The sequence below is a fragment of the Bordetella tumbae genome (assembly GCF_965139195.1).
Lineage (GTDB): Bacteria > Pseudomonadota > Gammaproteobacteria > Burkholderiales > Burkholderiaceae_B > Bordetella_A > Bordetella_A tumbae.
The window spans coordinates 1-57,671 of the sequence record NZ_CBCSJH010000032.1 but is presented as its reverse complement, the minus strand read 5'-3'; the positions used below and the strand labels follow the sequence as shown (position 1 = coordinate 57,671).

Sequence of the window (57,671 nt, the reverse complement as noted above, 5' to 3'; positions counted from 1 at the left end):
CAGGTCTCCCATGTGGATCTTGAATGGTGTGGGACGTCTGATATTTGCCAATCAGGCAGCAGAACAGCATATGCGGGCAGGCCGTCTCCTGAGGGCAGCCTACGGCGAGTTGACGCCGGTCAATGTTCAGTCGCAGTCTGCGTGGAAGGACTTCATCGCCGCGGCTAAGCAACCAGGTCTGCAGCATGCGAGCGCTATCCGATTGGTGTCGACGGATGGCAATACCGTGCTGATCCGGCGGCTGCCCGTCCATTGCACGGAGAATCATGGCTTGGGCCGTCTGGCTCAACATCAATTGCTGTTTTTATGCAATGCGCGCGAGTATGGCTCGGCCGCCGAGGCCGAGCGGCTGCAGCAGGAGGTATATCACTTCACGGCCGCAGAAATCCGCATTGGCCGGTATTTGCTGGAAGACATGACGGTGGCTGAGATTGCGGATAATGCTGGCACAAAAGTCAGCACCGTGAGAACACAGGTCCAGGCCATGTTGCAAAAAACCGGCTTGCGGCGCCAGGCGGAATTGGTGCGATTGTTGTCGGCGATTTACGTGGTCGAGCCGGTCGTGACGTGAACGCTCCAGGTCGGTTCAAGAGCCCGTTTTAGATAAGCAGCTCGCATCTTTCTCCGACAGCTTATTGGCTTTCAGCCACGCCTGCGTTTCCTCATCGCCGGCTTTTTTCAGGGTCTGCATGATGGAGCCGGAGGGGGCGGTGTTCAGTGTCATTTTGTTTTCTCGCATGCGGCCGTAGTTTTGCTCGATGCGCTGTTCGACACCCGCCCAGGATGCGGCGGCGACTTTTTCTGCTGCCTGGGTCAGGATCGCCTGTTGATCCGGACTGAGCTGATTCCAAGTATTTTGATTGATGATGGTGTAGCTCAGCGGGATGGAATAGCTCACCGCTGTGAAGTTGGGCAGGTGATCCCAGAGCTTGCGGCCCGCGCCGCCATCGCCGGAGGTGAGCACTGCATTGACCTCGCCAGCGGCCAGTTTTTCGGCGAGGGCGGAGTAGGGCAGTTCCACGCTTTGTGCGCCGAGCCGTTCGAATACCGCTTTGCTGGTGGCGTCGTAGGTCCTGATTTTCAAGGCCTTGACGTCTGTGTCGTCGGTCAGGGGGGCTACGGACCAGATGCCTGATGGCGGCCACGGCGTCACATAGAGCAGGTGCGCGCCGAGTGCCTTTACGCGTTCTTGCAGGGCGGGTTCGGCGCAGGTGTATAGCGCATGAGCCTGCTTGAAGTCCTTGGCCGCAAATGGCAGGGACGAGAGCAGGAACAATGAATCCTTGTTGCCCAGGATGCCGCCAAATAACGTGCCCATTTGGGTTTTGCCTGTGCTGATGGCGTCGACCTGCCCCACACCCTTGTACGGATTCTGCTTTTCTTGCAGCGTTTCGATCTGGATTTTGCCTTGCGACTGTTCATTGACCGTTTGCGCAAACTGAAGGTCGGCAGCGGCCGTGATGGAGGTTGCCGGATATTCGTTGATCAATTGCAGCGTGGTCTGAGCCCAGGCGCAGGGGGCCAAGACCGCTGTACTGAGGGTGACGCTCACGAGCATGTGGGAGTGGTTGCGTTTCATCGGTTGCCTCGGGGCCTGGAAAAAAGGATACAGCCGTAAGGCTGTGGGACCAGTCTGATTCGGGTTGCGCGTTGGCCGTATTCCAGTTTGCTGGTCCGAAGCGGATAGGATGTGAAGCTTTGCTTGTAGCATCGGACGCCCCTGGTGAGTAGGTATGGAAACTCCCAGGTCAGGCATCCGGTTTGTTCGCAACGAAAATACAACTTATTTTCATTCATATAAAATCACCGCTGTCCGCAACGCCTTTCTACGGCTTCCGATGTTCCCGTTTTTTTTCTTGGCCACACCGCGTCGTCGGCGTTTGGCGCTGCTGTTGGCATTATTTTTGATCGTGGCAGGTACCGCGGCGTGGTTTCTCCGACCGCCTGGCGCGCCGCCGGACGACGCGTTCGCCAGTTACGTACGCGAGCCTGTTCCGGTCAGTCTGGCGGCAGCAGAGATGGGCGTGCTGCATAGGGATCTGCACGCGGTGGGGACGGTGACGCCGCTCTTGCGGATCGCCATTCGCAGTCAGGTCGATGGCGAACTTACCCAGGTGCATTTCCAGGAAGGGCAACAGGTTGCACGCGGGCAGTTGTTGGCTGAAATCGATGAGCGCTCCTATCGCGTGCGGCTGGCCTCGGCCGAGGGGCGGGTGCAGAACATTCGTGCGCAATGGGAAAATGCCGCCGCGGATTTGCGCCGCTATCAGCAATTGGCAAAACAGGATTCGATTGCCGAGCAGCGACTGGATACGGCGCGCGCGCAGGAACAGCACTATGCCGCACAGCTCAGCCATGCCCAGGCGCAGGTCGATGAGGCGCGCCTGCAGCTGTCGCATACGCGCATTGTCGCGCCGGTGACCGGGCGTATCGGACTGCGCGGCATTGACGCGGGTAACTACATTCGCGCGGATAGTACGCAGTCGTTGGCGACACTGGTGCAGACAGCGCCGACATCGGTGCTGTTTACGATCCCCGAGACGCGGCTGTCCGCCCTGCGAGAGGCGTTGGCTGCGGCCGATGGCGCTGGACTGCAGGTGCAGGCCTGGGATGCCGACAATCAGCGGGTACTGGCTCAGGGCACGTTACAGGTGCTGGATAATCGTATCGACAGTCGCAGCGGTACGTTGCAACTGCGCGCCCATTTTGACAATCAGACAGAGGTGTTATTCCCGAATCAGTTCGTGAATGTCCGGCTGGCGTTGACGCGAACCGCCGAGGTATTGACGATTCCGTCTGCTGCGGTACAGCAGGGCGAGGACGGGGCCTATGTTTATGTGGTGGGCGACGATAAGCGTGCGGCGCGGCGTTTGCTGACCGTAGGCGCGGCCAGCGCGGGGCGCGTGTCAGTGCAAGCTGGGTTACAGCCAGCCGAGCGGGTCGTGCTGGAGGGCATTGATCGACTGGAAGACGGCCGCGATGTGCTGGTTGTCGAGCAGCAGAGTTAAGGAACGCCGATGAGCCTATCCCGTCCTTTTATTTTGCGGCCCGTCGCCACGACATTTTTGATGATTGCCTTGCTGTTGTCAGGCATTCTGGCTTGGCGCCTGCTGCCGGTGGCAGCATTGCCGCAGGTGGATTACCCGGTCATTCAGATCAGTACGCAGTATCCCGGCGCGAGTCCCAGCGTGACCGCCAGAGCCATTACGGCGCCGCTGGAACGCCGTTTTGGGCAGATCCCGGGATTGAATCAGATGTCTTCGTCCAGTGGCAGCGGCGTGTCGGTGATCACGCTGCAGTTTTCGCTGGACATTCCCTTGGGTGTGGCAGAGCAAGAGGTACAGGCGGCAATCAGCGCCAGCAGTGCATTGCTGCCGGATGATTTACCTGCCCCGCCTATTTATCGCAAGGTCAATCCGGCCGATGTACCTATCCTGACATTGGCGGTGACCTCCGATACCTTGCCTCTGCCGCAAGTCTATGATCTGGTCGATACCCGGATGACGCAACGGCTGGCGCAATTGTCTGGCGTAGGGATGGTCAGTCTGGCGGGCGGGCAGCGTCCTGCCGTACGCGTGCAAATCAACCCTATGGCCTTGACGGCCTATGGATTGCAGTTGGCGGATGTGCGTGATGCCATCCGCGCGACGAATTCGAATCTGCCCAAGGGCAGCTTTGATGGCCCGGTGCGCTCGGTGATCATGGACGTGAATGACCAGCTGCGCAGCGTACAGGAGTATCGCGATTTGATTGTGGCCTGGCGCGGTGATGCGCCCGTGCGGCTGGGGCAAGTGGCGAGCGTGCAGGATGGGGCGGAAGATCGTTTTCTGGCAGCCTGGGTGGATGAGCGTCCTGCGGTGCTCGTGAACATTCAACGTCAACCCGGCGCCAATGTGATCGCCGTGGCGGATCGGGTCAAGGCCTTGTTGCCGCAGTTGACGGCCAGCATGCCGGCATCGGTGGATATCGCTGTGCTGACAGATCGTACGGAGAGTATCCGGGCATCGGTGCGCGGGGTGCAGTGGGAACTGGTGTTCGCGGTAGCGCTGGTCGTGTTGGTGACGTTCCTGTTTTTGCGCAATCTGCCGGCGACGCTGATTCCGAGCCTGGCGGTGCCTTTGTCGTTGATCGGCACGTTCGGTGTCATGTACATGGCAGGCTTTTCGACCAATAACCTGACCCTGATGGCCTTGACGATCGGGGCCGGCTTTGTGGTGGACGATGCCATCGTCATGCTCGAGAACATCGCCCGTTATCGCGAACAGGGACATAGCCGGATGCAGGCGGCACTGAAGGGGGCAGGCCAGATTGGTTTTACCCTGGTGTCGCTGACGGTATCGTTGATCGCAGTGCTGATTCCCCTGCTGTTCATGGAGGATGTGGTGGGGCGGTTGTTCCGCGAGTTCGCGGTGACGTTGGCGGTGGCGATATTGATTTCGCTGGTGGTGTCGCTGACGTTGACGCCCATGATGTGTGCACGCCTGTTGCCGGATCTCGAGTCGCACGATACGTTGGCGGCCGGACGCCGCGGCTTGATGGATCGCATTGTCGATCGGTACGCGGCTTTGTTGGACGTGACGCTGCGGCACCAACGTACGACGTTGATCATCATGTTGGGAACCGTCTTGTTGACAGGGCTGTTGTATTGGTCGGTACCCAAGGGATTTTTCCCGGTGCAGGACAGTGGTGTCCTGCAAGGGGTGACGCAGACCGCCGAGGATGCCTCGTTCGATACGGTGGCGCAACGTCAGCAAGCTGTGGTGCGAGCGCTGTTGGACGATCCCGCCGTGCAGAGTCTGTCGTCATTCATCGGTATCGATGGTGTCAACACCACGCTCAATAGCGGTCGGCTGCTGATCAATTTGACGCCTCGCTCGGACCGTGACGGGTCGGTAGATGCCATCATGGCGCGTTTGGCCGATCGTGCCAGCAAGGTGGATGGAATCGAATTGTTCCTGCAGCCGGTGCAGGAGTTCAATGTCGAGGACCGGGTCAGCCGTAGTCAGTATCAGTTCACACTGACTTCGCCCGATGCAAAACTGCTGCAGTATTGGGCCAATGAGCTCGCGCAGTATCTCGGGCATCAGCCCGCGTTGGCGGATGTGGCCGCGGATTTGCATAGCGGCGGCCGGCAGGCTTATTTATCGGTGTCGCGAGATATTGCTGCGCGATTGGGTGTCAGCATGGACGATATCGTGCAGACGCTCTATAGCGCTTTTGGGCAACGTCAGGTCGCTACGCTGTTTACGCAGTCCAATCAATATCGCGTTGTGCTGGAGGTCGATCCACAGCATGCGTCGGACCCTGCTGCGCTGGATCGTATTTATGTGCATTCGGCCGATGGCGCTGCGGTGCCGTTGGCTGCGTTGGCCACGCTCAGCGAGCGGGCGGTTCCGTTGGCGATTAACCACGTGGGCCAGTTTCCGGCGGTCAACGTGTCGTTCAATGTGCCGCCGGGCAGCTCGCTGAGTGAAGCGACACAGGTAATACAAGGTGCACGCGCCGCGATCGGTATGCCGGTGAGTGTGGAGTTGCGCTTGCAGGGCGCGGCGGCAGCCTTTCAGGCGTCGTTGGCCAATACGTTGTGGCTGATGCTGGCGTCGGTCATCGCGATGTATCTGGTGCTGGGGATGTTGTATGAAAGCGCGATCCACCCCATTACGATCCTGTCCACGCTACCCTCGGCGACGGTGGGAGCGTTGCTGGCGCTGTTGCTGACGGGGCGGCCGCTGGACCTGATTGCGGTGATCGGCATCATTCTGTTGATCGGGCTAGTGAAGAAAAACGGCATCATGATGGTCGACTTTGCGCTGGAGGCCGAACGAGTGCGAGGCCTGGATCCTCGGGCTGCGATTCGTGAGGCGGCCTTGCTGCGATTGCGGCCGATCTTGATGACGACGTTGGCGGCGTTGTTTGGCGCGATTCCGTTGATGCTGGCCAGTGGTTCGGGCGCGGAGCTGCGTCAGCCGTTGGGGTGGGTCATGGTGGGCGGGCTGTTGGTCAGTCAGGTGTTGACGCTGTTCACGACGCCGGCGGTATATCTGTTCTTTCATCGGCTGGGCGCACGAGGTTCTGTGCCCACAACGCAGCCGGTGTCTGGCTCGGATGCCTCCTGATGTTGCGCGCTTTTGTCCAACGGCCGATCGCGTGTTTGTTTCTTGCCGTAGCGCTGATGCTGATCGGTGCGGTGGCTTGGCACCTGTTGCCGGTTGCGCCGTTGCCGCAAGTGGATTTTCCGATGATCGAGGTGCGTGCATCGTTGCCCGGCGCCAGCCCGGAAAGCATGGCGAGCACAGTCGCAGCGCCATTGGAGCGGGCGCTGGGCAGCATTGCCGGCGTGACTGAAATGACCTCGTCGAGTAATCAAGGGGCGACGGAGGTACAGCTGAGCTTTGAACTGGACAGGGATATCAACGAAGCCGCCCGAGACGTTCAGGCTGCCATCAATATGGCGCGCGGCGAGTTGCCGGCCGGTATGCCGGAGGACCCGTCGTACTACAAGGTGAATCCGTCGCAGGCGCCCATCATGGCGATTGCGTTGAGCTCGGCAACACGGCCGCCAGGTGCGTTGTACGATCTGGCCTCGACGGTATTGGCGCAGAAGATCTCGCAGATCGAGGGGGTGGCAGAAGTCTCGTTAGGAGGCAGCTCGTTGCCTGCGGTGCGGGTGCAGATGAATCCACACGCACTGGCGCACTACGGTGTAGCGCTGGACGATGTGCGCGAGACCATCGTCCAGGCCGCGCCGATGGCACCCTTGGGATATCTGGAATCGGCATCGGGCCGATGGGAAGTCGGCACCCAGGCTCAGCCTCGCACGGCGCGCGAATATGAGCAGCTGACGGTGCGGCAGCAAGATGGCGCGCTGACGAAATTAGGCCATGTGGCGCGCGTCAGTGATTCGGTAGAGGACCGCTATAGCACGGGTTTTCATAATGAGGACCCTGCGGTTGTGATGATGATCAACCGGCAGTCGGGTTCGAACATTATCGAAACCATCCAGGAGATTCACCAGGCCTTGCCTGGGTTGCGGGCATTGCTGCCTGCCGATGTGAATCTGACGGTCGTGCTGGACCGTTCACCAGGCATCCATGCGACATTGCGCGAAGCACACATCACGCTGGGGATCGCGGCCATTCTGGTCATCTTGGTCGTGTGGCTGTTTTTGGGCAATGCGCGGGCTGCGGCCATTCCGAGTGTGGCGATTCCGGTGTCATTGATTGCCACGTTTGCGGTGATGTATGCCTTTGGATTTTCACTGAATAATCTATCGCTGATGGCGTTGATCGTGGCGGCGGGATTGGTTGTCGACGATGCCATTGTGGTGCTGGAGAACATCTCGCGTCATCTTGAACGAGGCTTGTCGCCATTGCGTGCTGCGGTTCGTGGGGTGAGCGAGGTTGGCTTCACATTGGTGGCGATGACAATGGCGTTGGCCGTGGTGTTTGTTTCCATGCTGTTCATGGGGGGATTGGTCGAACGTTTGTTCAGGGAGTTTTCTATCACCCTGGTAGCCGCCATGGTGATCTCGCTGGTGATTTCGTTGACCATCATTCCCAGTTTGTGCGCACGATGGTTACCCGCCGTAAAGGCCAGCGAACCGCCGTCTGCGACCTGGTTGAATCGCGTCTTTGCCCGCTTGCAGCGGGGCTATGGGAACACCCTGACCGGCGTGCTGCGGCACGCGTGGTTGACGCTGGCGTTGCTGGGCGTGGTGATTGGGTTGAACGTATATTTGTATGTGCAGGCACCCAAGGGCTTTTTGCCTACGCAGGATACCGGGCAGGTCATCGGCTTCGTGCGCGGCGATGATGGTTTCTCATTCCAGATCATGCAGCCCAAGATCGATGCCTATCGCCGTTTGGTCGTGGCAGACCCTGCCGTGCAGGATGTGATTGGCTATAACGGCGGCAGCCTGGGGATCAGTAATTCATTCTTTTTGATTCGGCTCAAGCCGTTGTCAGAGCGTGGTGAGTCGGCGGACGCGGTGATCAATCGACTGCGGAAAAATTCCCCGTCTGTGCCTGGCGGCATGTTCTTCATGGCGGTTGACCAGGATTTGCGCATGCCGGGCGGATTCGGCACGTCTGGCGATCACGAGTTGAAGGTTCTCACCAGCGACGTGCCGCTGCTGCGGCAGTGGTCGCGGAAAATTGCCCAGGCGCTGCAGGATGTGCCTGAGTTGCGTGATGTGGATGCGGTGGGTGACGAGGCCACGCAACAAGTGACCGTGCTGATCGATCGTACCGCGGCGCGACGATTGGGCGTTGATGTGAGTACCGTGGCGTCGGTGCTGGGTAATTCGTTCAGTCAACGTCAGGTGGCGACGCTGTACGATCCTTTGAATCAATATCGCGTGGTGTTGGAGTTGGATCCTCGCTATACCGAGGATCCAGGCGTCCTGGAAGAAGTCCAGGTGATCACAGACGATGGTCGTCGCGTGCCCTTGAGTGCGTTTGCAACGTATGAGTATGACTTCGTGAACGACCGGATATTTCACGATGGCCTCTTTGCTGCGACGGGCATCGGGTTTTCCTTGGCTGAAGGGGTGTCGTTGGATCAGGGATTGGCGGCGATTGACGAGGCGATGGCCAACCTGATGCTGCCGTCCGAGATTCAGACGCGCTTGGGCAGCAGCGCCGAAGATTTTCGGCAGATCCTGCGAGATCAGCCCTGGTTGGTATTGGGGGTGCTGGTGACCATCTATCTGGTGCTGGGGGTGTTGTATGAAAGTCCGCTGCATCCCTTGACGATTTTGTCGACCTTGCCCTCGGCAGGGATCGGTGCGTTGCTGGCGCTGCGGTTGGCGGGAATGGAATTTACGTTGATTGCATTGCTGGGATTGTTCTTGTTGATCGGGGTGGTGATGAAAAACGCCATTCTGATGATCGATTTTGCGCTGGCCTTGGAACGGCGCGAGCGGCTGTCGTCGGCCGAGGCGATTCACCGCGCTGCCATGTTGCGGTTAAGGCCGATTGTGATGACGAATCTGGCGGGCCTGCTGGGGGCATTGCCGCTGGTGCTGGGTCTGGGCGNGGGGGCGGAGTTGCGCCAGCCNTTNGGGGTGGCGATTGTCGGGGGGCTGGTGGTGAGCCAGTTTTTGACCTTGTATACGACACCGGTGGTCTACCTGTTGCTGGACCGTTTGCGTCGCCGCCCGCGTGCGGTTCAGACTTCGTCGCCATGAAACAGGCTCTGCCCATGGGTGTGCAGCAGGTTGATGAGTTTTTCGGCTGCAGGCGACAGGCTGACGTCTTTGAGATAGGTCAAGCCAAAATTACGAACCAGCGTGGTGGCCGGCAAGGGGATCTCGCGTAGCTGTCCTTGGCTGGCGCTGATAGTGCGGCGTGATACGAAGCTCAGCAGATGCGTGTGTGCGATGACGCGGGGAATCAGGGGAATCGAGTTGGTTTCGATCTGCGCGTAGGGGCGGGCGAGGCCTTGGGATTCGAATGCCTGGTCGAGCCAGATCCGGCTGGCGACAGATACATTGGGCAGCGCCCAGCGGTAACGGGTCAGTGATTCCAGTGTCAGGCGTTTTCTGCTGCGAAAAATGGGGTGCTGCACGCCGGCTGCCGCGACCACGACATCTTTGAGCAGGGTGTCACAGACGAACTCGGGTTCTCGATCGGGCACGAATCCCAGCACCACGTCCAGGTTGCCGTCGCGTAGTTCAACGCGCGATTCGTAATTCATGCGGATCAGCAATTGCAACTGAACATCGGGGGCTTCTTTCAGAAGCAGTTGTGAGATCGTCGGTAGCAGATATTCGGCGCCTAGAGGGCCGCTGCCTAAGCGCACCAGACCTGCTGTGCCGCGACCGAGCGCTGCGACTTCGTTACGGACGGCATCGGCTGTGCCCAGCAGCGGTGTGGCACGCGCCAGCAGCGCGGCGCCTGCGACGCTGAGCCGTTGGCCGCGCCCTTCGCGTTCAAAGAGCTTGGCGCCTAACGAGGCCTCCAGTCGGTCGATGGCCTTGGTGAGGGCGGGTTGTGAGCGGTGCACGATGTCCGCAGCCCGCCGGGTGTTGCCGGCATGAGCGATAGCCACGAAATATTTCAGGTCGCGCAGGTCCATGGTGATTACCTGTAAAAGAGGTCAAACCTTCAAATCAAGTCAGCGGGGCCTCGGGAGTATGGCCGGAAATTGATAGCTAAATAGATTCAATTGATGAAAATTTTAAAGTAGACGGAATCAATTGGGCAGCCCAAAATGCCGAAAACTCAAGGAGACGGTTTCGTGACCTCGGCGCAACGCCCTATTGCCCCCACGGGCAGGCCCATCACCATTTTTGTAACGGCGCCCAAGCTGGCTCAGGCCGGCGTCGACGTCCTGCAAGCAGCTGGCGCCCGTGTCATTTATCTGCCGGTGGCGGATGACGTGCAAGCCGTACGCCACATCATGGCGACGGAGCCGGTGGATGCCGTGATTTCGCGGACCGTGGCGCTGGATGCCGAGGCGATTGCCTCATGCCCAACGTTGAAGGTGGTTTCCAAACATGGCGTCGGGGTCAGCAACATCGACGTGGCGGCCTGCACCGAGCGGGGCATTCCCGTGTATGTGACGCCAGGAGCGAACGCGCAATCCGTGGCGGAAATGACCTTGGGCTTGATGTTTGCCGCCGCGCGCCGCATTCACTGGATGGATGGTGAGTTGCGAGAGGGGCGCTGGTCCCGGGCACAGGACGGCCTGGAGCTACACGGACGCACGTTGGGATTGGTGGGTTTTGGCCAGGTGGGCCAGCGCGTGGCTGCCGCATGTCTGGCGATCGGTATGCGTGTGTACGCCTACGATCCCGCGTTGCAGGGGCAGCCGTCGCCGTTGCCGGGTGTGACCTTGTGGAGCGATATGGACGATATGCTGCCGCATTGCAATGTGGTCAGTCTGCATGTTCCCTTGAATGCACGTACGCGCAATTTTTTCAATGCTGCGCGTTTGGCGCGCTTGCCGAAACAATCGGTGTTGATCAACACCGCGCGGGGTGAAGTGGTCGACGAGGAAGCGCTGATTCAGGCGCTGCAGGACGGCCAGTTATATGCGGCTGGGCTGGACACAATGGCGGTCGAGCCATTGCCTGCCGGCAGTCCGCTGGCAACGTTGCCAAATGTGGTGCTGACTCCGCATGTCGGCGGGTCCACGCCCGCCGCTCTGGCCGCGATGGCCACTGGCGCTGCGCGCAATGTGCTGGGCTGGTTGGCGGGCCAGCCAGCGGATGCCTCGGCCTGCGTGAATGCGCAGGTGCTCAAGGCCACGCCAGCTGTATCGGCGTAGTGCGCCACGACGTTGTACTTCTTTTTTACTAGGATATTTCATGAGCACGAACACCAAGATTTCCTGGCCTGCCGGCTATCGCATCAACCCGCGCGACGCGGGTCCTTCGGCTGAGGTTGTCAGCGGTTTTCAGGGCCTGCCTGCAGCTGCGATCGGCGACGCGATGAGCCGTAACGTCGGGACGGTGGGTTTGCGTCAATATCATGCACGTCTGGACACGACGATGTGCGGCCCGGCGTTTACCGTGCGCGTACGGCCGGGCGACAACTTGATGATTCACAAGGCACTGATGATGGTGCAGCCGGGTGACGTACTGGTGATTGACGGCGGCGGCGATGTGACGCAAGCTTTGGTCGGCGGGCTGATGCGTACGACTTGCGTGGCCAAGGGCGTTGCGGGCTTGGTGATTGATGGCGCGGTACGTGATCTGACCGAGTGGGCCGAGGACGGCATGCCGATTTTTGCGAAAGGCCATACGCATCGTGGCCCGAGCAAGGATGGTCCAGGCGAGATCAACGTGCCCATCAGCTGCGCGGGGTTGGCAGTATTGCCAGGCGACCTGATTGTGGGCGATGCTGATGGCGTGATCGCTGTCCCGAAAGATCAAGCCGAAGACATACTGGCACGCACGCGCGCCCACCTGGAAAAAGAAGCGCGCATCCGGGAAAGCAATCGTACGGGCTCGGCGGATCCCGAGCGGTTTGATGCAGTGCTGCGTGCGAAAGGCCTGCCGGTTTGATGGCTGGCTTGTGACGACAGATCCGTGATGAGCCGAGCTTAGGCGAGCGTATCGCGCCAGTATTCGAGGGTGCGCACGGGTTTGCTTTTAAAAGAAAATGATACGGAGACTTTGATGAATCGACGCGATTTTCTGCAGCTTGCGGCAGCCGGCGCAGCAGGAGCCACGATGCCTTGGGCAGCTCAGGCCCAGTCCAATAATTGGCCCACGACTGTAATCAGGCTGATCGTGCCTTTCCCGCCGGGAGGCGGCACGGATACGGTGTCCCGTTTGGTGGCAGAGAAACTCACGCTATCGAAAAAGTGGCAACTGATCGTAGACAATCGTCCAGGCGCAGCGGGCAATATCGGATTGGACCAAACTGCCAAGTCGAAGCCCGACGGCTATACCTTGGCGATGGCGCAGACGTCGAACATGGCTATCAATCCGGCCTTGTATCCCAAGATGCTGTTCGATCCTCTGAAGGACCTGGAACCGATTGTCCAGGTGTGCGCACAACCAGTGATCCTGGTGGTGCGTAAGGAGTCACCCTTCAAGACTCTGGCAGACTTTATTGCGGCAGCCAAAAAAGAGCCGGGCAAGTACACCATGGCGCAAGCCGGCATGGGTACGGTAGGCCATCTGGCGGGGGAAATGCTGACGCGCGAAGCAGGCATCGACGTGATGCAAGTGCCTTACAAGGGCGCGGGACCGGGAATGAATGATTTGATGGGCGGCCAGGTCGATACCTATTTTGGCAGTGCGGCATCGGTCATGTCGCAGCTGGAGGCGGGCGCCGTTCGAGGGTTGGCGACAACATCTGCCAAGCGCCTGGTGGCCTTGCCGGATCTGCCGACGGTAGCAGAGCAGGGCTATAAAGATTTTGAGGCGACGACATGGTTGGGACTAGTCGGGCCGGACGAATTACCGGATGATATCGTCAAGCAAGTCAACGCTGCCGTTGTCGAAATCATGTCGAGCAAAGAAGTGCAGAAGCGTCTGGAAGCCGACGGCAACGAGCCGAACGCTGGAACGCCCGAGGCATTTGCTACGCTCATTCGTAATGAGCACGATAAATGGGGCAAGTTGATTCGCGAGGCCAACATAAAAATTAGCTAGCGAGTATGCACCAGGAGCCCACCTTCTCTATGCGTACGTGCGTGCGCATGGGGACGGTGGGTTTTGCTGTTTTCACCTTATTGAGGGGACATGGAATGAAAGTATCGATTTCTGAATTGGCTGCCAAGCGCGTCGCACGGCTGAGTGCTGTGGGGCTGGCGGCGGCGGCGTGGATGATGCCTGCGGCGCATGCGGCCGATGCGGTGTACCCGAACAAACCCATCACGCTGATCGTGGGGTCTTCGCCAGGTGGATCGAACGATGTGTTTGCGCGTGCCATCGCCAAGCATATGGGCGATGCGCTGAAACAAACCGTCGTGGTAGAGAACCGGCCCTCGGGCGGTGGTGTGCTGGCGAACTCGCTGGTCGCAAAGGCTGCGCCGGACGGCTATACGCTGGGTATGGTGTCTTCTACGTTCACTACGGGTGCTGCGATCCGCACCAATCTCGGCTATGACGCGGTAAAGAGCTTTACGCCGGTGGCGATGATTGCCCAAGGCCCGCTGCTGATTACCATCAACAAGGATCAGCCTTTCAAGACCATTCAGGAACTCGTGGCTTATGCTCGTGAGAACCCGGGTAAATTGAACTACGGCACGTCGGGCATAGGCAGTATCAACCAGTTTTCGACGGAGCTGTTTGCCCAGTCCGCGAATATCAAGATGACGCACGTCCCCTACAAGGGCATGGGTCCTGCTACGAATGATCTGATCGGTGGACAGATCAATGTGCTGGTGGCGAGCGCGCCGTCGATCCTGGGGCAGGTGCAAAGCGGCAATGTGCGCGCTTTGGCCGTGACTACTGCGCAGCGTTCACCGGTTGCGCCGGATCTGCCGTCCTTGGAAGAGGCAGGCTACAAAGGCAGCGCGACGGATTTGTGGTGGGGAATTCTGGCACCGGCCAATGTGCCTGCTGACGTGACTGAACGCTTGAACAACGTCATCAACGAAGCGCTCAAGAGCGACGATATGAAGGCGTTCCTGCTCAAAGAAGGCGCCGAGGCTGCGCCGATGAGCTCTGCCGCGTTTGGCAAGGTGATTGCTGAAGAACTGGCCAATTGGAAAGTGGTGGCCGAGAAATCGGGCATTCAGCCGGAGTAATCCCAGACCAGGCGCGTTGGCTATCTTGCTATGCGCGCCTGCGCTTTGCGGCGGTGGGTTCGGTCGCCAGAATATCGGTGATCTGCCCAATATTGCTCAGCGTGCTTTGCAGATGTTCGCGCAAGGCCTGCGATGCGTCTGCGTTGCGGCCTTGCTCCAGTAATTCCAGGATGTGCAGGTGCTGTTCGCAATGCTGTTTGTAGCGTTTGCGATCGCGCATCGAGCGATAGGACAGCAGACGGCGTACACGATTGACGCGGCGTACGGTGTCGATAAAGAATGGGTTGCCCGAGGCCTCTACCAGCGATTCGTGAAAGCGCACGCCACGGTCATGGAGTTGATCTGCGGTGTCGGTTTCGATGCCACCTGCCAACAGGTGCAGTTCGGCCTCGCGGCAGCGTGCCAGGATGGTGGGGTCCAGGCGATAGCCGGGTTCTAGCAGGGCGGCCGGCTCCAGCGCTAGCCGCAGGCGATAGGACTGCAGCAACGCGTCGGGCGTGCGCATCATGCCGGAGAATTCCCATCCATAACCAGGACGGCGTTCGGCCCAGCCTTCGTTGGCAATGCGTCCGAGTACGGCGTTCAATTGCGCCGGCGTCAGCTGATATCGTGCGCGCATTTGCGTTTCGGTGACGGCCGCCGCCAGCTCACCGCGCAGCAGATCGTCGGCGATGCGAAAGTAGATGTCAGTGAGGACGTCGTGTTCTTGCAGCCCCAACTCTGCTGCCAACTCGTCGGCGCGCGCGGGGACGGCTTGTGCGACGAAGTAACCGCGATTGCGTTGCCGGCTCAATACCCCTTTTTCGTGCAGTTGTTGCAACGCTTCGTTGATCGGCGAGCGCGACACCCGCAGCCGATCGGCCAGCATTTGCGCGGGCAAATGGGCACCGACGGCCAGACCATCCATATGGATGAGTTCAACGATCTGCGTGGCAAGGGATTTTTGCGGAGTCATGCCCAGGACTGTAGCGCAGAATCAGTCCGCCTCCACGTCCGAGACGGGGTGTGCCGCCAGGGTGTCGCGCAAGATGGCGGGGATGACGCCGCCGACAGCAAGCAGGTCAACTTCCAGTTGAGTTTCTACGGCGGCGCGCGCTGTGAAAGCCGTGATGGAACCGTCTTGGCGGTGGATGCGCACCGGAATGTCGCAGCGCGGCGTAATGGCGTTCGCGGGCGCGTCGATCTCGATACGGTCGCCGGATTGAATCTGCAGGGCGTCGGGGCCATGAGTTGCCGACAGGCGCAGCGGCAATATACCCATGCCTATCAGATTGGAACGGTGAATGCGTTCGAAGCTCAACGCCAGGACGGCGCGGATGCCGAGCAGCCGCTGCCCCTTGGCCGCCCAGTCGCGGGAAGAGCCGGTGCCGTAGCGTTCGCCTGCAATCAGGACGAGCGAGTCGCCCGCATCACGGTAGCGCTGTGCGGCCTCCCAGAGCGGTAAAACGTCGCCTGTCGGAGCGTGCCGCGTGTACGCCACGGGCGCCTCTGGACATAGCAAGTTGACGAGTGTCTTGCTGTGAAATGCCGCGCGCAGCATGACTTCCCAGTTGCCGCGGCGTGAAGCGAAAACATTCAAGTCGTTGCGATCATCACCGCGTTCGACCAGAAAATCTGCGACCAGGCTGTCGGGAGGAATGGCGCTGGCCGGCGAGATATGGTCGGTAGTGATGTCATCGCCCACGACCAGGAGCGGATGGGCTGTGTAGTGTCCCAATTGACTGCCTGCGTCCGCGGCGGCAAAGGGCGGCCGGCGCAGAATCGTCGAGGCGGGGTCCCAGGGAAACTGAGGCGATGACGGCGCATCGAGTTGTTGCCACAACGGATTGCGCTGCGCGATCTGAAAATCGCGCCGGAAATCCGCTGCGTCCAGCCCGGCCTGAAGACAAGCCTGAATCTCTGCGTGGGTGGGCCATAGGTCCTGCAGATAGATGGGCTGATCGTCTTCAGTCTGTCCCAAGGGATCGTTGCCCAGGTCCCGCTCGGCGTCACCCGCCAAGGCATAGGCAACGACGAGCGGCGGCGACATGAGAAAACCCAGATCCAGATCAGGGTGAATGCGGCCCGGGAAATTGCGATTGCCGGACAGCATGGCGACGGGATGGATGTTGTCCACTTTGGTTGATCGCGTAATGACTTCAGGCAAGGGGCCAGAGTTGCCGATGCAGGTGGTGCAGCCATAGCCCACGATATCAAAGCCCACGGCTGACAGATCGTCGATCAAGCCCGCGCGCTGCAGATAGCTGGCCGCGGCGGGAGAGCCGGGCCCTAAAGACGTTTTGACCCAATGAGGAACTTTGAGGCCATGGGCGCGCGCCTTGCGGGCGACGATACCGGCAGCCATGAGCAGGCCGGGATCGGTGGTGTTGGTGCAACTGGTGATGGCTGCGATGGCGACGGGATAACGCGGCAGATCCGTGTGGGAATCCGCCGGCTGAAATGCCAGTGCATCGAGCGTGGCCGGTACATCGCGATAGTGCAACAGGTCCTGCGGGCGCCGCGGACCGGCGACGTGCATGCCGACCTGCTCCAGTGCAATGTGCAGGGTGCGCGTATAACGGGGGCGGGCACAGGGATCGAACCACAACCCTGTGCGTTGCACGTAGTGGCGTACTCGTTCGACGGCAGCCTCGGATCGGCCGGTCTGGCGCAGATAGGCCAAGGTATGGTCATCGACGGGAAAGTAACCCGTGGTGGCTCCATACTCCGGGGCCATATTGGCCACGACAGCGCGTTCGCTGGCAGACAGCGTAGAGACGCCGGGGCCGTAGAACTCGACGAATTCGCCGGATACCCCCATGCCGCGCAACTGCTGCGTGACCGTCAACGCCAAATCGGTGGCCAAGACCCCGGGCGGCAAGGCTCCCGTGAGTTCGACACCGATGACATCCGGGATACGCAACATCGTGGGCATGCCGAACATCACGGTCTGCGCTTCCAGGCCGCCTACGCCCCAGCCGAGCACGCCGATGCCATTGACCATGGGGGTATGGCTGTCGGTGCCGATCATCATGTCGGGCACGAGCCAGTCTTGTCCGTCGCGTTGATCGATTTGTACGACCGTTGCCAATTGCTCCAGATTGATCGTGTGCATGATGCCCGTGCCAGGCGGGTTGATGCGCACGCCCTCCAGGGCCTGTGAGGCCCAGCGTAGAAAGCGATAGCGCTCCTGATTGCGGCGAATCTCATGGCCGATGTTCTGCGCCGCGGCGTCGCGCCGGGCATAGGCCTCGACTGCCAGGGAATGGTCCACCGAGACATCCACCGGTAATCCGGGATTGAGCACCGCGGGGTCGACACCCGCCTCGGCTAGGGCATCGCGCATGGCGGCGATGTCTACCAGGGCAGGGGTGCTGGTGGTGTCGTGCATGAGCACCCGGCCGGGCTGAAACGCGATCTCTGCTTCGCTCGATCCCGTTTGCAACCAGTCAAACAGCGCCTGTACTGCATTGTCCCGCTCGCTGCCCTGCATATTGCGCAGCGCATTCTCCAATAACAGACGCAGCACGACGGGAAGCCGAAAGTACTCGGCGCCAAACGGGCCGGGGAGGTCGACGACGGCGTAGGTTTGCGATCCGACAACCAACGTGGCCGGGCTGGCAGGGGGCAGGTGGGCAGGTTCCATGGAATCCATTATTGCATTTTTAATTTAAAAAATGCAATATGAAAAAGCGGTGGCCGTAATCGCCGCGCCATCGTTATCAAAAAATCCATATTGGAGACGTGCATGTCCATTCTTCGTAAATTTCATGTGCTGGCGCCGCTGGTGCTGGCCGGGCTGTTGGGCCATGCGCTGCCGGCCGCTGCTCAGGAATATCCCAGCCGTCCCATCACACTGATCGTGCCGTTCTCGGCCGGGGGAGGGGTCGACGTCATGGCGCGGCTGCTGGCTGAAAAGCTGCGCGATTCGCTGCATCAGAACATCGTGGTGGAAAACAAGCCGGGCGCCAGCGGGATGCTGGGGGCACAATTTGTGGCCAGGGCTTCCGCCGATGGCTATACCTTGCTGCTAGGGTCGGCGGGCGAGACGGCGATCAATCCATACGTGTACAAAGCACGCATGGCGTACCAGCCCGAAAAGGATCTGGCGCCGATTTCGCTCGTTGCGCGAGTACCGAATGTGCTGGTGGCCGGGCCGTCGCTGCAGGTGAATACCGTTGCTGAGCTGGTCGCCCAGGCCAAGGCCAATCCGGGCAAACTGACCTATGCGACGAGCGGCGTGGGCAATCCACAGCACTTGAACGGGGCCTTGCTGCAATTAATCGCCGGGGTCGAGATGGTGCATGTCCCGTATAAAGGTGCAGCCGGGCAATTGGCGGATGTGGCGGGTGGGAACGTGGATATGACGTTCGTGAGTTATGCGGGGGCCAAACCGTTCATTGATGCGAATCGGGTCAAGGCGCTGGCGGTGACCTCGGCACAACGGGCAAGCTTTGCCAAGGACATCCCGGCAATTGCCGAAACGCCGGGACTGTCGGCCTATCGTCTGGAGAACTGGTTTGGTTTGTTCGCACCCGCCAAGACACCCGAGACGGTGCTGGAGCGTATCAATCAGGCCGTGACGGCCGCATTGAAGGATCCGGAATTGGTGCAGCGCTTGCGTGATCAAGGCGGCGAAGTGCAGGCCATGTCTGTTTCTGAGTTCAAACAATTCATTCAACACGAGAGCGAGCAGTACAAGTCGATTGTGACGCAGGCCAATATCACGGCTGAACATTGATCAGGAGACGTCATGTACGCCTATGTCGGAAGCCGCACGACGCGTGAACGCAATGCGCGAGGCGAAGGGATCAGTGTTTTCAAGGTCGATCCGGAAACGGCGGCCCTGCAACGGATTCAGTTGTTGGACGGATTGGAAAATCCTTCTTTTCTGACGTTGAACGCGCGTGGGGATCGCTTGTATGCCGTGCACGGCGATACGACACGGGTGAGCGCCTATGCAATTGATGGCGACAGCGGGACGCTGACGGCGTTGAATACGGAGCAGACACAGGGCAAGAATCCGGTCGATCTTGCGGTGGACCCCAGCGGCAGATTTCTGATCGTGTGCAATCACATCGGCGCCAGTATGGTGGTGCTGCCCATTGCCGAGGATGGTTCGCTGTTGCCGTTGGTGCAGCTTGTGCCGGTGGCGGGCGTTGCTGGCCCGCATCGTATCGAGCAGCCGCATGCCAAACCGCATGCCTGTCCGTTTTCGCCTGATGGCCGATACGTGGTGGTGCCCGATAAAGGGACCGACCGCGTGCTCTCATTTCGTTTTGAGGCGGGGCGGTTGTCAGTGCCGCCCGTCGAGGCAGTGGCACGCGAAGCCTCAGGGCCACGCCATATCGCGTTTCATCCATCGGCGCAGTATGCGTATTGTGTCAACGAGCTGGATTCGACGGTGACAGCGTATCGCTACGATGCGCACACCGGGTCATTGAGCCCGCTACAAATCCTGTCGACGCTGCCTTCAACGTTTACCGGCAACAGCCGCGCGGCTGAAATCATGGTGAGTGATGATGGGCGCTACGTCTATGCCTCGAATCGCGGGCATGACAGCATCGCCGTGTTTCGTGTCGATGCGGCGACGGGGATGTTGACGTGGCTGGACGCCTATGCGTCGGGAGGGCGAACGCCGCGTTATATGACGTTCTTGCCTGGTGGCCGTTTCCTGTATGCGCTGAATGAAGACAGCGATAGCATCGTGACGATGCAAGTGGATGCGGCAACGGGGCTGCTGTCGCCGGCCGGAGACTTGGTGGCTGTGGGAAGCCCGGTATGTATGGTTTTCTCGCGTGGGCGTGAGTGATGGGCCTGCTGATGGGGGACTATTGGACGTTGCAGTGCGGGGATCGAGTTCCGTTGGACGTCGAAGGGGGGCAGTGACCGCGTTGGCGCTTCACGGAGTCGGTCGGCCGCCTTCGCGTCCGACTGCCGCATCGCTCGTCTCGTNCGGCCCCTTCGGGCCTACCTACGACGTCCGCTCGCGCGACTCCGAGGCGCGCCAACACGGTCACTGCCCCGCTTCGACTCACAGCATCTCTGATTCCCTCGTCGCTGGGACGGGTGGTCTACGTAGGCTTCGTAGGCGATGATTTCTGCAAAGATGAAAATCTTGCAGGGCTGCTATTCATTGGCGCCTACGGGCGCGCCAATGAATAGCGTTCGTGATCGGCATGCGAGGGCTTTAGCATCGGAGATAAACAGAAGATCTCTCGAGCGACGATTTCTCATAGGCCATCATATTGTTCGCACCACGATTTCGCGATATTCAAAGATGTGCGACCCATCTCCGCATGCATCAACTCTAGCCAAGCAGATCTTCCAAACTGGCACCACGCCACCCCGCCGCATGCCCGGGCCAATCGCTATTCGCGCGTGTGCAGGGCACGCGCGAATAGCAGCCCTGCAAGATCTTCCTCTTTGCCAACACGGTTGCAGAAAAATGCCAAGCAAAACAGCCGTGCCAGCGATGTGATGAGCTTGAGTTACTGCGAGTCGAGCCGAGGCAATCGGGCCCTGGGGGCGCCTCAAAGCCGAGTGGAGCGGACGTTGAAGGGAGCGCGAAGGCGCGGACGAAACGAGCGAACACGNTGTCCGGCGCCCGCGCGCCGGACCGGCTTTGTGAAGCCCCCACGGCCCGATTGCCTCGGCTCGACGTCCAATAACCACACCAACCTCACCCCATCACCCAGACCACTCACAAAATTTGCAAGACACACCCGAGCAAGCACAACGCCTTCCACCCACCAAAAAACAAAAGGGCATCCAGTCCCCCAGATGCCCAAGACAACCTCCATTCCTACAGCGATATCAAAACAACACCGCCGTCTTCTGTATCGTCGTCCAAATCCCCCAAGCCAACGGAATCCCCACGCAACCCCATGCAAACACCACAAACGCAAATGGCGTCTTGAACGTAGAGATAGACTCCCCGCGAACCTCAGCCGCCACCGCCCGCTCGTGCGCCAACGCTTTCTCCCGTGCCAGTTCCTCGTCACTCATAAAGTATTTAGGATCCACCGGACGAATAGCCAGATTGCACAAGAACCCCAACACCAGCATCCCTGCCAGCACATACATCGTAATGTCATACACCTGCGCGCGCGGCACGCCGATAGACAACTGATACTCGCGGATATAGTTCACCAGCACCGGCCCAAAGATCCCCGCCGCCGACCATGCCGTCAAGATTCGGCCATGAATCGCGCCCACCATCTGCGTACCGAACAGATCCGCCAGATACGCCGGCACCGTCGAAAACCCGCCACCGTACATCGAGATGATGATGCAGAAGGCAATCACAAATAGCGCCAATGCCCCCAAATGCGCCGACCAGGGAATCGACGAGTACAGCACAAAGCCCAGCACCAGGAATACAAAATACGTCAGCTTGCGCCCCAGCTTGTCCGACAGCGTGGCCCAGAAAAAACGTCCGCCGATGTTAAACAGGCTGAGCAACCCCGTGAACCCTGCCGCCGTGGCCGCAATCGTCGCCAGCTGCGTCTTGTCCAACTGTCCATAGAGCAGCTCGGGATGCCCGATCAACGTGCCGCCAAACACCTCCTGCAGCAGCGGCGACGCCATCCCGAGGATGCCAATCCCTGCCGTCACGTTCAGGCACAGCACCAGCCATACCAGCCAGAACTGCGGAATGCCCCAGACACGATTCACATGCACGTGCCCCTTGGTAATCATCACGTTATTGGCGTGCTTGACCGGCTCTTTCCAGCCCTCCGGTTTCCAGCCGCTGGGCGGGATGCGATACCCCAGTGCGCCAGATACCATAAAGACAAAATAGATGATGGCCAACGCCAGGAACGTCTGCGCCACACCCAAGCCCTCTGGCGTGGCGAAGTAGCGCATCAGCATATCCGCCAACGGCGCGCCGATCATGGCGCCGCCGCCAAACCCCATGATGGCCATGCCTGTGGCCATCCCGCGCCGGTCGGGAAACCATTTGATCAGCGTACTGACCGGCGAGATATATCCCAGGCCCAAGCCAATACCGCCAATGACGCCAGATCCCAGCCACATCATCCACATTTGATGCAGATGAATGCCCGCAGCAGAAATGAGCAGGCCGCCGCACCAGCAGACGGCGGCCACGATACCTGCCTTGCGCGGCCCCGCGCGTTCCAGCCAGCCACCCCACAGAGCGGCCGCGCAACCCAGGAGCACGAAGAACAGCGTGAACATCCACCCCATGGTGGAAATGCGCCAATTGCATTGAGTCGTAAACAGCTCGGCAATCAGGCTCATATCGGCCGAGCAGGTCGCGACCGATCCGCCTAGCGATCTGGACAGCGGCAGCCAGAATACCGAGAACCCATAAGCCATCCCGATACATAAGTGGATCGCCAAGGCCGCAGGCGGTACCAGCCAACGATTGAAGCCAGGTCCGGCAATGGTGCGCTCTTTGTCCAGAAAGCCTGGCCGGGCGCCCGGTAAATCCAGTGTGGCGGTGTCGCTCATAGTGTCTCCTCAGGCACGGCGCAAGGGCCGCAATGGGTGCTCGCGCGATATGGCGGCAACCTCTAGGTGGTATTTATTGATATTGGAAATACGAGCAGCGAGGTGAAACATGAAATGAAAATCAGATGAAGCTTCGGGCGAAAACGGATACACGTATCAAACAGATCGGGCCGGGATCAGCCGCACGCGATGTCTCGTGACCGCCTCGACGATCAACGCATGCAGGCGGACATCGTCGGCCTGGCCATCCGTGTGCTCAGCCAAGAAATTCAGCAGCGCAATGCGCATGCGAGGTTCCCAGGATTTTTGAATATGAGTGGCGGCGCCTTCGAGGGCCTCTTCGCGGTCGGGCAGGGCATCGAAATAGTCGCCAATGCGATTGGCCATGCGGATCAAGTTGGCAATATCCATGACGGTTCAGCTCTGGATGCGTTCAGCGTGTGAGTAAATGGTGGCGTCGGCATTGCGCACGAAGCCGAGCAATGCCACGTTAGAGTTTTGTGCCAGGCGGACAGCCAGCGCGGTCGGCGCCGAGACCGCGGCCAGGACGCCTATTCCGGCGGCCGCGCATTTCTGCACCATTTCGAAACTGGCGCGGCTCGACACCAGGGCCAGGCCCTGCCGCAACGGTTCATCGCGACGGGCCAACGCACCAATCAGCTTGTCCAGTGCGTTATGACGTCCAACGTCCTCGCGCACCATGCGTACTTGTCCATAGGTATCGGCCCATGCCGCTGCATGGGTCGCCCCGGTGATATCGTGCAAGGTCTGGTTCGCCCGCATCGCTCGCATCGCCCGCAGGATCGCCGATATCGCGATAGGCGAGGCATCGGGAACGGGCGCGACTTCCCGCAATACCTCCGGCAGGGTTTCGACACCGCACAACCCGCAGCCCGTGCGGCCTGCCATCGCACGCCGGCGTTCTTTCAGGCGGACCTCGCAGGCGCTCGAAATCTCGATCTGCACGACGATGCCGTTGTGTTGCGGGACGATGTCTATGCCTCGCACGTCGGTGGGCCGGTCGATGATGCCCTCCGTCAAGGAAAAGCCCAGCGCAAAGTCTTCCAGATCGGCTGGCGAGGCGAGCATCGTCGCATGGCTGATGCCGTTGTATTCCAATGCGATGGGTGTTTCCTCGGCGACGCGATCGATCTGCGTGACAGGCTCGGCCGTGCCGCCGCGTACGCGCACGACAGCGGCTTGCGCGTACGCGGCGGGGTGCTGGGTAAACGAAGGCTGACGATCCATGAAATCAATACGTATCGAAGAAGACGATCTATTTACTGACGAGGGCGGCTTCGGTTTCACGGGCACGCTCTCGCAGCAGTTTTTGCTGAATGTCGGTAAAGCGTGACCATTGGCGTTGCCATTCAGACGGTTGCGAGACCCGCATCACTTGCACCGCGGTGACCTTGTATTCCGGGCAGTTGGTTGCCCAATCGGAATTGTCTGTGGTCACTACGTTGGCGCCGGACTCGGGAAAATGGAAGGTGGTGTATACCACGCCTGGCTGCACGCGGTCTGTAAGGGTGGCGCGCAGCACGGTTTCGCCCGAACGGCTTTGCACGCCGACCCAATCGCCTTCGGATACGCCGCGGTCTTCGGCGTCCTGAGGGTGCATTTCCAGCACGTCTTCGCTGTGCCAGGCCACGTTGTGCGTGCGGCGGGTCTGGGCGCCCACGTTGTACTGAGACAGAATGCGGCCCGTCGTCAGCAATAGCGGGAATTTGCGTGTGCTGCGCTCATCCGACGGGATGTACTTGGTGATCATGAATTTGCCCTTGCCCCGGACGAACTCATCGATATGCATGATGGGCGTGCCATCGGGCGCAGACTCGTTGCAGGGCCATTGCAGGCTGCCCATTTGATCGAGTTTGGCGTAGGTCACACCCGTGAACGTAGGCGTGAGCCGGGCGATCTCGTCCATGATCTCGCTGGGGTGCGCGTAGTTCATGGGATAGCCTAGCGCATTCGAGAGCGCGACGGTGACCTCCCAGTCGGCCATGCCGTTGCGAGGCTCCATGACTTTGCGCACGCGCGAAATGCGGCGTTCGGCATTGGTGAAGGTGCCGTCTTTTTCCAGGAACGATGAACCGGGCAGAAAGACGTGCGCGTATTTGGCCGTCTCGTTCAGGAACAGGTCCTGGACCACGATGCATTCCATGGCCGCCAGCGAGGCAGCCACGTGCTGTGTGTTGGGGTCGGATTGCACGATGTCTTCGCCCTGGCAGTACAAACCCTTGAAACTGCCGCCCAACGCGGCCTCGAACATATTGGGAATGCGCAGGCCCGGCTCGGGTTGCAGGGTGACGCCCCAGTCGGCCTCGAATTGCGCACGTGCCGCGTTATCGGAGACGTGACGGTAACCCGGCAGCTCATGCGGGAACGAGCCCATGTCGCACGAGCCTTGCACGTTGTTCTGGCCGCGCATCGGGTTCACGCCCACGCCTTCGCGGCCGATGTTGGCCGTGGCCATGGCCAGGTTGGCGATGGCCATGACGGCGGTCGAGCCTTGGCTGTGTTCCGTGACGCCCAGGCCGTAGTAGATCGATCCATTGCCGCCGGTGGCGTAGAGCCGGGCGGCACCGCGCACATCGGCCGCAGGCACGCCTGTGATATCGGCGGTGGCCTCCGGTGAATTTTCGGGGCGCGCGACAAAATCGCGCCATTCGTTAAAGGCTTTGGCTTCGCAGCGTTGCGCTACGAAGTCCTCGGCCACCAGGTTTTCCGTGACGATGACATGAGCCAGCGCGGTCAACAAGGCAACGTTGGTGCCGGGACGCACGGGCAGGTGATAGTCGGCCTGGATATGCGGCGAGTTCACCAGCTCGATGCGGCGAGGGTCGATGACGATCAAGCGCGCGCCCTGGCGCAGGCGGCGTTTCAGCCGCGAGGCAAAGACCGGATGCGCGCTGCTGGGATTCGAGCCCATCAGGACAACCACATCGGTATGCATGACCGAATCAAATGTCTGCGTGCCCGCGGATTCGCCCAGGGTTTGCTTCAGGCCATAGCCGGTCGGCGAATGGCAGACGCGGGCGCAGGTGTCGACGTTGTTGGTGCCAAAGGCCGCACGAACGAGTTTTTGTACGAGCCAGGTTTCCTCGTTGGTGCAGCGCGAGGATGTGATGCCGCCGATGGAGTCGCGGCCGTACGTGGACTGCAGGCGGCGGAATTCCGACGCGGTGTAGGCGATGGCTTCTTCCCATGAGACTTCACGCCAGGGATCCGTGATGTTCTTTCGGATCATGGGGTTGAGCACGCGTTCCTTGTGCGTGGTGTAGCCCCAGGCGAAGCGGCCCTTGACGCAGGCGTGGCCGCGATTGGCCTGGCCGTCTTTCCAGGGCACCATGCGCACGACTTCCTGGCCTTTCATTTCGGCCTTGAAGCCGCAGCCGACACCGCAATAGGCGCAGGTCGTGATGACCGAGTGTTCGGCCTGGCCCATCATGATGACGGATTTTTCTTGCAGGGTAGACGTGGGGCATGCCTGGACACAGGCGCCGCAGGAAACGCAATCGCTTTCCAGGAAGGACTGGTTCTGGCCGGCGGTCACGCGCGAGGCAAAGCCTTTGCCGGAGATCGTCAATGCGAATGTGCCCTGGGTTTCCTCACAGGCGCGCACGCAGCGGTTGCAGACAATGCATTTGGACGGATCGTAGGAAAAGTACGGATTGGACGCGTCGGTTTGGTCTTTCAGATGATTGGCGCCCTCGTAGCCGTAACGCACCGCGCGCAATCCCACGACGCCCGCCATGTCCTGCAGTTCGCAGTCGCCGTTGGCGGGGCAGGTCAAACAGTCGAGCGGGTGGTCGGAGATATAAAGCTCCATGACGCCGCGCCGCAGATCATGCAGTTTGGGCGTTTCGGTGGTGACCACCATGCCGTCCTCGACTGGCGTGGTGCATGAGGCGGGATAGCCGCGCCGACCCTCGATCTGCACCAGGCACAAACGGCACGAGCCAAAGGGCTCCAGGCTGTCGGTGGCGCAGAGTTTCGGAATGTTGATTCCCGCCTCGGCCGCGGCACGCATGACGGAGGTGCCTTCGGGAACGGAGATTTCCTGGCCGTCGATGGTGAGGGTGACGAGGCGGGCATCCGTTTGTGTGCCTCGGGCGGGCGTGCCCAGATCGCGGTCGCGTTTGATAACGGTTTCGAGCATGGCGGGTCTCGTTCGAATCAGGCCTGGTGAGAGGCGGTTGGGCTGCCGGACGTGGCGGATGCTGCGATGCCGAAGTCTTCAGGGAAATGGTTCAGCGCGGACAGCACGGGATAGGGCGTCATGCCGCCCAATGCACAGAGCGAGCCGCCCAGCATGGTGTCGCACAAGTCGCGTAGCAGATGAATGTGCTGCTCGTGTTGCGGGCCGCCGGCACGGATTTTGTCCAGCGTTTCCTGTCCACGTACCGCACCGATGCGGCAGGGCGTGCATTTGCCACAGGACTCGACGGCGCAGAATTCCATTGCATAACGCGCCATGCGGCTCATGTCGACGGTATCGTCAAAGGCGACAATGCCGCCGTGGCCTACCATGGCCGAGATCTTGACGTACGCCTCGTAGTCCAGCGGCACGTCCCATTGGGATTCAGGGAGGTAGGCGCCCAGCGGACCACCGACCTGTACCGCGCGCAGAGGCCTGCCCGAAGCACTGCCGCCACCATAGTCGTACAACAACTCGCGCAGTGTGATGCCGAATGCGACTTCGACGAGGCCGCCGTGTTTTAGATTGCCCGCCAGCTGGAAGGGCAGCGTGCCTTGCGAGCGGCCCATGCCGTAGTCGCGGTAATACGCGGCCCCTCGCGCCAGAATCACGGGCACCGTGGCGAGCGAAATAAGATTGTTGATGACGGTGGGTTGGCCGAACAATCCGGAGATCGCGGGCAACGGAGGCTTGGCGCGCACGACGCCACGTTTGCCCTCCAGGCTTTCGAGCAGCGACGTTTCCTCGCCGCAGATATAGGCGCCCGCGCCTTTGCGGACCTCGAGGTCAAAGCGTTTGCCGCTGCCGTGTATATCGTCACCTAGCCAGCCTGCGTGACGAGCCCGGGCGATGGCTGCGTTGAGCGTGGCGATGGATTGAGGATATTCCGACCGGACGTAGATATAGCCATAGGTCGCGCCGACCGCCAGGCCGGCGATGGTCATGCCTTCGATCAGCACAAAGGGATCGCCCTCCATGATGAGCCTGTCGGAGAATGTGCCGGAGTCGCCTTCGTCTGCATTGCAGACGATGTATTTCTGCGGCGCGGGTGTGGTCAGGACGGTTTTCCACTTGATGCCCGTGGGAAAGGCGGCGCCGCCACGCCCGCGCAATCCGGACGTCGTGATTTCCTCGACGATCTGCTCGGGCGTCATCGTCAATGCGCGCCGCAAGCCTTGCAGCCCCTCGTGAGCGACGTAATCGTCGGTAGACAGTGGGTCGGTGATGCCGACTCGGGAAAACGTCAGGCGCTGCTGGTTTTTGAGATAGGGGATTTCTTCGGTCAGTCCCAGATTCAGGGGATGTGCACCGCCATGCTGCCAATCGGCGGCGAACAGGCTGGTGACGTCTTCGACCTGAACGGGGCCATAAGCGATGCGGCCCGACGGCGTCACGATTTCGGCCAGCGGCTCCAGCCAGAGCATGCCGCGCGAACCATTGCGCACTAGCTGGACCGTGAGATTGCGGCGGCGGGCCTCTTGTTCGATGGCCAGCGCGACGGCGTCGGCGTCCATGGCCAGTGCCGCTGCATCGCCAGGCAGGTAGATGGTGACGACGTCAGCGCTGGCTGATATGCCTGTCGACGATGCAGCGGTGGCGCTATCAGTGGTCATCGTGGTGTCAACGGATGTGACAGCGGGCTGAGAGGGAGAGGCGTTCATGCTTTCGCCTCCTGAGTGTGTTGCATCGCGCGATCCAGGATGCGGTCAAGCTTGTCGGGCGTGACGCGCGCATGAGGTTTGCCGTCCAGCATGACGGCGGGGGATTGCGCACATAACCCCAGGCAATACACGGGCTCGAGTGTGACGGCGCCATCGCTCGTGGTGTGATGAAAATCGCAGCCCAGCGTTTGACGCACATGGTCGGCGAGACGCTCGGCACCCATGGCTTGGCAGGATTCTGCCCGGCAGAGTTCCAGCACATGCCGGCCAGCGGGTTCGGTACGGAAATGGGGATAAAAACTCACGACGCCATGGACTTCGGCGCGGGACAGGTTCAGGGCCTCGGCAATGGTGGGCACCGCGTCGGCCGGAATACAGCCGAGCTGGTCTTGTACGTCGTGCAAGATCGGCAGCAGTGCGCCGGGCTGGCCGTGCCACTGAGTGGCGGCCTGTGCGGCGGCTTTGACGGCCGGCGCGGCTGATTGGCGAGCGGCCGAAAGGGCCGAGTCACCGCCGCGTGCACCGGCACTGCCGGGGGGATTCGGCTTTGCCTGGGGGGTGGGCATGCAGGTCTCCTGGTGGCGGCCTCGTGAACGGGCCGCATCGGTTTTTATTGCCAGCAGGTTGCATTAATAATATGCTTTATAAAACATATAAAATGCGTGCAACTTGCTCGATGGGCGTACTCTAAACGCCTAATTTCCGACGTTCAATAGGAAATTAATGACATATAAGTTCCGAATCGGGCTGCGCCCGCAGTGGGTACTGGAGGGCGACGCCGAGCACCCGCCCCAGGCGCTGCATGACATGTTGGCGTTGTTATCCGCGATCGATGCGACAGGCAATATCGCCGGCGCCTGCCGGGCCTGCAGTTTGTCGTACCGGCACGCCTGGGGCGTGTTGCGCCGTTTCGAGGCCTTGTTCGGCACGCCCTTGTTGATCACCAATCGTCGTCAGGGCACGAAGCTGTCGCCATTCGCACAACGGCTGTTGTGGGCCAACCGCCGTATCGAGGCCCGGTTGATGCCCACGCTGGAGAGCCAGGCATCCGAGTTGCAGGAGGAGCTGGAAAAACTATTGCCCGAGGCGATGCCGCACCTGCGTTTGCATGCGAGCCATGGTTTCGCGGTCGAGGCATTGATGCAACACATGAGCGGACGGCAGCCCGGCCTGGAACTGCGTTATCGCACGGCAATCGAGGCGTTGGCTGCGCTGGAGCGCAACGAATGCGACCTGGCGGGTTTTCAGGTGCCGAGCGGTGCATTCGAGGGGCCCATCATGGCGCGTTACGCCCAATGGTTGTCGCCGGATGATTATCTGTTGATCCATCTGGCAGTGCGCAACACGGGCTTGTTCGTGATGCCCGGCAATCCGAAGCATATTCGCGGTATGGCGGATCTGGCGCGGCCGGATGTGCGTTTTGTGAATCGGCAGATCGGCTCCAGCACCCGTTATCTGGTGGGTTTGATGCTGGAGGAGGCGGGCGTATCGATCAGTGAGGTGCAGGGGTACGAGACCAATGAGTTCACCCATATGGCGATCGCGGCGCATATTGCGAGCGGGATGGCCGATACGGGTGTGGGTGTTGAGACGGCCGCGTGGCGGTTCGGACTGGATTTCATCCCGCTGGTGCTGGAGCGATATTTCTTTGCCATACGCCGCGAGTCGCTGGAAACGCCCGCCATGCAAGACCTGCTGGGCATCATGCGCGGCCGTGAATACCTGTCGTACGTGCGTCAATTGGTCGGGTACGACACGACGAATACGGGGCAGTTACAGACTTTGCGCGAGGCGTTCGGTGGATAGAAAGAGTTCCGCGCCATTGCGCGATATGATATTTGAATGAGCAAAGTTATTTTCCTGACCGATCACACTGCGTCGCGAGCCGCCCAGCTGCCGCAGTCAGCGTTGCCGCCACCAGGGCAGCCGGCGAAGGATAAGTTTGCCCGGCCGATGCGCGATTTGCGGATTTCGGTCACGGATCGCTGTAATTTCCGATGTACGTACTGTATGCCGCGCGAGGTTTTCGACGGCAATTATGCGTTCATGCCGCATTCGGCGATGCTGTCGTTCGAGGAAATCACCCGCGTGGCGCGACTGGGCGCACAACTGGGTGTCCAGAAAATTCGACTGACGGGCGGCGAGCCGCTGCTGCGCAAAAACATCGAGGTCCTGATTGGCATGCTGGCCGAATTGCGTACGCCAGACGGCAGGCCGCTCGAACTGACGCTGACCACCAACGGCACCTTATTGAGCCGTAAAGCGGCGGCGTTGAAACAGGCTGGGCTGACGCGGGTGACGGTGAGCCTGGACGCGCTGGACGCCGAGATGTTTGCACGGTTGAGCGATAGTACGTTTACGCCGGACGACGTGTTGCGCGGCATCGATGCTGCGGGCGAGGCGGGGCTGGCGCCTGTCAAGATCAACATGGTGGTGCGTCGCGGATTGAACGATAGCCAGATCGTGCCGATGGCAAAGCATTTCCGGCATAGCGGCCATGTGCTGCGATTCATCGAATATATGGACGTAGGTAACACCAACGGCTGGAATTTGCAGGAAGTCGTGCCCAGCGATGAGGTCTTGCGCCGGATTTCGGGCGAGTACCCGTTGCGGGCGCTGGATGCCGAGGTGATGGGCCGTGTGGCAGAGCGTTGGACCTATGCCGATGGCGGCGGCGAAATCGGCGTGATCTCCAGCGTCACCCATGCATTTTGCAGTGGGTGCACACGTGCACGGTTGTCGCCGGAAGGCAAAATCTTTCTGTGTTTGTTTGCGTCGCAGGGACACGATCTGCGTACGCTATTACGCAGTGGCGCCGACGATGAACAGGTCGCGCGTGCGATGGCCGGGATTTGGGCGCAGCGCGATGATCGATACTCTGAACTGCGAGGGCGCGGCGTGCCGGTCGTGCCGCAGGGTGAGCGCAAAGTAGAGATGAGTTATATCGGAGGTTGACTCGATTTGAGTCGATGCACAAAAAAGGCGGCTGTTAAATAGCCGCCTTTTTGCATGCTGATTTGACGGGTCACGCCAGCCAATGCGCGACGTCGTAGTACTTCACGATATCGCCATCGTTGACAGTTTCTCCTGCCGGGGTACGCGCCAGTCCGCTTGCCCAGGGCATGGAACTGATCACGGACGAGTCCTGATTCGCGTAAGGCACGAGTTCTGGTGCGCCGTCGGCAGTGTGGCGCCATTGCACACGCAGAAATTCCTCGCGGCTGTCTTTGTGCGGACGCGACAGGCGCAGCGCTGCGGTGCTGACTTGGGGGAATGGATTGGTCCGCCCTTGCATGCGTCGCACCAGCGGCGAGACCAGCATGGCATACACCGCATAGACCGAAACGGGATTGCCCGGCAGGCAGACAACGGGTTTGCCGTCGATATGGGCCAAGGCGACCGGCTTGCCCGGTTTCATACGGACTTTCCAGAGCGCCAGTTTGCCGCCCAGGGACTCCAGTACAGGTTTGACGAGATCCTTTTCACCGACGGATACGCCGCCGATACTCAACAGCAGATCGCAGTCGGCCAGGATGGTAGTGATGGCGGCGCGCAGGTCGGGTTCGTTGTCGCGGGCATGCAGCACGTGTATTGCCTGTGCGCCGGTTTTCTGCACCAAGGCGGCCAGCATGGGGCCATTGCAGTTGTAGATCTGTTGCGCGGCGCGTGCTTGGCCGGGATGAACCAGCTCGTCGCCGGTGGTCAGAATGCCTATGCGCAACGGCGCAAACACCTGAACCTGAGTCAGTCCCTGAGAGGCCAGGAGCGCGATATGCGCGGCCTCCAGCACGGTGCCGGCGGTCAGCAGGGGCTGTCCGGTGGTGGTGTCCATACCGCGTTTGCGTACGAATTCACCGGCTTTCGGGGCCTGCAGGATGTGGACCTGCCCATCGGATTCACGGGTGTTTTCCTGGATGACGATCGTGTCTGCGCCATCGGGGATCAGGCTGCCCGTAAACAGCCGTGTGGCTTGGCCCGGAACTAGCGCGGCGGGCATTTCTCCTGCATAGGTGCGCTGCTGAATAGGCAGGACGACATCAGGCTGGTAATCCGCGTAGCGAATGGCATAGCCATCCATGGCGCTGTTATCGGCTGGTGGCAGATCCAGCGTGGCTGCCAGATTGAGCGCCAGGACACGGCCCACGGCGTGGGCCAAGGATACGGTTTCGTGGCGAGTGATCGGCGCAGCGGCCTGGGCCAGCAGGGTTTGAGCACTGTCGAAATCTAGCAGATCGTTATTCATGCGGTGTCGGTCGGGCAGGACGGTATGGGCTAGCGGCGGAGGGAATTGGGGTCATGCGAGTCGTTCCAGGCCTCGGTACGTTCGTGGTCGGCTTGGCGCGATTCGACCCAGAAACTGCTGCCATCGGACAGGGTTTCCCGTTTCCAGAACGGCGCACGGGTTTTCAGGGCGTCGATCATGTACTCGCAGCCTCGGAACGCGTCGCCGCGATGGGCGCTAGCAGCGGCTACGAAGACGATCTGGGCGCTGCGGGGCAGGGCGCCGACGCGATGGGCAATGACGGTACCGGCCAGTTGCCAACGCTCGCGCGCCGTGTCGGCGATTTCATGCAACTCGCGTTCGCACATGCCTGGGTAGTGCTCCAGAAATAGCGTTTCGGTCGCTTTGTCGGAGGAAAAGTCGCGCACATAGCCCGTGAACGTGACGATCGCGCCAGCCTGAGCGCCGACTTGCTCGCGCAGGCCCGCCAGCAATGCCGTGCTGTCGAAGTCGGCTTCCTGGACGATGATCATGATGTCAGCCTCCTGTGACGGGTTCGAAAATCGCGACCTCATCGCCTGGCTGGATCGAGGCGGTGGCTTTGGCGTGGTTCTGGTTGATCGCCAATTTCAGGCGCGCCGCGGGTGCGAGGTCTGGATACTGGGCCTGCAGGGCTTGCAGCAGTTGGGTGCCCGTCGTCGGCTCGGCCAGCGGCCAGGCTTCGTTGCGCTTGCCCACCAGGTCGGCGACCCGCGCGAAATACAGCAGATTAATCGTTGCGCCACTCACCGCTTTTTCCTCCCGCCTTGTATTCAAGGTGTATTTGTTCAATCAGAATGCCTTTGTCGGCCGCCTTGCACATATCGTAAATAGTCAGCGCTGCGACGCTGCAGGCGGTCATTGCCTCCATTTCGACGCCGGTTTTGTAGCGGGTGCGGCAGGTGGCCCGGATCTCGACAGTATGGGTGTCGTCGTTCAGGGCGAACTCCACCCCGACAAAGGCCAGCGGCAGGCTGTGGCAGAGCGGGATCAACTCTGCGCAGCGCTTGGCCGCCAGAACGGCGGCGACCCGGGCGGTGTTGAGCACTTCGCCCTTTCCCTGGCCCGGCTGGGTCAACAGGCCATAGGCCACTGCGTTCATGCGTACGCGGCCAGCCGCAATGGCGATGCGGTCGGTTTCGGTCTTGGCGCCAACGTCAACCATGCGGATCTGGCCGGATTCGTCCAGATGGCTAAGCGTAGGAGAAGAAGAGGACATGGGTAGAAAAAATGTTAACGATTGAAAACGAAGGCGGGTTTTCGCCCGAGCCAGGCTGGTCTACACCCTATGATAGACGAGCTATGGCTCCGGGTGGATAATTGCCCTTGCCTATGCCCCGCTGTTCACACCAGGAGATGACGCATGGCCCTTACGATGCCCAGGTTGAGAATCACTCGGCGTCTTGGAAAAATCCTTCTGTGGATAGTGGCCATTATTCTCATTCTGTTCGGCGTGGCTGCCTGGCAGGTACCCAAGGTGCTGCGTTCAGCGCTGACCGGGGATGTCGCCCAACTGCTGGGCCGGCCGGTTCAGGTCGGTGATATCAGTTTTAATCCTTTTACGTTGACCGTGCGAGCGCAGGACCTGGCAATCGAACAGCCGGGTGGCGCGGCGCCGTTGCTGCAGGTCGGGCAGTTGGAGGCCAGCGCCTCGTGGGCGTCGTTGTTCTGGTTTGCGCCGGTCGTGGACTCTGTGCGCGTGCAGCGGCCGCAGATTGCGTTGGTGCGTGAGGACAAGACCACATTCAATTTCTCGGACATCCAGAAAAAACTGGCCGATATGGCGGCCGCCCAGCCCGAGCCGGAAAAGAAAGACGAGAATAGCGGGTTGCCCCGGTTTTCTTTGAATAACCTGGTGTTGGAGGACGGCGCGATCACTCTGGATGACAAGGTGACCGGCCGTAAACAACAGATCGACGAGATCAAGCTCGGTGTGCCTTTTATTTCCTCGTTCGGCTATGCCACGGATATCGACGTCGAGCCGCTGGTGCATCTGCGTATTAACGGCAGTCCGCTCGATATGAAGGGCGTGGCCCGGCCGTTTGAGCCCGTGCCCTCGTCGACGTTGAATGTGGATTTTCGGGGGCTGGAGCTGGAAAAATGGGCAGATGTCTGGCCCATGGCGTTGCCGATCAAGGTCGAGCGGGCGTTACTGGATTCGAATCTGAAGGTCGTGTTCGAGCAGCCGCGTGATGCTGCGGCAAAGATCCTGGTGACGGGTGATGTGGGACTGCGGCAACTGGATCTGCGCGAGGCCTCGGGCGCAGCGCTGGTCCAATGGAGCACGCTGGACGTGCAGCGGATCAGGCTCGATATGCTGGCCAAGCAGTTTTCGATTGGTCAGATCGAAATGTGGTCCCCGGTATTGCAGACCAGCCGGGATGCGAATCAGCAGTTGAATTGGCTGAGGGTGGTCGACAAGCTCAAGGCGCTGGGAGGGCCGGCGGCGGCTGCGAAAGCTGACAAGCCGGCTGCGGCTAGATCGGCGGATGGTAAATCGGCCAGTGCTACGCGCACTGCAGCAGCCGAGCCTGCGGACGGCAAGCCGGTCGGGGGCAAGCTTGCTGCTGCGCAGGCTGATAGCAAGCCGGTCAGCGATAAGCCTGCTGCAGCAGCCCAGACCGCGGACGCCAAGCCGACCGGGGGCAAGCCTGCTGCTGTTGCGCAGGCTGATAGCAAGCCGGCCAGTGATAAGCCTGCTGCGGCAGCTGAAGCCGCGGCGGCAACGACAACGGCCGCTGTTGCGCCTGCATCGGGGGGGCCGAGCGCGAACGCGGCTGACGGGAATGCCTCTGCGGCATCGGGAAATGCACCTGCCGCGCAGGCCGAGGCCGCTACACCACCCGCCAAGGCGCCGGACGAATGGCAGATCGCGGTCGATGCGATCAATATTCACGATGCTGAACTGCGTGTGCAGGACGCGGGGACCAAGCTCGATACTACCTTTGCGGGTGTGGCTGTCACGGTGGAAAGCGTGCAGTTTCCGCAGCCTGCGAAGCAGCCCATCAATCTGTGGCTGACGATGGATAACCCAGGCGACGGGGGCTGGATACGCGCGAAAGGTCCGCTGATGCTCAGCCCGCTGGGCCTGAAGCTCGATTTCCGCGCTGGTCATCTGGGGCTGGCTCAATATGCGCCGGCAGTGCGCAGCCTGTCGCCGATCCAGGTACTGGACGGTTTGCTCGGTGTGCAAGGGTTGATCACCGTGGCCCAACAAGGCAATGCGACGCAAGTCGCGGCGACAGGCGTCAAAGTGGATCTGTCTCAATTGGCTGCGCGTGACGAATCGCAGAAGCCGGCGGTGGATCTGGGCGTGAAACAACTCAGCCTGGCGGCCGATCGTGTGGCGCTCGATGCCACGCCGTCGCCGTTCACGCTGCAGGCCACGGGTGTGCAAGGCGATGGCAGCCTGGCGTTGCAAGGCAACTTGACCACGCAGCCCCTGGCGCTCCAAACCAAAGTGGATCTGCAGAATTTCAATGCGGCATCGTTGGCCGCCTATGGCGCATCGAGCTTGAACGCGACGGTGCGCTCGTTGGTCGTGGGTGCCAATGGCGAAGCAGCATTCACCGCGGCGACAGGGAGTGCCCCGATGAAGGCCAATTGGAAAGGCGGCGTGGACGTCACCGACCTGCATCTGGCCGATCGCGTGAACCGCGATGACTTTCTGCGATGGAAAGCATTGGATCTGAGCGGCATGCAGGTGTCGGTCAACGGCGATCAGTTTGCCGCCAATCTGGGCGACATCACGCTGGATGATTTTTATGGCCGCGTTCTGCTCAGTGCCGACGGCCGCTTGAATGTGATGGACTTGGTGGCCGAGCCGGGACAGGCCGGTGGGTCGATTACCCAGGATACCCAGACGCGTGGGCGCTCGGCGCGCGAGGCCCAAGCTGCCAAGACCGGAAAACTGCCGGATATCGCCCTGAACAGCGTTACGCTGAAAAATGGCCGCATGACGTTCACCGACCACTTCGTCAAACCGAACTATACGGCCCAGCTTTCTCGTATCGAAGGCGGTTTGTCGGCGGTGTCCTCGCGTGAGCCCAAACCGGCAAAGGTCAATGTGACGGGCCGTGTTTACGACACGGCGCCTTTGTCGATCGGCGGGACGGTGCAGCCTTTTGCCGAGTTCCTGTCGCTGGATCTGAAGGTCTCGGCCAAGGGGGTCGATTTGCCCCGCTTTACGACGTATTCCGCAAAATACGTGGGATATCCGATCAAGCGTGGCAAGCTGTCGGTGGACTTGCAGTACAAGCTGGAAGACCGTGCGTTGCAGGCTACGAACCATGTGGTGCTGAACCAATTGACATTCGGCGACAAGACGAACAGCCCGGATGCGACGACCTTGCCTGTAATGCTGGCCGTGTCGTTGTTGAAAGACAGCAAGGGCAACATCGATATCAACCTGCCGATTTCAGGTTCGCTGGATGATCCTGAGTTTTCGGTGGGCGGGATTATTTTGCGGGTGTTGGGCAATTTGCTGGTCAAGGCGGTGACCTCGCCGTTCTCGTTGCTGGCTTCTGCGTTTGGCAGTGACGAAGAACTGTCGTATATCAATTTCGAGCCGGGCAGCGCGACGTTGGCAGCGGACGCGGACGAGCGTATTTCGACCTTGGCCAAGGCACTGAATGATCGGCCGGCCCTGAAGCTGGACATCATTGGCCGTGCAGACCCGGCGACTGATGAGGAGGGTTTGCGCCAGGCCTGGGTTGATCGTCAGATTCGCAAAGCCAAGGCCGAAGACACTTCGGGCAAGGGTAAAAAGCCCGATCTCTCTACGGTGACGGTCTCTACCGCCGAGCGCGATAAATACCTGGAAGATGTCTACGACGATACGGATATCGAGGAAAAGCCGCGCAATTTCATTGGCATGGCCAAGTCGATCCCGGCCGATCAGATGGAGTCCTTGTTGCGCAAGGCGGCACCGGTCAATGAGCAGTCGCTGGAACGATTGGCGCAGGCCCGTGCGCAGGCCGTGTATGAAAAACTGCAGGAGGTCGGGCCCGCCGATCGTATTTTCATTGTGACGCCTAATCTCGAGGGCGGCGCAGGCGAGGGCGATGCGCTGCCGTCACGTGTGGAGTTTTCGTTGCAATGAGGCGTGGCAGGTAGTGTGGTTCTTTCGCTGTCATCAAACGCAAGCCCTCGACTTGGCACTATGATGAGGGTTTGGCGGACGGCTCGCGTCCGCGTTTCTGCGTTCACTTGGAGATGTAAATGACGATCAAAGTCGGCGATCGCGTGCCTGATGGCACCCTGACTGAGTTTTTCGAGACCGAAGCCAATGGCTGCTCCCTGGGGCCCAATGCTTTTCAGGTCGCAGATCTGGTCAAGGGCAAGACGATTGCCCTGTTCGCCGTGCCGGGCGCTTTTACGCCGACCTGCTCGGCCAAACATCTGCCAGGTTACGTCGAGCAAGCCGCAGCCCTGAAGGCCAAGGGCGTGGATGAAATCTGGTGCGTGTCGGTCAATGATGCGTTTGTGATGGGTGCATGGGGCCGCGAGCAGCAGACGGCGGGCAAGGTCCGCATGCTGGCCGATGGCGCGGCGCATTGGACGCGTGCTTTGGGTCTGGAACTGGATCTGGATGCGCGCGGCATGGGCATTCGTTCGCAGCGTTACTCGGCGTTATTGAAAGACGGCGTTGTGACGCAATTGAATGTCGAAGCGCCTGGCAAATTCGAGGTCAGCGACGCGGCCACGATGTTGTCGCAGCTTTAATTTTTCCGCCCGGGGCTATCCCTTGCGCCGGGCCGTCCCAGGGCAATAACATGACCTGGGGGTGCGCCCGGACACAGGTACAGTCCTTGCGGGCGGCTTTGCGCCTGGCAAAATTTGAGCGGCTTGCGCACCGCGTAGTGTGATGGCACGTTCCTGCATCCCATGTTGACCACGATTTCTTCTTTTTCGTCGCTTTATCTGGCGACGCTGCTGATGTTGATTGGCGGCGGCCTGTTCAATACTTACATGGGGTTGCGGCTGACTGCGCAGTCAGTCAGTGAGATCTGGATCGGTACCTTGATTGCCGGGTATTACCTGGGGCTGGTGTGCGGCGCACGGCTGGGACACAAGCTGATCATCCGGGTTGGGCATATCCGGGCTTTTGTGGCCTGTGCGGCGATTTCGACTTGCATGATTCTGGCGCAGATCGTGGTCGACTATATGCCGGTGTGGCTGGTATTTCGCCTGGTGGCCGGGATCGTGATGGTGACTGAATTGATGGTCATCGAAAGCTGGCTCAACGAGCAAACAGAAAATCATCAACGCGGCCGTGTGTTTTCGGTCTATATGGTGGTGTCTGGATTGGGCACGGTGCTGGGGCAACTGGTGTTGACCGCGTATGGTCCGCTGGATGAGCAGCCGTTGGTGCTGGTGGCGGCCTGCATGGTGTTGTGTTTGGTGCCTATTGCCGTGACGGCGCGTTCTCACCCGCCGACGCCTGTGCCGGCACCCCTGGATCTGCCATTTTTTCGCGAACGGGTACCGTTGTCGTTGACGGTGCTGTTTGTTGCGGGGAATCTGTCAGGGGCGTTTTATGGCCTGGCCCCTGTTTTTGCGTCGAAGTATGGGATGACGACGTCGCAGTCGGCGCTGTTTGTAGCGGCGGGGGTAACGGCGGGGCTGTTGTCGCAATGGCCGATGGGGTGGTTGTCGGATCGGATCAATCGGGCGGGGTTGATTCGTTTTAATGCGTGTTTGTTGGTGTTGTTGCCTGCGGTGTTGTGGGGCTGGGTGACATTGCCGTTTTGGGCGTTGGTGTTGCTGTCATGTGTGTTCGGCGTGTTGCAGTTCACGCTGTATCCGCTGGGGGCGGCGTTTGCGAACGACCATGTGGAGTCGGACCGGCGGGTGAGTCTGAGCGCGATTTTGTTGATGACTTATGGGGTGGGGGCGTGTTTGGGGCCGCTCATCGCGGGTGCTTTGATGTCGGCGGGCGGGCCGAATATGTTTTATGTGTTTGTGTCGGCTTGTGCGTTGATCCTGGTGTGGCGGGTGCGGCCGGCGCGGGTGACGGGGGCGCATCAGGTGGATGAGGCGCCGGTACATTTTGTGCCGATGCCCGATAGTTTGCAGAGTTCTCCGGCCTCTGTGACGTTGGATCCGCGGGTGGATATTGAGGCGGATGCGGCGATGGAGATGGTGTCGCCGGAGCCGGATGTGGTGCAGGTGCCGGCTTCTGCGGATGTCACGGAGACCGCTGCGGATGATGCGGCGCTCAAGGCGGCGACGGCCGCGGCTGAGGCTGACGACGAACGTTCAGCGCAGGCTGGCGGGCGGCCTTGAGGCGCGGGGCAGAGCCTTCGTTGCCTACTTCTGGCCAATCATCCAGTTGGCAAAGGTGCTGAAGGGCAGTGTGGCCGCTCGCGCCGGATCGCTGACCAGGTAATAGCCGTCGCCGCTGCGCGCACTGTGCGCCAGGGGCTGCACCAATTGGCCGGTAGCGAAATCCTGTGTGATATAGACACGCTGGGTCACGGCGATGCCCAGGCCCTCGGCCGCGGCCTGTAGGCACAGCACCGCGTTCGCCAGCGAGATAAAACGCGTGTCGCTGTTTGAGGCCAGGCCGATCGATAGCAGCCAGCGATCCCAGCAGTCCGGCGCAATCATCGAATTCAACAGGGTTTCGCCCAACACGTCCTCGGGCTTGCGCAGGCGCTTGGCCAGCGACGGTGCGCAGGCCAGTACCAACTCGTCAGGAAACAGCAGATCGGCGCGCAGTCCCGGCCAGTTGCCATTGCCCCGGCGCACGACGAAATCGGCGTTGTGCAGGTCGGTGTCATCGGCGCGAGCGACGGTGGCGACCTCGATGTCGATGTTGTCGTGCTGTGCGTATAGCGAGCCCAGCCGCGGCATGAGCCATTTGATGGCAAAACTCGGGATGACTTTGACTCGGATGCGGGGGTTGGCGCCGGCTTCGCCGGCCTTGGCGAATACCGACTCAAGCTGGTCGAACAATTGGGCGGCCTGTATGGCCAGTTCGGTACCTGCCGTCGTGAAGCCAATGTCGCGGCCACTCTTGTGCACCAGTCGCACTCCCAGTTCGGTTTCCAGTCGGCGCAACTGGTGGCTGACCGCGCTCGGCGTGATGTGCAGGAGTTCGGCGGCCCGGCCAACACCGCCCCCGCGATGCACGGCATCTAGTACACGTAGCGGGCCGAGGCGGTTTCTCAGTTTGTGCATTGTTGAGATGGATTCAATGGTTGAACAATAAGTTTCGACAGACATCAGCGAGGAAGCGGCCTACAGTCTGTCCTATCCAATAAAACCAAATCAAGTGTCGGATCGGTGTTTGCGCTGCGGTATCGCCGCAGGCAATCCTGCCACGAGGAGACAGAATGACCAAGCTTCATCGACGCCGGGCAATCGCCCGCGCATTGATCCCGTTTGCCTGCATCGCGCTGTGGTGCCTGCGCGCCGAGGCGGCTTATCCCGAGCGTCCCATCAAACTCATTGTGCCGTTCGCCGCGGGCAGTGCGGCCGATACGTTGTCGCGCGTGGTGGCCACGGCATTGAGCGAGCAACTCGGCCAGCCTCTGGTGGTAGACAACAAGGGGGGCGCGGGCGGCACGATCGGCACGGTGGACATCGCGCGTTCCAAACCCGATGGCTATACGCTAGGTATCGCCGCGCAGGGGACTTTTGTCAATAACCAAGTGCTCTACAGCTCGCCAGGGTACGACTCCATCAAGGATTTCAGTTTCATCAGCGAGATCGCTGATGTGCAGAACCTGTTGGTCGTGTCCGAGAAATCGCCTTATCAAAGTGCGCCGGCGCTGCTGGAAGCGATCAAGGCCAAGCCGCCGGAGACTTTCCGCTATTCATCCAGCGGCGTGGGCACCAGTCACCATATCGCCGGCGCTACTGTCGCGCAATATCTAGACAAGCCGCTCATGCATGTGCCCTATACCGGCGCGCCGCAAGGCTTGAGCGCGATCCTGAGCGGTGATGTGGACATGGGCCTCTACAACATGCCCGCGGCCATGGGCCTGGTGAAATCGGGCAAGCTGAGGCCGCTCGCAGTCACCGGACCCAAGCGTTCGAGTTTGTTGCCTGACGTTCCCACGCTGGACGAGAGCGGTTTGCAAGGCTATTCGGTCACGCTCTGGTGGGGCCTGGTGGGCCCGGCCCAGCTACCGTCCGACATTTCTGCGCGTCTGTATGCCGCGCTGGACAAGGTCATGAGCAATGCGGCGTTGCGTGACAAGCTGATCGGCCTGGGGTTCACTTTGCCCGATACGCCTATCCCCCAGCCCGCCGCTTTCGAATCGCTGGTGCGCCGGGACCTCGCCACATGGATTCCGGTCCTCCAGAAATTGGGCACGGCGGCGCAGTGACGCCGCGATAACTTCCGAAGGAAACTCCTACTGTGCGATCCCTTTTAGTGACGCCGCCTTTGGCGCGTCAACTGGCTGACCTCGTCCTGTCGACCCGTGGCGGCGACCTCCCGGCCTTGGCTCTCGAACATGCCAAGATGAGCTTGGCCAGCACGCTTGCCAGTGCCGCCGCGGGGTACGGTATCGAATCGGCCCGCATTATCCGCGAGCTGGATCTGGCAGATGGCGGTACGCCGGTGGCGACTGTGTGGTTTGACAATGCCCGGTTGCCACTGGCGAGCGCTGCGCGTGTGAACGCAGTGGCCAGCGATGCGGCCGCGTCCGATGATAGCGATATGCGTAGCATCGCGCACATCGGCACCATTGTCTCCAGTGCGGCGTTGGCCGTGGGCGAACGTGAGGGGGCGAGTGGCCGGGATGTGCTGACCGCTATGGTGCTGGGCTATGAGATCGCCGGACGCGTTGACGAGTCGCTGACACCCGGACGCATGCAGCGTGGCTTTCATGGTTCGTTTTCTACGGTGTTTGGCGCCTGTGTGGCCGCTGGGCTGTTGTTGCGGCTGGATGCGCATCGGCTCGCTCATGCTATCGCCCTTTCGGCGACCTCGATCGGTGGTATGGCGATCGCAGCCGACACCAGTTGTGCACGGGAGTATCACGCTGGGCTGGCCGCCAGCACGGGCATCCGAGCCGCGTTGGCGGCGCAGTCCGGTTTCGAGGGCGAGCTGGGTGTGTTCGAGCAGCCGCGCGGGTTTCTCGATGCGTTAGGCGGGCAGGCGCGCGAGGACATCGTGCGTGACTGGGGAGTGTCTTGGGACATTGTGACCGACATGGCCATCAAGCTGATGCCCGGTGCGCATCCCTTTCATGCAACTGCCGAAGCCGCGGCCGAGGCCGCACGGGCTGGCGGCCGCATCAGTCCTGACGACATTGCGCGCATCGTTGTGTCGGCGGCAGTGCAGTGGACTGATTTCAAGGGCGAACCCCATCCTCGTAATCTGGTCGACGCCGCTCACAGTCTGCATTATTTCGTCGCCGCGGCCATTGCCGACGGCGGCTTTGCCTGGCAACACATGGACGCGGCCAAGATGGCCGATCCCGTGATCGCTGCGTTGCAGGACAAAGTCGAGTTTGATCCCGAACCGCCACCACTACCGGATCGCTTTCCTCATCGGCATGGCGGCAGCGTCACGATACATATGAAAGACGGCGCCATGCATCACGCCGCCTGCGTAGCGCCGCGTGGCGCAGGCGTGCGTGGCATCGATTGGCACGATGTAGAAGACAAGTTTTTGCAGCTATTCCCGCGTGCTGGACTGCCAACGGGTGCGGCCGATAGCTGCCTGGAAGCAATCGCGCATCTGGAGCGCACCGACTCCATCCGTTCGCTGACGCGCTTGTTAAGCAGGCGTTGAGGGTTTTTTGAAGAAGGAGACAACATGAAACGACGCATCGCATCCGCGCTTGCCAGTATTGCTTTGTGTCTGGGCGTGAATCACGCGGCCCGGGCCGACGACGGCTTTCCTTCCAAGCCGGTCACTATCATCGTCGGCGTGGCTCCCGGCGGCAGTCTGGACGCACTGGCCCGGCTGTTGGCCACCGAACTCGGAAAAGTCACGAATAACACCTTTGTCGTAGAAAACGTCACCGGGGCGGGCGGGCTGCTGGGGTTTCAGCGCCTGACTCGATNGGCGCCTGATGGCTACACGNTGNTGNTCAGTAATCAGTCCATGGTGCTGATTCCTTTGCTCTATCCCAAGGCCGGTTTGAACATCGTCAAGGACACGACCGCGATCGGCACAGTCGCCAATGTTCCCATGGTGCTCAGTGTGAGCAATCAGAGCGGCATCCAGGATCTGCCCTCGATGTTGGCGGGCATGCGTAGTGGTGCGCTCAAGCTGTATTTTGGCTCGGGCGGCCCGGGCACCACTGCGCATCTGGCCGAGGCGTTGTTCTTGCGCATGGCCAATGTGCAGGCCGAACTGCTGCAGTATCGCGGTTCGGGGCCGGCGATTACCGATTTGATGGGGGGCACCATTCAGTCGGTGCTGGATCAGACAGTCACCATGTTGCCGCTGCACAAGGGCAAACAGATCAAGGCCATCGCTGTGGCGTCCAAGGAGCGTTTGCCGCAGATGCCGGACGTGCCGACTTTTGCCGAAGGCGGCCTGCCACAGTTCGATCTGCAGATATGGAACGGCTTGGTCGGGCCCAAGGATATGCCCAAGGATGTGGTCGACAAACTTTCCGAGGCAGTGACCAAGGCGGTGCAGACCCCGGCGTTCCGCGAGCGTATCGATACGCTCGCCGCGCAGATTCCCGCGGATGACGAACGCAGCCCCGCGGGCTTTGCGCGCACGCTGCAACGCGACCAAAAACAATTCGCCGAGCTGGCCAAGCAGATTGGGCTGGAGCCTCGCTGATCCCGCACGTGGGATGCGGCAGCAACGCGATGGCGTAGCGTGGACGCGGTTTTCTGGATCAACACAATTGGAGGACAGATATGAGTGAGACGATTTACGGATTCATTGGATTGGGAAATATGGGCGGCCCCATGGCGAAGCGTTTACTCGATGCGGGCAACGTGCTTCACGTGACCGATAGCGATCCAGCGGTGATGCGCCGCTTGGTGGAGCACGGCGCCGTGGCTCACGACAGCGCTCAGGGTGTGGGCAACGCGGCCGATGTGGTATTCCTGAGCCTGCCCGATGGCAAGGTGGTCGAGCGTGTGCTGAGTGGCGAGCAGGGCCTGGCGTGGGCGAATCGCGCCAAGTGCGTGGTGGATTTGTCGACCATCGGTCCCGCCGCGGCGCAGCGCGCGTTCGACATTCTGGCTGAGCAGGGTATCGAGTACGTCGATGCGCCCATCAGCGGTGGTCCGACCGGGGCCGAACGCGGCACGCTGGCGGTCATGGTCGCTTGCGCGCCGGCGCGCTACGAGGCGTTGAGACAGGTGTTAGGCCATTTCGGCAAGCCGTTTTATCTCGGCTCCGAGGCAGGCCAGGCTCAGGTGATGAAGTTGGCGAACAATCTGCTGTCGGCGACCGCTGTTGCCATTACGTCAGAGGCCATGGCGCTGGGAGTCAAGGCGGGCTTGGACCCGAGCGTCATGATCGACGTAATCAATGCGGGCTCCGGCCGTAACTCCGCCACCATGGAAAAATTCCCCAAGGCGGTGCTGACTGGCACGTTCAATGTGGGCTTTGCGGTCCGCCTGGCACACAAGGATGTGCGCCTGTGCCTGGAAGAGGCCGAGCGCCACGGCGTGCCGATGGTGGTGGGATCATCTGTGCGCGAGATGCTGGTGATGACCACCGCTATCTGCGGCCAGGACGCGGACTATACCGATGTGGCCCGCGTGGTGGAGGATTGGGCCGGCGTGAAAGTGCGTGCGAAATCCTAGGAGGCAGGCGCGACGTCCAGCCGCACGACCCATACGAAGTAGTCGGATCAGGGTAAATCCGTAGGCAAAATCCCAATTTATTCACCATTCAATCATACAATCAGTCTATATTACAAGAATACAAAATATATGAAGCCCTCGATACGTCGGCAACATCCTGACCGGCGCGCGGGAAAAGGAGACGGTGGTATGGGAGTGCTGGAAGGAAAAGTCGCGATCATCACCGGTGGCGCGGGCGGCATCGGCCGAGCTATCGCGCGAGCCTATGCCCGCGAGGGTGCCAAAGTGGGATTACTGGATATCAACGCGGACTTGTTGGCCGAGGCCGAGCAGGAGCTTGAGGACGTCCAGGCGCTGCCTTGCGATGTATCTGATCGCGCACAAGTGCAGCGCGTGATCGATGCCTATGCGGATCAATCGGGCGGGTTGGACATTTTGGTGAACAACGCGGCCTATTTCCACTACGCGCCGCTGGTGGAAATGTCCGAGGAGCAGGTCTGCAAAATGATCGACGTCGGGCTGAAGGGCGCGCTGTGGTCGTTGCAGGCTGCCACGCCGCACCTGATCTCACGGGGCGGAGGTTCTGTCATCAATCTCTCGTCGGTGGCCGTGTCGGTATCGATCAAGAACGCGGCGGTCTATAGCGCTATCAAGGGCGCTCTGGACACCCTGACCCGGCAACAGGCCGTCGAATTGGGCGGGCACGGTATCCGCGTCAATGCGCTGGCGCCCGGGCCCGTGATCACGCCGGGGGCGAGTTCGGTGATTTCCGAGGAAGGCTGGGCCACGCGTCGACGCCGCACGCCGCTGAATCGGTTGTCGACCAGCGAGGATATTGGCGAAGTCGCTGTGTTTCTGGCTTCGTCCGCCAGCGCGACGGTGGCGGGGGTCACGCTCAAAGTGGACGGCGCCATGACTGTCCTCGGCTACTAACGCGGATTCGCACGTTCCCGAGGGGAGCAGGATGACGCTTCCTGACAGACAAGGCGCGGGCGCAGCGCGGGCAATTCTGCGCCTTGCGGCCGGATACGACACCGACCTGGGACGAGGCCTGACATGATGGACATGACAGAACTGCAAATTCATCTCGAAGCATTCTTGCAGGCACTCACCGCTGGTGTGCTGGTGGGTGGGCTATATGGATTGATGTGCGTCGGATTGGCAATGATCTTCGGCATCATGCGCGTCATCAATTTCGCCCAGGGCGATTTCATGATGCTCGGGATGTATGTGACGTACTACTTTTTCATCCTGTTGGGTGCGCACTGGCTGGCGGGCTCTGTGCTGGGGCCCTATGTCTCGGTGTTGCTGGCGGTGCCTGTGATGTTCGGGGTGGGCTATCTGGCGCACCGGCTCTTGATTTCGCGCGTCACGGGCCGGCGCGGTGCGGCGCTCGATGGCGATGGTCATTACGCTCAACTGGTGCTGACGCTGGGCATTGCCCTGATTCTGCAAAACGGCGGCATGATGGTGTTCGGTCCGCAACTGGTGTCGTTGCGCACGCCGTTGTCGAGCAGTGCCTGGGAAATCGGACCGCTATGGGGAGACTACGTCAGCGTGTTCGCCAACAAGGGCCGGGCAGTGGCGGCGTTGATCTCTGTGGCCGCCATTGTGGTGCTCGGCGCATTGATTACGCGCAGTCGGCTTGGCAAGGCCTTGCGCGCCTCGGCCGACAATCCGGTCGCCGCCTCCTACATGGGCATCGACGTCAACCGTTCGTACCGCATCGCCTTTGCGTTGGGCACCTGCGTGACTGCGCTGGCCGGCGGCCTCTTGGCGACCAACTTTCCGTTTCATCCTTTTGTCGGCCTGGAGTACGTGATCATCATGTACGCCGGCGTGGTGCTGGGTGGCATAGGCAGCATCTTTGGCGCGTTCTGGGGAGGCATGGTGATTGGACTGGTGCAGCAGTTGTCGTCGCTGGTGCTGCCCACGCAATTGCAGAACGCGGCGATTTTCGTGTTCTTTCTGTTGATCGTGATGTTGCGGCCGCAAGGACTATTCGGCCGCGTGTCGGAGCGAACCTGATGAAACGATTGCCGACTTCTTTGACGTTGCTGCTGGTCGCCGCAATCTACTTGGCCGCCGCGTTGCTGGCGAGCAATGCGTACCATCAACTGATCTTTACGCTGGTGCTGGTGTGGGCGTGCTTTGGCCTGTCGTGGAACATGCTGAGCGGCTATACGGGCCTGGTCTCGTTTGGCCATGCCGCATTTTTTGGCCTGGGAGCCTACGCGGCGGTATTGGGACAAGTCTATCTGGGCCTGTCGCCCTGGGTGATGTTGCCGCTGGCCGGTGTGATCGGCGCGGTGGCCGGAATCCTGGTGGGGCTGCCGACGTTCCGGTTGCGCGGGCATTATTTCGCGCTGGCGATGTTGGCGTATCCACTGGCATTGTTATATGTGTTCGAGTGGCTGGGGCTGCAGGAAGTGACCTTTCCGATGCAGCGCGAGCATCCGGCGCTGTATATGCAGTTTGCCGACCGGCGTTACTACACGGTGGTTGGCCTGATCATGCTGCTGGTGTTTGTGCAGATCACCCTGTATGTGGAGCGAACGAGATTTGGTATGGCGCTCATCGCCATCAAGCAAAACGAAGCCGCGGCTGAAGCCGCCGGTATCGACACGCTGCGCTGGAAATTGCGCGCCATCACGTTGAGCGGAGCCATTGCTGGCGTCACGGGGGCGTTTTACGCCGTGGTGCTGCTGGTGGTCACGCCGGTGTCGGTGTTTGGCATGCTGGTGTCGGCGCAGGCGCTCACGGTATCGATGTTCGGTGGCGTGGGGACGGTGTGGGGACCAATCATCGGCGCGGCCATTCTGGTACCCTTGGGCGAGATCCTGCATGCCGAGCTGGGCTCGACCTATCCGGGTATTCAGGGTGTGATCCTGGGCGTTGCTATCATCGCCGTGATTCTGGTGGCGCCGGAAGGCGTGTTCTGGAAACTGCGCGACATGTTGCAACGGCGCCATCGCGCGCCAACGCCAGCTGCGCCGTTAGAACAGACTGCTTCTGCACAACGGCCCACCAAGCCGCCGCGGCCGGTGCGGCCTGCGATATCGGCCGACGACATCATTCTCGACGTACAGTCTGTCTCGCGCAGCTTTGGCGGACTCAAGGCCGTGCAGGATGTCAGCTTTTCGGTGCGACGAGGCATGATCCTGGGCATTATCGGCCCCAATGGCGCGGGCAAGACCACGTTGTTCAATCTGCTCAACGGTTTTTTGCAGCCGGATACGGGCAAGGTGATCGTCAATGGTGTGGATATGGCGGGCCGCAAACCGCACGTATTGTGCGCGGCGGGGGTGGGGCGAACTTTCCAGATAATGCGGCCTTTCATGCGGCTGACGGTGGCGCAGAACGTCAAGGTGGGCGCCTACGTGAGCGCCAAAAATGAGGTGCAGGCCGAGGCGTTCGCGGCGCAGGCCATCGCGCGGGTCGGTCTGTCCGATTGCGCCGACAAAATCGCTGCACTGCTGACCACCCGTGAATTGCGACTGATGGAGCTGGCTCGCGCGGTGGCCGGGCAACCCGAGTTGTTGCTGTTGGATGAAACCCTGGCGGGCCTGGGGCACGGCGAGGTCGATGACATTGTCGATGCGATCCACGCGCTCTCGGCCGAGGGCGTCACGATTGTCATCATCGAGCACACCATGCAGACCATGGTGCATCTGGTCGATGAGTTCCTGGTGCTGGATCATGGGCAGGTGCTGACCCGTGGCGACCCACAGTCGATCACGCAAGATCCGCAAGTGGTGCAGGCCTATCTGGGCAAGAAGTGGAGCGCGCAACATGCTGCTTGAAATCAATGAACTGACGGCCGGTTATTCCGCGGTGCCGGTGCTCAAGGGGGTGTCGGTGGTCGTTGACGAGGGGCAGTTCATCTCTGTTGTCGGCCCAAACGGCGCAGGCAAAAGCACCTTGTTCAAGACCATTTCCGGCAGCGTGTCGGCCCGTTCGGGGAGCATTCGTTTCGATGGGCGGGACCTGTTGACCGTGCCCAGCGATCGGCGGCCTCACTTGGGCATCGCCCACGTGCCCGAGGGGCGGCAAGTGTTCGCCTCGATGAGTGTGTTGGAAAACCTGGAAATGGGCGCTTATACCGCGGCCGGCCGGCGCGATTGGGAAAGCAACCTGGAACGCATCTATGCGTGGTTTCCCGTGCTCAAACAGCGCAGCCGGCAATTGGCGGGCACGCTGTCGGGAGGCGAGCAGCAAATGGTGGCCATTGGCCGCGGGCTGGCATCGTCGCCACGCTTGTTGATGCTTGATGAGCCGTCAATGGGGCTGTCGCCCGCCATCGCCGATTTTATTTTTGAACGCCTGATCGACATTCGCCGAGAGGCGAATCTGACCCTCCTGTTAGTGGAGCAGCGTGTAGCGGAAGCGCTGCAATATGCCGACCGGGGCTATGTGCTGGAAACCGGATGCGTGGTGTTGGAAGGTACGCATCAAACACTGCAGGCTGATGACCGGGTGCGTCGCGCCTATCTTGGGATGTAGCACACATGCCGCCCGAACCAAGGCGGAAGAAAAGCGAGGAGATCAACATGAAAAAGCAATCCATGGTGGCCAGTGTCGTGAGTATGGCCTTGGGCGCTAGTTTGTTGCTGGGCGGCAGCGCCCTGGCCGAACCGGCCCCCGTGAGCGTCGGCCTGATCGCGCCCATGTCGGGTATTTACGCGCGTTATGGCCAAGTCATGCGTATGGGCGCTGAGATGGGTGTCAAAGACATTAACGACCAAGGTGGAATCAAGGCGCTGGACGGTGCCAAGCTGAAGCTGATCGTGGTGGATTCCGGCGACTCCACCGAAAAGGCCAAAAGTGCAGCGGAACGAATGGTGGCCGATTATCCCGGCCTGGTCGCAGCGACGGGCGCCTACCTGAGCTCATTCACCTTGGCCGCAACCGAGGTGACTGAGCGTGCCGAGCTGCCGATGCTGACGTTGTCGTATTCCGACCTGATCACTTCGCGCGGATTCAAGTACGTGTTTCAGACCTCGGCGCCAGCCGGCAAGCAGGCCGAGATCGCGCTGCCCAGCATCCTGGACCTGGCGCAGCAGGCCTCGGGCAAGCGACCCAAGACGGTGGCCATCGTGACCGACAATACCGCCGCCTCGCTGTCGACGGTCAAGGCCCTGAAAGATGGCCTTTTGAAGAAAAATGGCTTGGAGCTCGTTGTCGACGAGACTTTCACGCCTCCGCTGGCGGACGCGTCATCCTTGATCCAGCGCGTGCGTTCGCGGCGTCCCGATCTGCTGTTTTTCCTGCCCACCGTGATCTCCGATGCCAAGCTCATCCTTGAAAAGATGAACGAGACCAATGTAAAGGTGCCGGTGATTTCTTTTGGCATCGCCATCGCCGAGCCCGAAGTGCTGAACACCGTCAGTCCGGCGTTGCTCAATGGCGTTATGTCGGCCGTGGGCAATTGGGGAGCCAAGGGCCAGGAAGCCCTGATCCAGCGGATGAAGACCGAATACAAAGAACCGTGGATGACGCAGAACGCCATCTCGACCTATGGTGATATGTGGATCATGAAGGCGGCCTTGGAACGCGCCGGCAAGGCCGATCGCGAGGCGGTCGGGCAGGCGATGCACACCCTGGACGAAGGTCCCAGCCGGTACTTTCCAGGGGGAGAGATCAAGTTTGATGAGGCGGGGCACCGCATCGGCGCGACGCTTACCGTGATCCAGTGGCAGGACGGTGTGCCGGTGACCGTATTCCCGCAGGAACAGGCCGTTGCCCAGCCGATTTGGCCCGGCAAATAACAGGCTCTCGCCATGGCGGCACATGATGGCGCATCGATGGCGTTGGAGGTAATGTTATGCGGCAATCTGATCGGTTCCGTGCTCGGCAATCGTGTGGTGGACGCCATCGGCGACGTGTCGGCGGTGTTCGTTCGAAAAGCGCTTCAACAGAGGAGTAAAACGTCATGCAAGTATTTCACGGCAGAGATCAGGGCAAGCCCTCCGAGCAACGCGGTGCGACGTTCACAGGGGTTGTGTGGGCTGATCCGGTCATGCCCCCTGAGGACAACGTTGGCATCAATCACGTATTTTTTTCGCCGGGCGCGCGTACATTCTGGCATACCCATGAAGACGGCCAGGTGTTGCATGTGACATCCGGCCGCGGCTGGATATGCACCGATGGTGACGAGCCTCAGGAAATCCGCCAAGGCGACGTGGTCTGGATTCGGCCCAACGAACGTCATTGGCATGGTGCGGCCGCCGATACGTTCATGACACACTTGGCCATCTCGCTGGGCAAGGCGGATTGGCAGGAGGAATTGCCCCAGTCCGAGTACCCCAAAGCGCAACGCTGAGCCACATTTGATACCGCAAGGAGACGTCATGATTATCGAAACGCGTATTTACCATTGTTTGCCAGGTCGCCTGCCGGCGCTGCACGAGCGCTTTACCAAGACGACGCTGGATTTCTTCAAGAAATACGGCATCAAGCCCATCGGGTTCTGGACAACGCTGATCGGTCCCAGCAACCACGCGCTGACATACTTGTTGGAATGGGAAAGCCTCGACGAACGAGAGCGCAAGTGGAACGCCTTTCAAGCCGATCCCGAGTGGATCGCCAAACGGGCCGCCAGCGAAGCCGAGAAGCCCATCGTGGAGCGCGTCGAAAACCATATTCTCGTCCCGACCGATTATTCTCCCATGCGTTGATCGACCGGCGGCGCGCGCGGTGGCAAGAGACGATTCGTGGCTCAAGCGGGCATCATCAGGAAAATGGCCGCTGCCGCGATCAATAGGCCCAATATGTTGATGCGGCTGAGTGGCTCGCGAAAGGCCAGCGCTCCTACTACTGTGCCTACTGCGATGACGCCCATGTTCATGGAGGCGAAGACCAGGGCGGGGTTGTCGGGCAGGGATTGATGGGCGCGGATGTAGGTGACGATGTTGCCGAAGTTCAGCAGGCCCAGAATGACGCCGGCAAGCAGGTGGCGGGGATGCCAGGTGATGCGGCGGATGAGCAGGTAGGCGGTCATGGCGATGCCGGCCAGAATGAAGGCGATGAGGAGTGCGCCGGCAAAGGCGGTACCGGTTTTGGCGACTTGTTTGAATAGGATGTCTACGAGACCGTAGGTGATCCAGACGCCCAGGGGCCATATCGAGGTGTGCGGGCCGGCGGCGGCGTCGTTTGCATGGTCGCGCCGGCGCAGGACGCAAAACAGCGCGGTAAAGGCCAATGCGATGGCGGCGGCTTTATGCCAGGTGAGGTTTTCGCCAAATAGCAGGAAGGCCGCCAGCAAAGGCAGGAATAACGATAAACGCTGTGCGGCGTCGCTGCGGACGATGCCGGCATGACGCACGGATTGCGCCATGGCGATGAAGCCTGTGGGCAGGATGATGCCCAGGGCCAGCAGCAGGGGCCAGGACTGGATGGCGGATTCGACTTGGGCCGCCGTGGGGCCCAGCACGATCGCACTGAGTGTGGCCGTGACGGCGTAGTTGGCGGCGATGGCTTGGCGTATGTCGATGTCGTATCGGCGAGCGAGCTTGAGCAGGACGGCAACGCTGACGCTGCAGGCGACGCTGGCGATCAGGTACAGCAGTCCGGATGTGAGATGAGGCATGGGCTGCGATTCGAGAGTCAGATGGTTGTCCGGGGGGATGAGCGAGGCTCGTCAGGGGTGAGTCAAATGTGTGATCAGGGGGCGAGCCAGGCTCCCACCGCGAGGAACCGGGCTTCGACAAGAATGAACTAGGCTTGTACTCAAGGATGAGGCAGACCCCGAGGAATAAGCCATCAAGCGGCTTCGGCGTGCAGGCCCAGGCGTTCCATCAGGCGCTGGTCGGCTTGTACCTGTGGGTTGCTGGTGGTCAACAGCATGTCGCCGCAGAAAAGCGAGTTGGCGCCAGCCAGAAAGCATAGGGCTTGCAAGGTGTCGCTCATGGTTTCGCGGCCGGCGGACAGGCGTACGTGTGCGCGCGGCATGGTGATGCGGGCGACGGCGATGGTGCGTACGAATTCGAATGGGTCCAAGGCGTCGATGCCGGCCAGTGGGGTGCCTTCGACTTGTACGAGGTTGTTGATGGGCACGGACTCGGGATAGGGCGTCAGGTTGGCGAGTTGGGCAATGAGGCCCGCGCGTTCGTCGCGCGATTCGCCCAGGCCGACGATGCCGCCACAACAAATGTTCAATCCGGCGTGGCGTACGCGGTCCAGTGTGTCCAGGCGATCCTGGTAGGTGCGAGTCGAGATGATCTGGCCGTAGAACTCCGGCGAGGTATCGAGGTTGTGGTTGTAGTAGTCCAGTCCGGCGGCTTTGAGTTGCTCTGCCTGCCCTTCGCGCAGCATGCCCAGGGTGACGCAGGTTTCCAGCCCCAGGGCTTTGACCGCGCGGATCATTTCGGCGACTTGGTCCAGGTGATGGGGCTTGGGGCTGCGCCAGGCGGCACCCATGCAGAACCGCTGCGCGNCGCCCGCCTGGGCGGCGCGGGCGGCCTGCAGGACGTCGTCCAAGGGGATCAGTTTGTCGGCGGCGAGGCCGGTGTCGTAGTGCGCGGATTGGGGGCAGTAGGCGCAGTCCTCCGGGCAGCCGCCGGTCTTGATCGAGAGCAGGCTGGATAGCTGGATCGCGTTGGCATCGAAATGTTGGCGATGAATCTGCTGGGCTCGGTACAGCAGGTCCATGAACGGCAATTCGAACAGCGCCAGGATGTCTTGGTGGGGCCAGGCTATACCGGTGGGAACAGGCAGCGGTTTGGCGATATCGGAAACGGGAACAGTGGCGATTTGCAAGGCGATCCTCCAGCGAGAACGATGCCGCGGCAATGGTTGCGGCTTGAGCAATAGCGGCGGATCGTAAGAACGGCACCCGAGAATGGCAATGGCTGGTTTTTGGCTGAAATTGATGGGGTGTTGGTGGTAGTAGGCGGAGGTTGGCTGTGTGTTATGCGAGGAGGGTCATTAACGTGTCGTGATCTTCCGGGATAAATTTTGCTGAGTTTTATGTGTCTTTTTGTAAAATTTCTCTGCGCCGCATGACGGCACAGGCAGGCCAGGCCATGGATTCGTCGAGGGTTTATGCGCATTCGTCGAAAAACAGTAGCCGGCTTTTGCGGCTGGGCATACTGTCAGTCTGGCCGCGGTCTCAGATCACAGTGCAATGTAGATCGAGGGCGGTGGCCGCGATGTCGAGTCATGACGACGTGGACGCGCAGACGATGGCCTCCATGTCACACCATTGCGCGGCGCAGGCGCAGGGACGCGGTGCGGCCCAGGATGATGGGGGCAATGCTGCTGTGAGTGAAGGTGATTTCGGCCTGTTCGCCGGGCCGTTGGGAGACGTGGGCAATATGGTCCAGATTGATGATCATCGACCGGGAGACCGCGCAGAATGGGGGCGTGGGCAATTGCGGCACCAGGCGCTTGAGCGTGATGTGCATCAGTTCGTTGGCATGCGCGGCGCTGCACAGCAGGACATAGTCTCCCTGTGCCTGAGCGATGGTCAGGTCCTGGATTTTGATGATCCGCGTGCCGTTTTTGGTCTTGGTGGTCAGGTAGTTGCCGCTGCTGCTGTTGCGCGATTGCAGACGAGTCAGGGTCTGGGCCAGGCGTTCGGGACTGACGGGTTTGAGCAGATAGTCCACCGCGGCGATATCGAAGGCCTGCGCACCGTAGTCGTCGTGCGCCGTGACGAAAACGACGGCCGGCGAGGGATCCAGTCCGGGCAGCAGGTCGAATCCGGTGCCGCTGGACAGTTCGATATCCAGGAACAGGACATCGGGGCGGAATTCGCGGATCATCGCCTGGGCTTGATCCGGGGTGGCGGCTTCGCCCTCGATTTGAACCGTGGGGAATTGTTCGAGCAATCGACGCAAATAGCGGCGCGCGGGCGCTTCGTCATCGATGATCAGCACGCGTAACATTGGTTCTCCTTGGGAGCCTGATGATGGCGAGCCAGCTGAGCGTGGGCAGCGAGCGACCAGACGGTAGGGCGCAAATGGGCAGCGCCTGCACAGCAGGGGCTAAATATAGGCCATGTTGAGCTTGTCGGAAATCCGTAGCGGCCCGTAGTCGGTACGGCCAATAAGGTGTAGGGAGATGTTCTCATGATTTTTGTGCCCATCGGTCAGGCGTTGAGCCTGGGGGAATCGTCGGCGGCATTCTGGCGCGCCCAGGTGGTTGGGTGGTGCGTGCTGGCGATCATCGGCTTTTGTATACGGCTGGTGGTGTTTGCGAATGCGACGGTCGCGTTTTGGCTGACCGTGGGGGTGGAGCCGCTGGCGTTTGCGATCACGAGCGCCGTGGCTGTGCTTCATGGCCGCCATCCCAGGCCGAATGCATCGATCCAGGTGCTGGCCAGTGCGGTGTTGCTGTGCCTGGCGACGTCGGCGGTGCTGGCGGGCATCGCTTATGGGATACATCAGATGTTCGGCCCGGAGATCCGGTATGTGATGCCGGTCGATCAGTATCGGCTGGGCTTTATCTACTACATGGGTATCTTGTCGATCTGGACGCTGATTTACTTTGGCGTGTCGGCGGAGCTGGCAGTACGCACTGAGCGTATTTCGAAGATGAAGGCCGAGACTCGTGCGTTGCGGCTGGAGTTGGAATATCTGAAACTGCAGATCGAACCGCATTTTCTATTCAATGCGTTGAATACGATTGTGGCGGAAATCACGGATCGCCCGGTGATTGCCGAGGAAATGACGCGCGGGTTGGCGGCCTATCTGCGTTATTCGCTGGATCGGCGCGGGCGCGGGATGTGCCGGCTGGAAGAGGAAATCGAAGCAGCGGAAACGTATATCCGCATTCAAGCGCTGCGTTTTGATAAGCGGCTCGAGTATCGCTGCCAGGTGGATCCTGCGTCGCTGGAATTACTGGTGCCGCACATGACGATGCAGGGGCTGGTGGAAAATGCGATCAAGCATGGCATGCGTTCTGAGCACGATCATTTTTTGATTAATGTCAGGACGCGGGTGCAGGGCGATGAGTTGATTGTCGAGGTGGACAATCCGGGACAATTGCATGCGCCGTATGATTTGGCGCGCAGCGGTGGCGGGCTGGGGAATCTGTGCCGCCGGTTGGCGTTGCGTTACCCGGATCGGCACAGTTTTTCTCTGGAACAACGTGCGGACAAGATTGTGGCTGAGGTCCGTATGAAGGGCGAGCCGTTGTTGTTATAGGCCGGCGATCCCGAAGGCCTCGCCTTTTTCTACGATGCGTTGGGCCTGTTTGACGACGGGCGCATCGACCATGCGGCCTTCGAAGGTGCAGGCCGAGCGGCCTTTGGCTTCTTCTTCCTTGAATGCTGCGATGAGGCGGCGTGCGCGTGTGACGGCCTCGGACGAGGGGGCGAATGCGGCGTTGGCGATGGCGACTTGGGCGGGATGGATGCAAAAGGCGCCTTCGAATCCCAACGCTGCGCCGCGTTCGACGGTTTTCTGAAAGGCTTCGCGGTCGGCGAAGTCGGCGACTGAGCCGACGAAGCCGATGGGGGCGATGCCTGCGCGCCGGCATGCGGCGACGGCCATGACGTTGGGTACGTAGAGGGTGTCGGCGGTGACGGCCATTTGCAGGGAGACGGCGAGGTCTTCGGCACCGACGATCAGGCCGCAGATGCGTGGGTGCGCGGCGGCGATGTCGTGCATGTTGTGCAGCCCTTCGGCGTCTTCGACCATGACGATCAGGCGGGTGGTGCCCAGCGGTATGCCGCGTTCGATTTCCAATTCGTCGATGATTTCTGCGACGGATTGTACGAAGGCGGGGTTGGGGACTTTGGGCAGGGTCAAGGCTTGTACGTGCGGGCCTATGCTGGCTTCGATGTCGCGTAGCAGCTGACGCCAGGGGCGGTTGACGCGCACGATGACGTCTTTGCCTTGGTCGTGGCATAGCTTGGCGACGCTGGTGACGCGTTCGCGGGCTTGTTCTTTTTGATCGAGGGCGATGCTGTCTTCCAGGTCTAGCTGGATGGCGTCGGTGGGTTGTTTTAGGGCGCTTTGGATGAAGCGGTCGTTGATGATGGGGACGAAAAGCATGGAGCGCCAGGTGAAGACTTTGCTCATAGTGGGCCTCTTTTCTGGGGAGTGAGTGGGGAGTTCTTGTTTCCGAGGGTGGGGTTCTTAAGTCGCAGGGGGCCGTCATATCAAGGCCGCGCCGGCCCTGTCGTCCGGTCTGGCCG

At 60.7% G+C, this 57,671-nt stretch carries 45 protein-coding genes and 4 pseudogenes (1 of these 49 running past the window's edge); 29 read left to right on the top strand and 20 right to left on the bottom strand.

Annotated features, from left to right (window positions below; all coding sequences use genetic code 11):
* A protein-coding gene (locus tag ACNA0J_RS23675) for a helix-turn-helix transcriptional regulator (RefSeq protein WP_415821326.1) crosses the window boundary here: on the top strand, positions 1 to 571 show its 3' end. The gene continues 584 nt to the left of window position 1, outside the view; the window shows 571 of its 1,155 coding nt (coding positions 585-1,155); its start codon lies off the left edge, out of view; its stop codon occupies positions 569 to 571.
* Between the two features lie 15 nt (positions 572 to 586).
* Here ACNA0J_RS23675 and ACNA0J_RS23670 read toward each other — a convergent pair whose 3' ends face one another.
* The gene (locus ACNA0J_RS23670) at positions 587 to 1,579 is read right to left on the bottom strand and encodes a TRAP transporter substrate-binding protein (protein WP_415821325.1); all 993 of its coding nucleotides are present in this window, start codon (positions 1,577 to 1,579) and stop codon (positions 587 to 589) included.
* A 259-nt stretch (positions 1,580 to 1,838) separates the two neighbouring features.
* Between ACNA0J_RS23670 and ACNA0J_RS23665 the strand changes: the two genes are divergently transcribed.
* The 4 genes and pseudogenes from ACNA0J_RS23665 to ACNA0J_RS23650 form a co-directional block, all read left to right on the top strand.
* A complete protein-coding gene (locus tag ACNA0J_RS23665) occupies positions 1,839 to 3,008 on the top strand; it encodes an efflux RND transporter periplasmic adaptor subunit (RefSeq protein ID WP_415821324.1) in 1,170 nt (389 codons plus the stop codon).
* Positions 3,009 to 3,017: 9 nt separating this feature from the next.
* The gene (locus tag ACNA0J_RS23660; RefSeq protein WP_415821323.1) at positions 3,018 to 6,116 is read left to right on the top strand and encodes a multidrug efflux RND transporter permease subunit; all 3,099 of its coding nucleotides are present in this window, start codon (positions 3,018 to 3,020) and stop codon (positions 6,114 to 6,116) included.
* Positions 6,116 to 9,035 (top strand): annotated as a pseudogene (locus ACNA0J_RS23655) (efflux RND transporter permease subunit); the annotation flags it as partial. The gene ACNA0J_RS23660 and the pseudogene ACNA0J_RS23655, both read left to right, overlap by 1 nt.
* A 23-nt stretch (positions 9,036 to 9,058) precedes the next feature.
* Positions 9,059 to 9,187, top strand: a 129-nt coding sequence (locus ACNA0J_RS23650) for a hypothetical protein (protein WP_415821341.1), incomplete at its 5' end; no start/stop codon positions are given.
* Here the strand turns inward: ACNA0J_RS23650 and ACNA0J_RS23645 are convergent.
* A complete protein-coding gene (locus tag ACNA0J_RS23645) occupies positions 9,169 to 10,077 on the bottom strand; it encodes a LysR family transcriptional regulator (RefSeq protein WP_415821322.1) in 909 nt (302 codons plus the stop codon). The two genes, ACNA0J_RS23650 and ACNA0J_RS23645, sit on opposite strands and share 19 nt — an antisense overlap.
* Positions 10,078 to 10,212: 135 nt before the next feature.
* Here ACNA0J_RS23645 and ACNA0J_RS23640 point away from each other — a divergent pair, with 135 nt between their 5' ends.
* The 4 genes from ACNA0J_RS23640 to ACNA0J_RS23625 all read left to right on the top strand — a co-directional run bounded on the left by ACNA0J_RS23640 (position 10,213) and on the right by ACNA0J_RS23625 (position 14,208).
* A complete protein-coding gene (locus ACNA0J_RS23640; RefSeq protein WP_415821321.1) occupies positions 10,213 to 11,271 on the top strand; it encodes a hydroxyacid dehydrogenase in 1,059 nt (352 codons plus the stop codon).
* A 40-nt stretch (positions 11,272 to 11,311) separates the two neighbouring features.
* A complete protein-coding gene (locus tag ACNA0J_RS23635) occupies positions 11,312 to 12,010 on the top strand; it encodes an RraA family protein (protein WP_415821320.1) in 699 nt (232 codons plus the stop codon).
* Positions 12,011 to 12,124: 114 nt separating this feature from the next.
* On the top strand, positions 12,125 to 13,108 hold the full coding sequence (locus ACNA0J_RS23630) for a Bug family tripartite tricarboxylate transporter substrate binding protein (protein ID WP_415821319.1): 984 nt from the start codon (positions 12,125 to 12,127) through the stop codon (positions 13,106 to 13,108).
* Positions 13,109 to 13,203: 95 nt separating this feature from the next.
* The gene (locus ACNA0J_RS23625; RefSeq protein ID WP_415821318.1) at positions 13,204 to 14,208 is read left to right on the top strand and encodes a Bug family tripartite tricarboxylate transporter substrate binding protein; all 1,005 of its coding nucleotides are present in this window, start codon (positions 13,204 to 13,206) and stop codon (positions 14,206 to 14,208) included.
* A 28-nt stretch (positions 14,209 to 14,236) separates the two neighbouring features.
* Here the strand turns inward: ACNA0J_RS23625 and ACNA0J_RS23620 are convergent, their stop codons facing one another.
* Together ACNA0J_RS23620 and acnA are read right to left on the bottom strand one after the other, a co-directional pair.
* Positions 14,237 to 15,163 (bottom strand): GntR family transcriptional regulator, encoded by a 927-nt coding sequence (locus ACNA0J_RS23620; protein WP_415821317.1) that lies wholly within the window; start codon positions 15,161 to 15,163, stop codon positions 14,237 to 14,239.
* Positions 15,164 to 15,184: 21 nt separating this feature from the next.
* Complete coding sequence (acnA, locus tag ACNA0J_RS23615; RefSeq protein WP_415821316.1) at positions 15,185 to 17,833, bottom strand: aconitate hydratase AcnA; 2,649 nt, start codon at positions 17,831 to 17,833, stop codon at positions 15,185 to 15,187.
* A 102-nt stretch (positions 17,834 to 17,935) separates the two neighbouring features.
* Between acnA and ACNA0J_RS23610 the strand changes: the two genes are divergently transcribed.
* Positions 17,936 to 18,928, top strand: a complete 993-nt coding sequence (locus tag ACNA0J_RS23610; RefSeq protein ID WP_415821315.1) for a Bug family tripartite tricarboxylate transporter substrate binding protein — start codon at positions 17,936 to 17,938, stop codon at positions 18,926 to 18,928.
* Between the two features lie 12 nt (positions 18,929 to 18,940).
* On the top strand, positions 18,941 to 19,999 hold the full coding sequence (locus ACNA0J_RS23605; RefSeq protein ID WP_415821314.1) for a lactonase family protein: 1,059 nt from the start codon (positions 18,941 to 18,943) through the stop codon (positions 19,997 to 19,999).
* 1,004 nt (positions 20,000 to 21,003) lie between these two features.
* Here the strand turns inward: ACNA0J_RS23605 and ACNA0J_RS23600 are convergent.
* The 6 genes from ACNA0J_RS23600 to ACNA0J_RS23575 form a co-directional block, all read right to left on the bottom strand.
* Complete coding sequence (locus ACNA0J_RS23600; RefSeq protein ID WP_415821313.1) at positions 21,004 to 22,665, bottom strand: OFA family MFS transporter; 1,662 nt, start codon at positions 22,663 to 22,665, stop codon at positions 21,004 to 21,006.
* Between the two features lie 156 nt (positions 22,666 to 22,821).
* On the bottom strand, positions 22,822 to 23,076 hold the full coding sequence (locus tag ACNA0J_RS23595; RefSeq protein ID WP_415821312.1) for a formate dehydrogenase subunit delta: 255 nt from the start codon (positions 23,074 to 23,076) through the stop codon (positions 22,822 to 22,824).
* A 6-nt stretch (positions 23,077 to 23,082) separates the two neighbouring features.
* Entirely contained in the window at positions 23,083 to 23,913 is an 831-nt protein-coding gene (gene fdhD / locus ACNA0J_RS23590; protein ID WP_415821311.1) for a formate dehydrogenase accessory sulfurtransferase FdhD, read from the bottom strand.
* Between the two features lie 28 nt (positions 23,914 to 23,941).
* Entirely contained in the window at positions 23,942 to 26,827 is a 2,886-nt protein-coding gene (fdhF, locus tag ACNA0J_RS23585; RefSeq protein ID WP_415821310.1) for a formate dehydrogenase subunit alpha, read from the bottom strand.
* 17 nt (positions 26,828 to 26,844) lie between these two features.
* Entirely contained in the window at positions 26,845 to 28,380 is a 1,536-nt protein-coding gene (locus ACNA0J_RS23580) for a formate dehydrogenase beta subunit (protein WP_415821340.1), read from the bottom strand.
* 143 nt (positions 28,381 to 28,523) lie between these two features.
* Positions 28,524 to 29,093 carry a formate dehydrogenase subunit gamma gene (locus ACNA0J_RS23575; RefSeq protein ID WP_415821309.1) on the bottom strand — a complete coding sequence of 190 codons (570 nt, stop codon included), beginning with the start codon at positions 29,091 to 29,093 and terminating at the stop codon, positions 28,524 to 28,526.
* Between the two features lie 157 nt (positions 29,094 to 29,250).
* Here ACNA0J_RS23575 and ACNA0J_RS23570 point away from each other — a divergent pair, with 157 nt between their 5' ends.
* A complete protein-coding gene (locus ACNA0J_RS23570; RefSeq protein ID WP_415821308.1) occupies positions 29,251 to 30,333 on the top strand; it encodes a substrate-binding domain-containing protein in 1,083 nt (360 codons plus the stop codon).
* A 36-nt stretch (positions 30,334 to 30,369) separates the two neighbouring features.
* A complete protein-coding gene (gene moaA, locus ACNA0J_RS23565; RefSeq protein ID WP_415821306.1) occupies positions 30,370 to 31,482 on the top strand; it encodes a GTP 3',8-cyclase MoaA in 1,113 nt (370 codons plus the stop codon).
* A 70-nt stretch (positions 31,483 to 31,552) separates the two neighbouring features.
* Here the strand turns inward: moaA and ACNA0J_RS23560 are convergent, their stop codons facing one another.
* From ACNA0J_RS23560 to moaC, 4 genes are read right to left on the bottom strand one after another with little or no spacing between them, the layout of a single operon-like run.
* The gene (locus ACNA0J_RS23560) at positions 31,553 to 32,758 is read right to left on the bottom strand and encodes a molybdopterin molybdotransferase MoeA (protein ID WP_415821339.1); all 1,206 of its coding nucleotides are present in this window, start codon (positions 32,756 to 32,758) and stop codon (positions 31,553 to 31,555) included.
* Positions 32,759 to 32,799: 41 nt separating this feature from the next.
* A complete protein-coding gene (locus tag ACNA0J_RS23555) occupies positions 32,800 to 33,282 on the bottom strand; it encodes a molybdenum cofactor biosynthesis protein MoaE (protein ID WP_415821305.1) in 483 nt (160 codons plus the stop codon).
* Between the two features lie 4 nt (positions 33,283 to 33,286).
* On the bottom strand, positions 33,287 to 33,538 hold the full coding sequence (locus tag ACNA0J_RS23550; protein ID WP_415821303.1) for a MoaD/ThiS family protein: 252 nt from the start codon (positions 33,536 to 33,538) through the stop codon (positions 33,287 to 33,289).
* Positions 33,519 to 34,007: a cyclic pyranopterin monophosphate synthase MoaC gene (gene moaC, locus ACNA0J_RS23545; RefSeq protein ID WP_415821302.1), complete on the bottom strand. Its 489-nt coding sequence runs from the start codon at positions 34,005 to 34,007 to the stop codon at positions 33,519 to 33,521. The genes ACNA0J_RS23550 and moaC overlap by 20 nt, the downstream gene beginning before the upstream one ends.
* 144 nt (positions 34,008 to 34,151) lie before the next feature.
* Here moaC and ACNA0J_RS23540 point away from each other — a divergent pair, with 144 nt between their 5' ends.
* The 3 genes from ACNA0J_RS23540 to ACNA0J_RS23530 all read left to right on the top strand — a co-directional run bounded on the left by ACNA0J_RS23540 (position 34,152) and on the right by ACNA0J_RS23530 (position 40,075).
* Positions 34,152 to 37,889 (top strand): DUF748 domain-containing protein, encoded by a 3,738-nt coding sequence (locus tag ACNA0J_RS23540; RefSeq protein WP_415821301.1) that lies wholly within the window; start codon positions 34,152 to 34,154, stop codon positions 37,887 to 37,889.
* Positions 37,890 to 38,008: 119 nt separating this feature from the next.
* A complete protein-coding gene (locus ACNA0J_RS23535) occupies positions 38,009 to 38,512 on the top strand; it encodes a peroxiredoxin (protein ID WP_415821300.1) in 504 nt (167 codons plus the stop codon).
* A 162-nt stretch (positions 38,513 to 38,674) separates the two neighbouring features.
* The gene (locus ACNA0J_RS23530) at positions 38,675 to 40,075 is read left to right on the top strand and encodes an MFS transporter (RefSeq protein WP_415821298.1); all 1,401 of its coding nucleotides are present in this window, start codon (positions 38,675 to 38,677) and stop codon (positions 40,073 to 40,075) included.
* Between the two features lie 24 nt (positions 40,076 to 40,099).
* Here the strand turns inward: ACNA0J_RS23530 and ACNA0J_RS23525 are convergent, their stop codons facing one another.
* Entirely contained in the window at positions 40,100 to 40,972 is an 873-nt protein-coding gene (locus tag ACNA0J_RS23525; protein WP_415821296.1) for a LysR substrate-binding domain-containing protein, read from the bottom strand.
* A 155-nt stretch (positions 40,973 to 41,127) separates the two neighbouring features.
* Between ACNA0J_RS23525 and ACNA0J_RS23520 the strand changes: the two genes are divergently transcribed.
* The 12 genes and pseudogenes from ACNA0J_RS23520 to ACNA0J_RS23465 all read left to right on the top strand — a co-directional run bounded on the left by ACNA0J_RS23520 (position 41,128) and on the right by ACNA0J_RS23465 (position 52,206).
* Complete coding sequence (locus ACNA0J_RS23520) at positions 41,128 to 42,126, top strand: Bug family tripartite tricarboxylate transporter substrate binding protein (RefSeq protein ID WP_415821295.1); 999 nt, start codon at positions 41,128 to 41,130, stop codon at positions 42,124 to 42,126.
* Positions 42,127 to 42,158: 32 nt separating this feature from the next.
* On the top strand, positions 42,159 to 43,541 hold the full coding sequence (locus ACNA0J_RS23515) for an MmgE/PrpD family protein (RefSeq protein WP_415821294.1): 1,383 nt from the start codon (positions 42,159 to 42,161) through the stop codon (positions 43,539 to 43,541).
* 24 nt (positions 43,542 to 43,565) lie between these two features.
* Positions 43,566 to 43,815 (top strand): annotated as a pseudogene (locus ACNA0J_RS23510) (tripartite tricarboxylate transporter substrate binding protein); the annotation flags it as partial.
* A 27-nt stretch (positions 43,816 to 43,842) separates the two neighbouring features.
* Positions 43,843 to 44,549, top strand: a 707-nt coding sequence (locus ACNA0J_RS23505; protein ID WP_415821293.1) for a Bug family tripartite tricarboxylate transporter substrate binding protein, incomplete at its 5' end; no start/stop codon positions are given.
* Between the two features lie 80 nt (positions 44,550 to 44,629).
* The gene (locus tag ACNA0J_RS23500) at positions 44,630 to 45,529 is read left to right on the top strand and encodes an NAD(P)-dependent oxidoreductase (protein WP_415821291.1); all 900 of its coding nucleotides are present in this window, start codon (positions 44,630 to 44,632) and stop codon (positions 45,527 to 45,529) included.
* A gap of 189 nt (positions 45,530 to 45,718) precedes the next feature.
* Positions 45,719 to 46,462: an SDR family NAD(P)-dependent oxidoreductase gene (locus tag ACNA0J_RS23495; protein ID WP_415821289.1), complete on the top strand. Its 744-nt coding sequence runs from the start codon at positions 45,719 to 45,721 to the stop codon at positions 46,460 to 46,462.
* A gap of 123 nt (positions 46,463 to 46,585) precedes the next feature.
* Positions 46,586 to 47,557, top strand: coding sequence for a branched-chain amino acid ABC transporter permease (locus tag ACNA0J_RS23490; RefSeq protein WP_415821288.1), 972 nt, complete (start codon positions 46,586 to 46,588; stop codon positions 47,555 to 47,557).
* Positions 47,557 to 49,332: a branched-chain amino acid ABC transporter ATP-binding protein/permease gene (locus tag ACNA0J_RS23485; protein WP_415821287.1), complete on the top strand. Its 1,776-nt coding sequence runs from the start codon at positions 47,557 to 47,559 to the stop codon at positions 49,330 to 49,332. The genes ACNA0J_RS23490 and ACNA0J_RS23485 overlap by 1 nt, the downstream gene beginning before the upstream one ends.
* A complete protein-coding gene (locus ACNA0J_RS23480; RefSeq protein ID WP_460490291.1) occupies positions 49,325 to 50,032 on the top strand; it encodes an ABC transporter ATP-binding protein in 708 nt (235 codons plus the stop codon). Before ACNA0J_RS23485 ends, ACNA0J_RS23480 begins: the two co-directional genes overlap by 8 nt.
* A 47-nt stretch (positions 50,033 to 50,079) precedes the next feature.
* A complete protein-coding gene (locus tag ACNA0J_RS23475; RefSeq protein ID WP_415821285.1) occupies positions 50,080 to 51,297 on the top strand; it encodes an ABC transporter substrate-binding protein in 1,218 nt (405 codons plus the stop codon).
* A gap of 164 nt (positions 51,298 to 51,461) precedes the next feature.
* On the top strand, positions 51,462 to 51,851 hold the full coding sequence (locus ACNA0J_RS23470) for a cupin domain-containing protein (protein WP_415821284.1): 390 nt from the start codon (positions 51,462 to 51,464) through the stop codon (positions 51,849 to 51,851).
* 28 nt (positions 51,852 to 51,879) lie between these two features.
* Positions 51,880 to 52,206 carry an NIPSNAP family protein gene (locus ACNA0J_RS23465; RefSeq protein ID WP_094822564.1) on the top strand — a complete coding sequence of 109 codons (327 nt, stop codon included), beginning with the start codon at positions 51,880 to 51,882 and terminating at the stop codon, positions 52,204 to 52,206.
* A gap of 41 nt (positions 52,207 to 52,247) precedes the next feature.
* On the opposite strand, the gene ACNA0J_RS23460 is transcribed toward ACNA0J_RS23465, so the two are convergent.
* From ACNA0J_RS23460 to ACNA0J_RS23445, 4 genes and pseudogenes are all read right to left on the bottom strand, one after another.
* On the bottom strand, positions 52,248 to 53,117 hold the full coding sequence (locus ACNA0J_RS23460) for an EamA family transporter (RefSeq protein WP_415821283.1): 870 nt from the start codon (positions 53,115 to 53,117) through the stop codon (positions 52,248 to 52,250).
* 173 nt (positions 53,118 to 53,290) lie between these two features.
* Positions 53,291 to 53,963 (bottom strand): annotated as a pseudogene (gene bioB, locus ACNA0J_RS23455) (biotin synthase BioB); the annotation flags it as partial.
* A 1-nt stretch (position 53,964) separates the two neighbouring features.
* Positions 53,965 to 54,286: pseudogene (locus tag ACNA0J_RS23450) on the bottom strand (biotin synthase BioB); the annotation flags it as partial.
* Positions 54,287 to 54,723: 437 nt separating this feature from the next.
* Entirely contained in the window at positions 54,724 to 55,416 is a 693-nt protein-coding gene (locus ACNA0J_RS23445) for a LytR/AlgR family response regulator transcription factor (protein WP_415821282.1), read from the bottom strand.
* A 183-nt stretch (positions 55,417 to 55,599) separates the two neighbouring features.
* On the opposite strand from ACNA0J_RS23445, the gene ACNA0J_RS23440 reads away from it, so the two are divergent.
* A complete protein-coding gene (locus tag ACNA0J_RS23440; RefSeq protein ID WP_415821281.1) occupies positions 55,600 to 56,676 on the top strand; it encodes a sensor histidine kinase in 1,077 nt (358 codons plus the stop codon).
* Here the strand turns inward: ACNA0J_RS23440 and ACNA0J_RS23435 are convergent.
* Positions 56,671 to 57,555, bottom strand: a complete 885-nt coding sequence (locus tag ACNA0J_RS23435; RefSeq protein ID WP_415821280.1) for an HpcH/HpaI aldolase/citrate lyase family protein — start codon at positions 57,553 to 57,555, stop codon at positions 56,671 to 56,673. The genes ACNA0J_RS23440 and ACNA0J_RS23435 overlap by 6 nt on opposite strands.
* Positions 57,556 to 57,671 lie beyond the last annotated feature (116 nt).

Bases quoted from the DNA above. Each gene is read 5' to 3' on its own strand.
- ACNA0J_RS23640 (WP_415821321.1), top strand. From the start codon at position 10,213: ATGCCGAAAACTCAAGGAGACGGTTTCGTGACCTCGGCGCAACGCCCT.
- ACNA0J_RS23610 (WP_415821315.1), top strand. From the start codon at position 17,936: ATGTCCATTCTTCGTAAATTTCATGTGCTGGCGCCGCTGGTGCTGGCC.
- fdhF (WP_415821310.1), bottom strand. From the start codon at position 26,827: ATGCTCGAAACCGTTATCAAACGCGACCGCGATCTGGGCACGCCCGCC.
- ACNA0J_RS23605 (WP_415821314.1), top strand. From the start codon at position 18,941: ATGTACGCCTATGTCGGAAGCCGCACGACGCGTGAACGCAATGCGCGA.
- ACNA0J_RS23490 (WP_415821288.1), top strand. From the start codon at position 46,586: ATGATGGACATGACAGAACTGCAAATTCATCTCGAAGCATTCTTGCAG.
- moaA (WP_415821306.1), top strand. From the start codon at position 30,370: ATGAGCAAAGTTATTTTCCTGACCGATCACACTGCGTCGCGAGCCGCC.
- ACNA0J_RS23475 (WP_415821285.1), top strand. From the start codon at position 50,080: ATGAAAAAGCAATCCATGGTGGCCAGTGTCGTGAGTATGGCCTTGGGC.
- ACNA0J_RS23570 (WP_415821308.1), top strand. From the start codon at position 29,251: ATGACATATAAGTTCCGAATCGGGCTGCGCCCGCAGTGGGTACTGGAG.
- ACNA0J_RS23535 (WP_415821300.1), top strand. From the start codon at position 38,009: ATGACGATCAAAGTCGGCGATCGCGTGCCTGATGGCACCCTGACTGAG.
- ACNA0J_RS23635 (WP_415821320.1), top strand. From the start codon at position 11,312: ATGAGCACGAACACCAAGATTTCCTGGCCTGCCGGCTATCGCATCAAC.
- ACNA0J_RS23470 (WP_415821284.1), top strand. From the start codon at position 51,462: ATGCAAGTATTTCACGGCAGAGATCAGGGCAAGCCCTCCGAGCAACGC.
- ACNA0J_RS23465 (WP_094822564.1), top strand. From the start codon at position 51,880: ATGATTATCGAAACGCGTATTTACCATTGTTTGCCAGGTCGCCTGCCG.
- ACNA0J_RS23445 (WP_415821282.1), bottom strand. From the start codon at position 55,416: ATGTTACGCGTGCTGATCATCGATGACGAAGCGCCCGCGCGCCGCTAT.
- ACNA0J_RS23435 (WP_415821280.1), bottom strand. From the start codon at position 57,555: ATGAGCAAAGTCTTCACCTGGCGCTCCATGCTTTTCGTCCCCATCATC.
- ACNA0J_RS23625 (WP_415821318.1), top strand. From the start codon at position 13,204: ATGAAAGTATCGATTTCTGAATTGGCTGCCAAGCGCGTCGCACGGCTG.
- ACNA0J_RS23540 (WP_415821301.1), top strand. From the start codon at position 34,152: ATGGCCCTTACGATGCCCAGGTTGAGAATCACTCGGCGTCTTGGAAAA.
- ACNA0J_RS23525 (WP_415821296.1), bottom strand. From the start codon at position 40,972: ATGCACAAACTGAGAAACCGCCTCGGCCCGCTACGTGTACTAGATGCC.
- ACNA0J_RS23495 (WP_415821289.1), top strand. From the start codon at position 45,719: ATGGGAGTGCTGGAAGGAAAAGTCGCGATCATCACCGGTGGCGCGGGC.
- ACNA0J_RS23555 (WP_415821305.1), bottom strand. From the start codon at position 33,282: ATGATCATCGTCCAGGAAGCCGACTTCGACAGCACGGCATTGCTGGCG.
- ACNA0J_RS23485 (WP_415821287.1), top strand. From the start codon at position 47,557: ATGAAACGATTGCCGACTTCTTTGACGTTGCTGCTGGTCGCCGCAATC.
- ACNA0J_RS23575 (WP_415821309.1), bottom strand. From the start codon at position 29,093: ATGCCCACCCCCCAGGCAAAGCCGAATCCCCCCGGCAGTGCCGGTGCA.
- ACNA0J_RS23595 (WP_415821312.1), bottom strand. From the start codon at position 23,076: ATGGATATTGCCAACTTGATCCGCATGGCCAATCGCATTGGCGACTAT.
- ACNA0J_RS23645 (WP_415821322.1), bottom strand. From the start codon at position 10,077: ATGGACCTGCGCGACCTGAAATATTTCGTGGCTATCGCTCATGCCGGC.
- ACNA0J_RS23500 (WP_415821291.1), top strand. From the start codon at position 44,630: ATGAGTGAGACGATTTACGGATTCATTGGATTGGGAAATATGGGCGGC.
- moaC (WP_415821302.1), bottom strand. From the start codon at position 34,007: ATGTCCTCTTCTTCTCCTACGCTTAGCCATCTGGACGAATCCGGCCAG.
- ACNA0J_RS23670 (WP_415821325.1), bottom strand. From the start codon at position 1,579: ATGAAACGCAACCACTCCCACATGCTCGTGAGCGTCACCCTCAGTACA.
- ACNA0J_RS23460 (WP_415821283.1), bottom strand. From the start codon at position 53,117: ATGCCTCATCTCACATCCGGACTGCTGTACCTGATCGCCAGCGTCGCC.
- ACNA0J_RS23530 (WP_415821298.1), top strand. From the start codon at position 38,675: ATGTTGACCACGATTTCTTCTTTTTCGTCGCTTTATCTGGCGACGCTG.
- ACNA0J_RS23520 (WP_415821295.1), top strand. From the start codon at position 41,128: ATGACCAAGCTTCATCGACGCCGGGCAATCGCCCGCGCATTGATCCCG.
- ACNA0J_RS23620 (WP_415821317.1), bottom strand. From the start codon at position 15,163: ATGACTCCGCAAAAATCCCTTGCCACGCAGATCGTTGAACTCATCCAT.
- acnA (WP_415821316.1), bottom strand. From the start codon at position 17,833: ATGGAACCTGCCCACCTGCCCCCTGCCAGCCCGGCCACGTTGGTTGTC.
- ACNA0J_RS23665 (WP_415821324.1), top strand. From the start codon at position 1,839: ATGTTCCCGTTTTTTTTCTTGGCCACACCGCGTCGTCGGCGTTTGGCG.
- ACNA0J_RS23630 (WP_415821319.1), top strand. From the start codon at position 12,125: ATGAATCGACGCGATTTTCTGCAGCTTGCGGCAGCCGGCGCAGCAGGA.
- ACNA0J_RS23600 (WP_415821313.1), bottom strand. From the start codon at position 22,665: ATGAGCGACACCGCCACACTGGATTTACCGGGCGCCCGGCCAGGCTTT.
- ACNA0J_RS23440 (WP_415821281.1), top strand. From the start codon at position 55,600: ATGATTTTTGTGCCCATCGGTCAGGCGTTGAGCCTGGGGGAATCGTCG.
- fdhD (WP_415821311.1), bottom strand. From the start codon at position 23,913: ATGGATCGTCAGCCTTCGTTTACCCAGCACCCCGCCGCGTACGCGCAA.
- ACNA0J_RS23580 (WP_415821340.1), bottom strand. From the start codon at position 28,380: ATGGACGCCGACGCCGTCGCGCTGGCCATCGAACAAGAGGCCCGCCGC.
- ACNA0J_RS23660 (WP_415821323.1), top strand. From the start codon at position 3,018: ATGAGCCTATCCCGTCCTTTTATTTTGCGGCCCGTCGCCACGACATTT.